This window comes from Streptomyces sp. NPDC127114, assembly GCF_042677525.1.
In the GTDB taxonomy this organism is placed as follows: domain Bacteria; phylum Actinomycetota; class Actinomycetes; order Streptomycetales; family Streptomycetaceae; genus Streptomyces.
The window spans coordinates 1-57,059 of record NZ_JBHXTJ010000020.1 but is presented as its reverse complement, the minus strand read 5'-3'; the positions used below and the strand labels follow the sequence as shown (position 1 = coordinate 57,059).

Genomic DNA, 57,059 nt, shown 5'->3' with positions numbered 1-57,059 from the left:
GCCTCGATGTAGCGGAGATTGCGGCGGCGTTCGTCCTCGGTGCCCGCGATCATCAGCAGCAGGGGGATGTCGCGGGCGGCGAGCGCCTGGGTGCAGCCGCGCAGCAGGACGTTGAAGTTGGGGTCCTCGAAGAACCGTTCCTGGGGTTCGGTGAGCAGGAAGGCCACCGAGTCCGACTTGCCGGTGATCAGCGAGCGGGCGTGCCGGTTGACGACGTATCCGGTCCTGCGGATCGCCGCGTCGACGGCGGCCTTGGCCGCGGGGCTGACGTAGTGGCCTCCGTTGAGGACGCGGGAGACGGTGCCGCGCGAGACGCCGGCCTCGCGTGCCACGTCGTGGATGGTCGCGGGGCGCCGCCTGCTCGCTGCTGGGCTCATGGTGTGCGTTTCTCCTCGTTCCCCTGTGCGTCAGGACTTTACGGCGCCGGAGAGCAGATCGAGGCTCCAGAAGCGCTGGATGACCAGGAAGAGCGCGATGAGCGGGACGACCGCGAGGAGCGCTCCGGTGATCACCAGGGTGTAGAGGGCGGGTTGGCTGGCGCCCTGCATGAGCAGGGTGAACAGGCCCACGGTCATGGGGAACTTCTCGTCGTCGCCGAGCATGATGTACGGCAGCAGGAAGTTGTTCCAGATGGCCACGAACTGGAACAGGAAGATCGTGACGAGGCCGGGGAACATCATCGGTACGGCGATCCGCAGGAAGATCCGCGCTTCGCCGGCGCCGTCCATGCGGGCGGCCTCGACGAGTTCCATGGGGATGGCCGCCTCGGCGTAGACGCGGCCGAGGTAGACGCCGTACGGGGAGAGGATCAGCGGCAGCAGGACGGAGAGGTACGTGTCCGTCAGGTCGGCCTCGGCCATCAGGAGGTACTGCGGGATGGCGAGGATGACGGGCGGCATCAGGACGCCCGTGAGGATCACGTTGAAGAAGAGCTCGCGGCCGCGGAAGCGGTGGACGGCGAGGGCGTAGCCGGCGAGGGCGGACACGGCCGTCGACAGGAGGGCACCGAGGCCCGCGTAGAGGACGGAGTTGCCCATCCAGCGCCAGTAGATGCCGTCGCGGTACGCATGGAGGTCGGCGAGGTTGTCGCCGAGGCCGTCGCCGGGCAGGAAGGTGAAGGTGGAGAAGAGGTCGGAGCCCGACTTGGTGGCGGCGACCAGGACCCAGGCCACGGGCAGCAGGCAGTAGAGCGCGCCGAGGACGAGGGCGGCGGTCGGCAGCAGGGCGGTGCGGCGGGGGCGTGGGGGACCCTGGGAGGTGCCGGGGGTGGTGCCGGCGGCCGGGGCCGCCTTGCGCGACGCCGTGGGGGCGGTGAGCCCGCTCATCGGGGTGCTCCTTGGGTGGTGCGGCGGTTCGAGGCCCGCAGGAGGGCGAAGGACAGCAGGAACGTGACGACGGCGAGGATCACGGCGGTGGCCGAGGCGGCGTAGATGTTCCCGCCGGTGAAGGCGTCGCTGAACACCTTCATGAGGGGGCTCCAGGAGGAGGGGATGCCGTTGGTGAGCGGCCTCAGCGTCATGGGCTCGTTGAAGACCTGGAGGGTCGCGATCACCGAGAAGAAGAAGGTGAGGACGAGGGAGGGCGCCACCATCGGGATCTTGATGCGCAGGGCGATCTGCAGCTCGGAACAGCCGTCCAGCCGGGCCGCCTCGAAGACCTCGGCGGGCAGGGAGCGCAGCGCCGTGTAGATGACGATCATGTTGAAGCCGGTGCCGCCCCAGACGGCGATGTTCGCCATGGACCCGTAGAGCAGGCCGCCGTCCATCAGGTCGGGCTCGGGAAGGCCGACGGCGCGCAGGAGGTAGTGGAAGGGGCTGACGGCGGGGAGGTAGAGGAAGCCCCACAGCAGGGCGGCGATCACTCCGGGCACGGCGTACGGGAGGAAGATCGCGAGCCGTCCGAAGGAGCGGGCGCGGACGCGCTCGGAGTCGAGCAGGAGCGCGAAGAACAGGGCGAGGCCGAGCATGACGGGGACCACGACGAGGCCGTAGCCGAGGACGCGCGCGGCGCTGTGGAGGAGTTCGGGGTCGGTGAGGGCGGCGGTGTAGTTGCCGAGGCCGGCCCAGACCTCCTGCTTGGCGCCCTTGCCGAGTCCGAGGCCCTTGACCTCGGCCTTGTGGAGGCTGAGCCAGATCGCGTAGCCGATGGGCAGCGCGAAGAAGAGGGCGAAGAGGAGCGCGGCCGGGAGGACGAAGAGGTAGGGGGCGCTGCGCGCTCGTCTGCGGGTGGTCGTAGGCGACGGGTGGGCGTACGGGGCCGCCCCGGCCCCGTACGACCCGTGTGCGCCCTGGTGGGGCTTGCTCACCGGGCGACCTCGAAGCCCTGCTTCTTCAGGTCGGCGACCGTCAGGTCCTGCATGGAGGTGAGGGCCTTGTCGAAGCCGGACCTGGCCTTGGCGGCCTTGCCGAACTCGTCCTTGAAGGCGCTGTAGGCCACGTTGACGTTGGGGCCCCAGGCGGCGGGGGCGGTGGTCCTGGCGATCTCGGCGGCCCGGGTGAAGAAGTCGGGCTGGTTCGCGAAGAACTCCGGCGGGTTGGCGAGCGCGGGGCCGCTCTGGGCGGCGGAGGCGGCCGGGTAGATGCCGGCCTCCTTGACCAGTGCGGTCAGGGCCTCGGGGTCGGTGTTCAGCCAGGTGGCGAACTCGGCCGCGGCGGCCTTGTGCTTCGAGTCGGTGGTGACGGCGGTGGTGGAGCCGCCCCAGCTGCCGGTGGAGGGCTTGGCGGTGTCCCACTGGGGCAGCGGGGCCATGGCCCACTTCCCCTTGGTGTCGGGGGCGGCGGTGGTGAGGGTGCCGGGGGCCCAGACGGCGCTGACCCAGGCGATCTGCTCGCCGGTGTTGAGGGCCTTGTTCCAGGCGGGCGTGTACATGGGCTGGTTGTCGATGGCGCCGTCCTTGACGAGCCCGGCCCAGAAGTCGGCGACCTTCCTGGTGGCGGCGTCGTCGATGCCGACCTTCCACTTCTGGCCCTCGGTGGTCCACCACGTGGCGCCGGCCTGCTGCGCGAGGCCGGCGAAGAGACCGGCGTCGTTGGCGGAGAAGGTGGTGAGGGACTTCTCCGGGGCCTTGGCCTTGAGCGCCCTGGCGGTGGCGGCGAACTCGTCCCAGGTGGTGGGGACCGTGAGGCCGTACTTCTCGAAGAGGTCGGTCCGGTAGAAGAACATCAGCGGACCGGAGTCCTGCGGGACCGCGTAGACGGCGTCGGAGCCGAGGGTGGTCTGCTGCCAGAGGCCGGGGGCGAACTTGTCCTTGGCGCCGGAGACCTCCTTGGATATGTCGGCCAGGGCGTCGTTGCTGACGAGGGTCGGGAGGGCCTGGAACTCGGCCTGGACGAGGTCGGGGGCCTGGTGGGCCTTGGCGGCCGTGATGATCTTGGTGACCAGGTCGTCGCCGGATGCCTGCTTCTGCACCGTGACCTTGATGTCCGGGTGCTCGGCGTTCCAGATCGCGGCCACCTTCTCCATGTTGGGCGCCCAGGACCAGTAGGTGAGCGAGACGGGGCCGGACGCGGCCTCGTCCTCGTCGCCGGAGCCTGAGCCGCAGGCGGTGAGGGTGGTGGCGCCGAGGACGACGGCGGTCGTGACGGCGGTGGCGGCGAGAACGCGGCGGCGCAGCGCGTGGGGCATGGGGTGCTTCTCCCTGACCGAAAGGGGCCTTCCGCGGAGGGCGGGAAGGCCGGCCATGCATCTGTGAGCGTTCACAGTAGAGAAACGTTCCGGACACTTGTCAATGGTTGATCGTGTGCGGTTATGTTGCGTTGCGCCACCGAGACCCGCTGTGTGCACGTTCACAGAGGGTCCGCTCAGACGATGTAGGTTCAGATCCCGACGTTCCAGGAGACACGCATGCCGCCGACCGCCCCCAAGGGCCTGCACCGGCTCGCTTTCGGCGGGGACTACAACCCCGAACAGTGGCCGGAGAGCGTCTGGCACGAGGACGTGCGGCTGATGCGCGAGGCCGGCGTGACCATGGTCAGCGTCGGCATCTTCTCCTGGGCGCTCCTCGAGCCCGAGCCGGGCCGCTACGACTTCGCGTGGCTGGACCGCATCCTCGGCCTCCTCCACGACAACGGGGTCCGGGTCGACCTGGGCACGCCCACCGTGGTGCCGCCCGCGTGGTTCTACCGGGCCCACCCGGAGGCCCTGCCGGTCACCCGCGAGGGCGTGCGCCACTCCTACGGTTCGCGCGGGGCGATCTGCCACAGCTCCCCCGCCTACCGGGAGGCGGCCGCCCGCATCACCACCGCGCTCGCCGCCCGCTACGCCGACCACCCGGCGCTCGCCCTCTGGCACGTCCACAACGAGTACGGCGTGCCCGTCAGCGCCTGCTACTGCGAGACCTGCGCGGCCGGGTTCCGGCGCTGGCTCGCGGAGAGGTACGGATCGGTCGACGCCGTCAACGAGGCGTGGGGCACCGCGTTCTGGGGGCAGGTCTACACCTCGTACGAGCAGATCGACCCGCCCCGGCTCACCCCGACCGTCGGCAACCCGGCCCAGCAGCTGGACTACCGGCGCTTCGCCGACGCCACGATCCGGGAGAACTTCCGCTCCGAGCGGAACATTCTCCACCGGCTCTCCCCCGGCATCCCCGTCACCACCAACTTCATGACGGCGCTCAGCCAGTGCGACAGCCTCGACTACTGGGCCTGGGGCCGCGAGGTGGACCTCGTCACCAACGACCACTACCTCATCACCGACGGCCGCCGCACCCACGTCAACCTCGCCATGGCCGCCGACCTCACGCGGTCGGTCGCGGGCGGCGCGCCCTGGCTGCTGCTCGAACACTCCACCAGCGGCGTCAACTGGCAGCCCCGCAACCGCGCCAAGCACCCCGGCGAGATGGCCCGCAACTCCCTCGGGCACGTCGCCCGCGGCTCCGAGGGCGCGATGTTCTTCCAGTGGCGGCAGTCGCGGCGCGGCGCCGAGAAGTTCCACTCCGCGATGCTCCCGCACGGCGGAACCGACACCCGCGTGTGGCGTGAGGTGGTCCGGCTCGGCGCCGACCTGGAGGCCCTTGAAGCCGTGCGCGGCACCCGCACCGTGCCCGACGTGGCGATGCTGTGGGACTGGCAGTCCTGGTGGGCGCAGTCCCTCGAGTGGCGGCCGAGCGAGGACCTCGACGCGCGGGAGCGGGCCGACAGCTACTACGAGGCGCTCTACGACCGGCACCTGACCGTCGACTTCGCCCACCCCGAGTCCGACCTGTCCGCCTATCCGCTGGTCGTCGTGCCCGCGCTCTACCTCGCGACCGAGGCCGCCGGGCGGAACCTGCGCGAGTACGTCGAGAACGGCGGCACCCTCGTCGTCTCCTGCTTCTCCGGCATCGTCGACGAGCACGACGCCGTCCACGAGGGCGGCTACCCGGGCGTCCTCCGGGACGTGCTCGGCGTCGCCGTGGAGGAGTGGTCGCCGCTGCTCGCCGGGGAGCGCGTGGCGCTCACCGGGCCGGGCGGTGCGTCGCTGTCGGGCGACGTGTGGACCGAGTTCGTCGTGCCGCGCGGCGCCGAGACGGTGTGGACGTACGCCGACGGCCCCGCCGCGGGCGGACCCGCGGTGACCCGGCACCGTCTGGGGCGCGGCACCGCCTGGTACGTCTCCACCCGTCCGGACGCGGCGGCCCTCGACCACATCCTGGGCGCGGCCTGCGAAGACGCCGGTGTCGCGACGCGGCCGCTGCCGCGGGACGTGGAGGTCGTCCGCCGCGCCGGCGAGGAGGGCCGCTTCCTCTTCGCGCTCAACCACTCCGCCGAGGACGCCAAGGTGCCGCTGGAGGGCCCGGGCACCGAGCTCCTGTCCGGCACGCCGGTCGACGGTCACGTCGCCGTGCCGGCCGGCGCGGTCCGGGTCGTCCGCCTGGACGGCTAGGCCGTCTCTTCCGGATCTTGGCCGGGTCCGCGACGCCTGGCACGGCACCTCGCCGCGTTGCCGAAACGCCCCGATAGCTCCGCTATCGCGACGCTCCGGCGCCTTGCGATGCACCGCACCAGCCGCCGCGGCCTATCCGGCCCTGATCCGAAAGAAACGGCCTAGGCCGCCAGCCTGGTCCACGACGCCCGGCCCGGCCCGTTGCCCCCCCGGCACCGCCTCCCTCCTCCCCCTGTTCTCCCCGGGGGCGGCCGCACCACCGCGCCGCCCCCGGGTGAGCCGTACCACCGCACGTCCATCCCCATCCTTCAACGTCGAAGGGACTCGACGATGCACGCCGTACCACGCACGACCCTGCGGGCGGCCGCCGTGACCGCCGCGCTCGGCGCCCTGCTGCTCGCGCCGCTGCCCGCCCAGGAGGCGCGGGCCGCGAGCGCGCTCACCAACGCCGGCTTCGAGGCCGACGGAACGGGCACCGCTGCGCCCGCCGGCTGGTCGACGTACTCGGCCGCGGGGCAGAACTCCGCCTCGTACACCGAGGCGGGCGGCCACAGCGGGGGCTACCGGCTCGCGCACTGGTCGTCCTCCGCGTACAAGGTGGAGACGTACCAGTACCTGACCGGGCTCACCGACGGCAGCTACACGCTCAGCGCGTGGGTGCGCTCCAGCGGCGGCCAGAACGCGGCGTACCTCGCGCTGCGGAACTGCGGCTCCGCCGAGCAGCGGACCGCGCTGCCGCCCACGCCGAACGGTGCGTGGATACGGATCGTCACCCCGGTGGTGGTGAGCGGCGGCGCGTGCACGGTGAGCGTGAACTCCGACGCCGCCGCGGGCAACTGGATCAACGTGGACGACCTGACCCTGACCCGGGGCACGGCCGGGCTGCCGGTCAAGGGCGTCGACGTGTCCTCGCTGAAGAAGAGCGAGGACCTCGGCGGGACCTACCGCACGAGCGCCGGCACCAACGGGGACGCCCTCGCGATCCTGAAGTCCTCGGGCGCCAACTACGCGCGCCTGAAGGTGTGGGTGAACCCGGCCGACGGCTACAACGACAAGGCCCGGGTCCTCACCATGGCCAAGCGGATCAAGGACCGGGGCATGAAGCTGCTCGTCGACTTCCACTACTCCGACGTCTGGGCCGACCCCGGCGCCCAGACCAAGCCCGCCGCCTGGTCGGGGCACTCGTACACGCAGCTGAGGACGGACGTCTACAACCACACGTACGACGTGCTCAACGCCCTGAAGGCACAGGGCACCACGGCCGACATGGTGCAGATCGGCAACGAGATCGACACGGGGATGCTGTGGCCCGAGGGGTCGACGTCCCACTGGTCGCAGCTCGCCGGGCTGCTGAAGTCGGGTGCGTCGGCCGCGAAGGCGGTGTCCTCGGCGACGCAGGTGGCGCTGCACCTGGCGCACGGCGGTGACAACGCGCTCTACCGGACGTGGTTCGACGACGCCACGGCCCAGGGCGTGTCCTTCGACGTGATCGCGCTGTCGTTCTACGGCTACTGGCACGGCCCGCTGTCGGCTCTCCAGACCAATCTGGACGATATTTCCGCTCGGTACGGAAAGAAGGTGCTCGTCGTGGAGACGGCGTACCCGTTCCGCCTGGACAGCAAGGACTCGCACGAGAACATCGTCGACACCACTGCCGAGCTCGTGTCCGGCTACGCGGCGAGCAGCGCGGGGCAGTCGGCGTGGCTGCGGGACGTCATGAGCGTGGTCGAGGCCGTGCCGGGCGGGCGGGGGCTCGGGGTCGTGTACTGGGAGCCGACGTGGACGGCGGTCTCCGGGAACGGCTGGGATCCGGCCGATCCCGCCTCGGGCAACGGCTGGGAGAACCAGGCGCTGTTCGACTACGACAACAAGCTCGTCCCGGCGGCCGGCCTGCTCGGGCACCGCTGACGCTCCGGTGGCCTGACCGGTCCGGGCAGGCCGACCCTCCGGCGGTCGGCCTGCTCGGGCAGGGCCGGCCCTCCGGTGGCGGGGCCGCGGGCCCGGCGCTGGGATGGGGGCATGGACGATCGAGCCGCCCCCTGGTGGGCCGTGCTGCCGCCGGCCACCGGCGCGGCCGTCATGGCGACGGGGATCCTCTCCGTCGGCCTGCATCTCGTCGGGCTGGAGGCCGTGTCGCTGGTGGCGTTCGGTCTCGCCTGGGTGCTGTGGCTGGTGCTCGCCGGTGATGTCGCGGCCCTGTTCCTGAGCGACCGGCGCGGCTGGGAGGCGCGGGCGGACACTCCGCCCGCGCTGACCGCCGTCGCGGCGACGAGCGTGCTCGGGGTGCGGTGCTCGCTCCTGGGGTGGGGTCCGGCGGGCCTCGTGCTGCTGGGGATCGCCGCCGTCGCGTGGGTCGTGCTGCTCCCGGTGGTGCTCCGGCATCTGGGGCATCGGATGCCGGGAGGGGCGTTCCTGATCTGCGTGGCGACCGAGGGACTCGTCGTGCTGTCGGGCGCGCTCGCTCCGCGCTACGGCGACGGTTTCGCGTGGGCGGGTCTGGTGCTGTTCGCGCTCGGGCTGGTCCTCTACGTGGATGCGCTCGTCCGGTTCGACTTCCGGCAGGTCGTCACCGGAGCGGGTGACCAGTGGGTGGCGGGCGGGGCGCTGTCCGTCTCGGCGCTCGGCGGGGCGAAACTGCTGGCGACCGGGGTGTGGACGGGCGGCTCGGGCGACGTGCTGCGGACGGTCACCCTGGTCCTGCTCGTGCTGTCGCTGCTCTGGTACGTGGTGCTGCTGGCGGCCGAGGCGGCTCGGCCCCGTCCGGGGTACGACGTGCGCCGCTGGGCGACGGTCTTCCCCATGGGGATGACGGCCGTCGCCTGCCTGTCCGTGGCGACCGCGGCGGGGACCGGGTGGGCGGCCCCGCTGGGGCGGGTGCTGCTGGGGATCGCCGCCGCGGCCTGGCTGCTCACCGCCTACGGTCTGGCGCTTCGGGCGTCGAGCGCCGGACCGGCGCGTCAGACGTCGAGCGGGAGACCGGTGTAGTTCTCGGCGAGTTCGGCGGCGGCGTGCGGGGAGCCGGCGATCCGGTCGAGCTGGGACTGCTGCAGCCTGGTGTCGAAGGGCGACTGGGCCGGGTCGGTGTGCAGGGTGGTGGTCATGAAGTACGAGAAGTGCTCGGCCCGCCAGACCCGGCGCAGGCAGGTGTCGGAGTAGGCGTCGAGGAGCTCGGTCGAGCCGGTCTTCGCGTGGTGGGCGAAGGCCCGGGCGAGGACGATGACGTCGGCGGCGGCCAGGTTGAGGCCCTTCGCCCCGGTCGGCGGCACGATGTGCGCCGCGTCCCCGGCGAGGAAGACCCGGCCGTGGCGCATGGGCTCGGTGACGGAGCTGCGCATGGGCAGGACGGACTTCTGGGTGACGGTGCCGCGGGTGAGACGCCAGCCGGGGTCGGCGGTCAGGGAGAGGCGGGCGTCGAGTTCGTCCCAGACGCGCTCGTCGGGCCAGTCGGCCGGGTCGGTGCCGTTCGGGACCTGGAGGTAGAGGCGGCTGACGGACGGTGAGCGCATGCTGGCGAGGGCGAAGCCGCGCTCGGAGTGGGCGTAGATCAGCTCGTCGTACACCGGCGGGGCCTCGGCCAGGATGCCGAGCCAGGAGTAGGGGTAGGTGCGCTCGAAGGTGCGCCGCTCGGTCTCGGGGACGGCGTGCCGGGTGACGCCGTGGTAGCCGTCGCAGCCGACGACGTAGTCGCAGGTGAGTGTCCGCTCGCGGCCCTCGTGGGTGTAGCGGACGAGGGGGCGGTCGGTGTCGGCGCCCTCGACGGCGGTGACCTCGGCCTCGAAGTGCAGCGGGCCGCCCTCGGCGAGCTGGAGGGCGACCAGGTCCTTGACGACCTCGGTCTGGGCGTAGACCCAGACGCGCCGGCCGCCGGTGAGGGCGGGGAAGTCGAGCCGGGTGGCGCGTCCGGCGTGGCGCAGCTCGATGCCGTCGTGCGGGAGTCCCTCGGCGTCGAGGCGGGCGCCCGCGCCGGCGGCGCGGAGGGCGTCGACGGTGGCCTGTTCGAGGATGCCGGCCCGCTGGCGCCGTTCGACGTAGGCCCGGTCGCGGCTCTCCAGGACCACGCTGTCGATGCCCGCCCGGTGCAGGAGGCGGGCCAGGAGCAGGCCGGAGGGGCCTCCGCCGATGATGCCGACGGTGGTGTGCATGGGGTCTCCTCGTCGCGTCGGACGTCAGGTGTGCGTGCGGGTCCGTTCAGGTCACCTGCCCGCTTGTTCGCATAGTGAAGACAACTTCACTATGCTGGGAGTCTGGTCGCGGGCGGGTCGCCCTGTCAACGGGCTGCCGCGCCCTGCCCGCGCCGTGTTCACTACGGTGGACCGAAGATCCACGACGGAGAGCCGATGCCATCCACCGAAGACACGACCACCGAGGCGCCGCCGGAGGCGGTGACACCTCTGCTGCGCGGGGTCGGCGTGCTCCGCCGGCTCACCGACGCCGGCGGCCGGATGCCGGTCGGCGAACTGGAGCGCGCCACCGGGCTCGCCCGGTCGACGGTGGACCGGGTCACCGGGACGCTGGCCCGCATGGGGTACGTGCGGATCGAGGGGCGCGACGTGCTGCTCGCACCCCGGCTCCTGGAGCTCGGCAACGCCTACCTGGCCTCCGTACGGCTGCCCGACCTGCTGGGCGTACGGGCGGACGCCCTCGCCGACGAGCTGGACGAGTCGGTGTCGCTCGCCGTCCCGGACGGCGACGGGATCCGCTTCGTGCACCAGGCGACCCGGCGGCGTGCGATGTCGGTGAGCTTCCGCATCGGCGACCTGCTGCCCGCCGAACGCACGGCGCCGGGCGCGCTGTTCGCCTCCGAGTGGGACGCGGCCGCATGGGCGGCGTGGCGCGAGCGGCGGGCCGCCGATCCGCAGGGCCGGGGCTTTCCCGCCGCGCCGTCGCGCGCGGCGGGCGCCGTGGACTTCGAGGAGCGGGCCGCCGCGGCAGGGGCGTGCGGCTGGGCCGCGGACGACCAGCTGGTCGAGGCCGGACTCGTCGCGCTCGCCGTGCCGGTGCGCGGCGTCGACGGGCGGATCGCGTGCGCGCTGAGCGCCGTGAGCCACACCAGCCGGCACGACGCGGCCTCGCTGCGCGAGGCGCTGCTGCCCCGGCTGCGCGCCGCGGCCGCCGAGATGGAACGCGTACTGCGGGAGGCGCCGGCGACGGCGACGGCTCCGGCCGCGCCCAGCGGGCTCGCCGCGTGGACCGGCGCGTCGAAGCAGGAACTGGGCCGGGAGTTCGTGGAGTCGCTGGCGCGCGGGCTCACGGTGCTCACGGCCTTCGGTGAGGGCCGCGCGGCGCTGCCGCTGACGGCGGTCGCCGAGGCGACGGGTCTGGCCCGGGCCACGGCACGGCGGGCGCTGATCACCCTGGAACACCTCGGCTGCGTGGCGGTGGACGGCCGGGAGTTCCGGCTCACGCCCCGGGTCCTCGCCCTGGGCTTCGCGCCGCTGTCCCGGACCACGCTCACCCGGATCGCCCAGCCGCACCTCGCCGACCTGGCCGAGCGGGTCCGCGAGTCCACCTCGCTGGCCGTGCTGGTCGGCGGCGAGGTGCAGTACACCGGCCGGGTCGAGACCAGCCGCATCATGAACGTCCACATCACCATCGGGACGCGCTTCCCGGCGTACGCGACCTCCATGGGCCGCGTCCTGCTCGCCGACCTGCCGGCCGGGGAGCGCACGGCCCGTCTCGACGCCTCCGAGCCGCGTGCCCTCACCCCGCGCACGGTGACGGACCGCGCCGAGCTCGACGCCCTCCTCGACCGGGTGGGGCGCGACGGGTTCGCGCTGGTCGACGAGGAGCTGGAGGAGGGGCTGCGGTCGATCGCGATGCCGGTCCGCGACCGCGCGGGCCGGGTCGTCGCCGCCGTCAACGTGGCCCTCCACGCCAGCCGCAGGTCCGCCGAGGAGTGCGTGCGCGAGGTCCTCCCCGAACTGGCCGCCGCGATCACCGGCATCGAGGCGGACCTGCACGTCACGGAGCGCTTCGCGCGGGTTCCGGCGTACTAGGCCGTCCCTTCGGATCAGGGCCGATCAGGGCGCGGGCCCGGCCATGATCCGCCGTACGGGCCATAGGGGGTGTTCCGTCGGTCAGGCCCGATCAGGGCGCGGCGGCCCCGGCACGATCGGCGACCCACCCCCTGAGGGTGGTCGGCAGACAAGGCCGACCCGGCCGGGAGGCCGGCGGGCAGACCCTGGCAGACCTTGGCAGCCCCGGAGTTGGCAGCCCCGGAGTTGGCAGCCCCGGAGAGCGAGCCCTCCGGCCGTGCCCGGTCCGTCAGCCCGTCACTCCCGCCCCGGCAGGGCGGGCAGCGGCGGATTCGCCCCGCCGCAGGGCGTCCTGGGCCGCGAGCGCGGCGTGCAGCGTCAGCAGGTCCCCGCCCCGGGCTGCGTCGAGGCCGGTGAGGTCCGCCGCCTTGCGCAGGCGGTAGTCCACGGTGTTCCGATGGACCTGGAGCCGGGCGGCCGCCTGCCGCCGGTCGAGGCCGCAGGCGAGGAACGTGCGCAGGGTGCCGAGCAGTTCGGGGCGCTCGTCCAGGGGGCCGAGCAGGGCGGCGAGCCGGTCCCTGGCGGGGCCGGGACGGCTCAGCTGGTACTCGAGCAGCACGTCGTCGAGCAGGTAGAGGCCGGGCGGGCGGCCCGACGCCTCGGCCACCTCCCGTATCTCACCGGCGAGCCTGGCCGCGTCCGCGACATCCTCCGGCGCGGCGACGGCCGCCGCCACGAGCAAATCGGCGCCGGTCATCCGGCCGAACTGCGTGACCAGCCGTGCGAGCCGGTCGCGGTCCGCCGCTCCGAAGTCGGCGGCCGGCTTCTCGTACGGGACGAGCACCAGTCCGCCGTCGCCGGAGAGCACGGACAACGGGACGCCGGCGGTGTGGCGTTGCAGCTCGTTGCGCAGGCGCCGGAGCTTGCGGCGCACCACGACCGGCCGGTTCACGCCGGGCAGCAGCTCGTCCGGGTGGGGACCCATGGCGAGGCTCAGCACGAGGTAGCAGGGCGGCAGGTGGATGCCGGCGCGGTCGGCCGCGGCCTGCGGGCTGCCGCCTTCGAGGAGACGGGACAGCAGGGACTGCAGGGCGACCTGTTCGTCGCCGAGCGCCGACTGCCGCTCCTGCACGTAGCCCGCGGCGACCGCGCAGCTCACCTGCCGCAGGAAGCCGAACAGGCGGCGCTGGACGTGCAGCACGTCGGCGTGGTCCACGGGGTCGGCGGTCGAGAGGACCTGGGCGGCGCACTCCTCGGCGCCGACGTGGTAGGCGCCGACGACGGACTCGATCGGCACGCCCTCGTCGGCGCGCCGTGCCGCCGACTCCCGGATCGCGGCCTGCTCGTCCTCGCCCAACGGCTCGCCGGTGCGCAGCATTTCGGCGAAGGCCACGATGCCGCGTGCCACCTGCCTGACGATCTCGCCGCGCAACTGCTCCGAGGGCAGCGTGCCGTAAGCCGGCACCTGCTCGACGAGCCGGAGCAGCACCGCGGACTCCAGGGCCCCCGCGGCCGACAGCAGCCGGCTGTGCACGGGCATGCCCCCGATCTGCGGCACCGAGCCGCCGTTCCCCCCGTTGGACGCGGTCACAATCCACCTCGCGAATCTCTGTCGTACGCACCGGAGACGCGGTCCCGCAGGCCGTCCATGATGGTCTGCGAGCAGCTGCTACTCGTTGGTAACACACCGAGCCCGCCCATCCATCCCCCCTGCCGGGAATCGAGGGAGCCATGTCCAAGCCCGTTCGTTCGATCGCCGTGGCCGTCGTCGTCGCCGCGTCCCTCACCTCCGCGCCGGCGGCCGTCGCCGCGGACTCCGAGGCCCCCGCGGCGACGGCGACGACCGCGACGACGTCGGCCGACGCGTTCTACACGTACGACGGCAGCACGCCTCTGTCCGCCTACGCGCCGGGCAGCGTGCTCAAGACACGGACGCTGCGGTACCACGTGGTCGGCATCCCCACGCCGGTGACGGCGATCCAGCTGCTGTACCGCACCACCGACGCCCAGGGCCGCCCGTCCGCCAACGTGACCACCGTCGTGCGCAGTCTCGTCGGCGACGGATCGAAGGCGGTGTCGTACCAGTCGTTCTACGACTCCCTCGACCCCGAGGACGGCCCCTCCCGCGCCATCGCCGGGAACGTGAGCCTGGGCGGTCTCATCCCGAACGCCGAGGCCCTCTTCATCGCCCCGCTGCTGGTGAAGGGCTACGACGTCGTCATCCCGGACACCGAGGGGCAGCGGGCCGACTTCGCCGCCGGGCCCGAGTACGGAACGAACACCCTGGACTCGATCCGGGCCGCGACGCGGTCCCCGCACACGGGACTGGGCTCCGGGACGCGCTTCGGTCTCATGGGCTACTCGGGCGGTGCGATCGCGACCGGCTGGGCCGCCGCGCTGGCCCCCCGGTACGCCCCCGACGTCAACAGCAGACTGGTCGGCTTCGCCGAGGGCGGGCTGCTGGTGGCGCCGGCCCACAACCTGAAGTACGTGGACGGCTCGCTCACCTGGTCCGGCGTCATCCCGATGGCGATCATCGGCGTCGCACGGTCCTACGAGATCGACCTCAAGAAGTACATGAGCAGCTACGGCCTGGAGGTGTACGCGAAGCTGGAGCACGCCTCCATCGCCGACGCCCTCGGCCGCTACCCCGGCCTGACCTGGAAGAAGATGGCGAAGCCCGAGTACGCCGACCCGAACTCCGTGCCGGAGTTCGTCGCGGCCGTCAACAAGGTGAACCTCGGCTCGGCCGCCACCCCGACCGTCCCCGGCCTCATCGCCCAGGGCAACGCCGGCGTCCTGGAGGGGACCTTCACCAGTCCGCCGGGCATCGGTACGGGCGACGGCGTCATGGTCGCGGGAGACGTGCGGGCGCTCGCCCGTCAGTACTGCGCCACCGGCAACTCCGCCGTCTCCTACGACCAGTACGACCTGCTCAGCCACTTCGGCGCCCCCGTCGTCTGGGCACCTACCGCGCTGAGCTGGCTCGACGACCGGTTCGCCGGCCGACCGGCGCCGTCCGACTGCGGCCGCATCCCCGCGGGCAACTCGCTGGCCCCGGAGAAGCCGGCGCCGCTGTCCTGAGCTGCCGGTTCCGCGGGGCCGCTCACCGCGCCGCCGCCCTCAGGGGGTGTCCGTCCCCGGCCGGCCCGGCAGACCCGGGTCCTCCTCCTCTCCCAGGACCCGCTGGGCCACGGCGAAGGCGGCGTTGGCCGCCGGGACACCGCAGTAGACCGCCGTCTGGAGCAGGGCCGCGGCGATCTCGTCGTCGGACAGGCCGTTGCGGCGGGCGGCCCGCAGGTGCATCGCGAGTTCGTCGTGGTGGCCGTGGGCGACGAGGGCGGTGAGGGTGACCAGGCTGCGTTCGCGCCGGGACAGGGTGGGGTCGGTCCAGATCTCGCCCCAGGCGTAGCGGGAGATGAAGTCCTGGAAGCGGGCGGTGAGCGGGGTCTGCCGGGCCTGTGCCCGGTCCACATGGGCGTCGCCGAGGACCTGGCGGCGCACGTTCATCCCGCCGCGCGCGGACGTACCCGCGAAGTGCGCGCGCAGGACGGCGGTCACGGCCTCCGGCTGTTCGGCGGGGGCGAGATGGGAGGCGCCGGGGAGCTCGGTCAGGGCCGCCCCGGGGACGGCGTCGGCGATCTCCCGGAGGTGGGCGGGCGGGGTCGCGGGGTCCTCGCGGCCCGCGACGAGCAGCGTGGGCGCGGTGATGCCGGCGAGCCGGTCCCGCAGGTCGAAGGCGGCCAGTGCGTCGCAGCAGGCCGCGTACGCCTCCGGGTCGGCGGCCCGGTGGTCGGCCACCAGACGCGGCACGCTGAACCCCGGGGTGAACCAGCGGGCGTCGGCCGTGTCGGCGAGCTTCGCCAGTCCTTCGCGTCGTACGGTGGCCGCCCGCTGCTCCCAGGGCGCCGCGCCGCCGAAGTGCGCGGAGGAACACAGGACCGCGAGGCGGTCGACCCGCTCCGGGTGGTGCACCGCGAGATGGAGTCCGACGGCACCGCCGAGCGAGACCCCCGCGTACGAGAAGCGGTCGAGGCCCAGGGTGTCGGCGAGGTCGACGACCAGTCGGGCCAGGTCGGCCACGGTCGCCCCGGGCCGGAGGAGACCGGCGGGCGAACCGCCGTGCCCGGGCAGGTCCCACCGGATGACCCGATGGGTGATCGACAGCTCCGGGGCCACGGCGTCCCACAGGGCCGTCGACGTGCCGAGCGAGGGTCCGAGGACCAGGGCCGGCGCGGTGACCGGCCCCTCGACGAGATGGTGCGGGATGCGTGGGCTCAACGTCGCTCCAGGGCCTGGTCGGTGAGGGTTCCGGCGCAGCCGGTGGCGAGGGTCGGGTCGGTCAGGTCGGTGAGGTCCGCGCCGGCCAGTTCCGGCTGCTCGGCGAGGAGTTCGGCGAGCGGGCGGCCGTCGGCCCGGCTGCGGGCGGCGAGTTCGGCGAGCAGCGCCCTGGCGCGGGTCCGGCCGAGCAGTGGCGTGAGCGCCACGGATAGCCGTTCGGCGACGAGCAGCCCGCCGGCGGCGTCCAGGTGGGCCCGCATGACGGCGGGATCGACGCGGAGTCCTTCGACGAGGCCGGCCGTGTGGTGGGCCGCGCCGCCGACGAGCCGCAGCAGTTCGCGCAGCGGTTCCCACTCGGCGTGCCAGGCACCGGCGGGCCGTTCGTCCTCGGCGGCCAGGCAGGCGTAGAGGCTCGCGGCGAGGTGCGGGGTGCGCCGCGCGGCGGCGGCGACGAGGGTGGCGCGCACCGGGTTCGCCTTGTGCGGCATGGCGGAGGACCCGCCGCCCGCCCCTTCCGCGACCTCGGCGATCTCGGTACGGGAGAGGACGAGGACGTCGACGGCGATCTTGCCGAGTGCTCCGGCCGTGAGGGCGAGGGCGCCCGCGAGGTCGGCGACGGGGGTGCGGAGGACGTGCCAGGGCAGGAGCGGGACGGCTAGCCCGAGTTCACGCGCGTACGCGGCGGGGAGGGCGGTCGCGTGCTCCGCGCCGGCGTCAGGGTCGGCACCGGCACCGGCCGCGTGGTCGGCGAAGGCGGCCAAGGTCCCGGCCGCACCGCCGAGTTGGGCGGGCAGGCCGTCCCGTACGGTCACGATCCGGTCCCGCGCGTCCAGGACGAGCGAGCGCCAGCCGGCCGCCTTCAGGCCGAAGGTGGTGGGAACGGCGTGCTGGGTGAGGGTGCGGCCGGGCATCGCGGTGTCCCGGTGCGCGGCGGCGAGGGAGCCGAGGGCCCGTTCCGTCCGGGCGAGGTCGTCGAGGACGAGGCCGAGGGTGCGGACGGCGACCAGCATGGCGGCGGTGTCGAGCACGTCCTGGCTGGTGGCCCCCCGGTGCACGTACGGCCCCCACTCCCCCGCCGCCTCGGTCAGGTCAGCGACCAGCGGGATGACCGGGTTGCCCCCGGCGCGCGCCCGCAGCGCGATCGACCGGAGGTCGAAGCGGGCCGGATCGGCCGCCTCGGTGACGGCCCGGGCCGCCTCCGCCGGGGCGGTGCCGGTGGCGGCCTGGGCGCGGGTGAGCGCGGCCTCCGCGTCCAGGAGGGCCTGGAGGAAGGCCGTGTCGCCGGTGGCTGCCTCGGCGGGCGAGCCCGCCCGTACCGGATCGAGGAGGCCCGTGTCGAGGTCGGTCACGGGAACTCCAGGAACACCGTCTCGCACTCGCCCTGGAGCCGGATGTCGAAGCGGTGGGTGCGGTGCGGCTCCTCGGCCGCGATCAGGGTGGCGCGCCGGTCGGCCGGGAGCCGGTCGAGCAGCGGGTCGGGCCCGTCGCCGAGGTAGGCGCGGGTGTAGAGGTGGTGCAGCAGTCCGCGGGCGAACACGCAGACGCTGATGTGCGGTCGGCCGGGGTTTCCGGGCGGCAGGGTGTGCAGCGCGTAGTGTCCGTCGGCGTCGGTGGCCACGCGGCCGAAGCCCGTGAACCCGGTGCCGTCGCGGCCGAGGTACCCGCCGGTGACGGGATCCCTGCGCAGGGAGCCGGGCGCGCCGGCGAGGGAGCCGTCGGGGGCGGCCTGCCAGAACTCGAGGAGGGCGTCGGGTACGGGTTCGCCCGCGCCGTCGAGGACGTATCCGTGGAGGGTGATGCGCTCGGGGTGCCCGTCGGGCGCGATGCGCTCGCCGCCGGGGAACGGCAGCGCGTACCCGTAGAAGGGTCCGACGGTGTGGGAGGGCGTGGGCGGCAGGGGCGCGGGCGGCGCCGGCGTGGATTCCACGGCGGTCAGCGTCCTTCCTCGATCCAGGTGGCGGACGGCCCGTCGAGGACGATGTCCCAGGCGTAGCCGAGGGAGAACTCCGGTTCGGACAGGCCGTGTTCGTAGCGGGCGACGAGCCGGTCGCGGGCGGCCTGGTCGGTGACGGAGCGGATGATGGGGTCGTGGGCGAGGAGCGGGTCGCCGGGGAAGTACATCTGGGTGACGAGCCGCTGGGTGAACGCCGTACCGAAGACGGAGAAGTGGATGTGGGCCGGGCGCCAGGCGTTGGCGTGGTTGCGCCAGGGGTAGGCGCCGGGTCTGATCGTGGTGAAGGTGTAGCGGCCCTGATCGTCCGTCAGGGTGCGTCCGACGCCGGTGAAATGGGGGTCCAGGGGGGCCGGGTGCTGGTCCCGGAGGTGGGCGTACCGCCCGGAGGCGTTGGCCTGCCAGATCTCGATCAGCTGTCCCCGTACCGGCCGGCCCTCCCGGTCGAGGAGCCGGCCGGAGACGGTGATCCGCTCGCCGAGGGGCTCGCCGGCGTGCATCCGGGTGAGGTCGTTGTCGTGCTCGGTGACGTCGGTGACGCCGAAGACCGGCCCGGCGAGTTCGACGGCCTCGGGGTCGCCTCCGACGGCGACCAGCGGCAGGCGGGGGTGCCGGAGCAGGGAGCTGCGGTAGGGGGCGTAGTCGCGGGCCGGGTGGTGGCGGGCCGGGGCGCCGGCGGCCAGAGCGGTGTCGTAGGCGCTCTGAAGAGCTGCTATCTCGGTGTCGATGTGGTCCTGCGTGAGGTCGTTCACGAGAGCTCCAGCGGGTCGGGAAGGGGCGGACGGCGGCGGGGGCGCGCCGCTGCCGGGTCCGGCACGGGGACGGCCCGGAGCTCCGGTCCGAGCAGGGGCGCCGCGGTCCGTGCGACGACTTCCTCGGCCGTCACGCCCGGCGCCGTCTCGACGAGGACGAGTCCGTCGCGCGTGACGTCGAGGACGGCGAGGTCGGTGATGACGCGTTGGACGCAGGCGCGGCCGGTGAGCGGCAGGTCGCACTCCTCGACGATCTTGGGGGTGCCGTCCTTCGCGGTGTGGGTCATGACGACGATGACGGTGCGGGCGCCGTGGACGAGGTCCATGGCGCCGCCGATGCCGGTGACCAGACGGCCGGGGACGGCCCAGTTGGCGAGGTCGCCGCGGGCGGAGACCTGCATGGCGCCCAGTACGGCGACGTCGATGTGGCCGCCGCGGATCATGCCGAACGACAGGGCGGAGTCGAAGTAGGAGGCGCCGGGGAGGACGGTGACGGTCTCCTTGCCGGCGTTGATGAGGTCGGGGTCGACCTCGTCGTCGGTCGGGTAGGGGCCGGTGCCGAGGATGCCGTTCTCGGACTGGAGGACGACCTCGACGCCTTCGGGGAGGTGGTCGGGGATGAGCGTGGGCAGGCCGATGCCGAGGTTGACGTACTGCCCGTCGCGGAGTTCGAGGGCGGCGCGGGCGGCCATCTCCTCACGGGTCCGGCTCATCGTGTGGTCCTCTTCTCTATGGCCTTGTCGGCGGCCTGCTCGGGGCTGAGGGCGACGACGCGCCGGACGAAGATGCCGGGCAGGTGCACGTGGTCGGGGTCGATGGCCCCGGGCTCCACGAGCTCCTCGACCTCCGCGACGGTGATCCGGCCGGCCATGGCGGCCAGCGGGTTGAAGTTGCGGGCGGAGGCGTGGAAGACGAGGTTGCCGTGACGGTCGCCCTTGGCGGCGCGGACGAGGGCGTAGTCGGTGCGGATGGCGTGCTCGAGGACGTGCGGGACGCCGTCGAAGTCGCGCACCTCCTTGGGCGGGGAGGCGAGGGCGACGCCGCCCTGGCCGTCGTAGCGCCAGGGCAGCCCGCCGTCGGCGACGAGGGTGCCGACGCCCGCGGGCGTGTAGAAGGCGGGGATGCCGCAGCCGCCGGCGCGCAGGCGTTCGGCGAGGGTGCCCTGCGGGATGAGCTCGACCTCCAGTTCACCGGCGAGGTACTGGCGGGCGAACTCCTTGTTCGCGCCGATGTACGAGCCGGTGACGCGGGCGATGCGGCCGGCGGCGAGGAGCACGGCGAGCCCGGTGTCCATGGCTCCGCAGTTGTTCGAGACGACGCGGAGGCCGCCGACGCCGCGCTCGTGGACGGCCTGGATGAGGGTGTTCGGTACGCCGCTGAGGCCGAAGCCGCCCACCGCGAGCGACGCTCCGTCCGGGACGTCCGCCACCGCCTCCGCGGCGGTGGCGACCACCTTGTCCATGGGATGGCCCTTCGTTTCTCTCGATATTAATCAGTGCACTGACTATCTGTGGGTCATGCTGGCAGGCCCTCGCCGGGGCGTCAACGGGTATCGTTCCGTGCGCCGACGAAAGACGACGGCTGCGCAGGAGGAGGCGCTCATGGCCGCGGTGGATCTGGCCACGCATCCCGGGCATCTGGCCCGGCGACTGCAGCAGGCGCACCACCTGCTGTGGACGACGATGGTCTCGGAGGAGATCACCTCCCCCCAGTTCGGCGTCCTCAACGCGCTGACGGCGGAACCCGGTCTCGACCAGCGGACGGTGGGCGAGCGGGTGGCCCTCGACCGTTCGACGATCGCCGAGGTGGTCGGCCGGCTGATCCGCCGGGGGCTGCTCGACAAGGTGCGCGACCCCGCGGACGGGCGCCGCTTCCTGCTGCACCTCACCCCCGAAGGCACCCGCGTGCACCGGAAACTGACGGTGCGTACGGCGCGGATGAACCAGATCTTCCTGGCCCCGCTCTCCGCCGAGGAGCAGGCCCTCTTCCTGTCGCTGATCCGGCGGGTGTCGGACGCCGCGGAGGAGCTCCGCAACCCGGCGGAGCCCCTCCCCGCACCGTGACTCACTCCCCCGCGGCCGCCGTGGCGGCCGGCGGCGCGCCGACGGGCGCGGCCGGGCGGCCGATGCGCGCGGCGAGCGGGACCAGGGCGACGGCGACCGAGCCGACGATCCCGGCGACGGCGAAGGTCGTGAAGCCCCAGCCCTGGTTGCCCGCCGCGGCGAGCGCGCCGACCAGCCAGGGCCCCACGACCGCGCCGGTCCGGCCCACGCCGGTGACCATGCCGAGACCAGCCGCGCGCTCGGCGCCCCGGTAGACGCCGCCGGTCGCCGCGTAGACCATCACCTGGGCGCTGAACAGCCAGACGCCGGTGACCGCGACGACGACGTAGGTGACGCCGAGCGGAAGGTGGGCCTTGAGCAGCAGCGCGCCCACCGCGGTGAGGACGAACCAGATCGCGGCGATCCGCAGCGGGCCGTAGCGGTCGGCGAGCCGCCCGGAGAACAGCAGGCCGACGATGCCGCCCGCGTTGATGACCATGAGGAAGGCGACGGAGGAGTCCAGGCCGTAGCCGGAGGCGCGCATCATCGTCGGCAGCCACGTGGCGACGCCGTAGACGAGGAGGAGCCCGCAGAAGGACGCCACCCACAGAAGCGGGGTCACCCAGCGGGACTCGGCGCGGAAGAGCGCCCGCACGGCGGCGACGCGGCCCTGGGCGCCGGCGGCCGGCGCGGCGACCGGGGCGGGCCGGGCGAGGCCGTAGCGGTCGGCGACGGCGTGGGCCCGCTCCCGCTGACCGCGGGCGAGCAGCACGCCGGGTGATTCGGGCAGCAGGGCGAGCAGCAGCGGTACGGCGACGACGGCGGGCAGGACGCCCGCCCAGAACACCCAGCGCCAGCCGGCGGCGGGCGCGAGGACGAGTCCGAGACCGGTGGCCGCCATGCCGCCCACGTGGTACGAGGTCATGAGCAGACCGGTCATCAGGGCGGCGCGCCGGGGCGGGGCGAACTCCAGGACCATGGCCAGGCAGAGCGGCATGAGGCCGCCGAGGCCCAGGCCCGACACGAAGCGCCCGGCGCCGAAGAGGACGAGGTCCCCGGCGAGGGCGCAGACGGCGGAGCCCGCGGAGAAGAGGACGATGCTGGCGACGAGCATCGGTCGGCGGCCGAGCCAGTCGGTGAGGGTCCCGGCCGTCAGTGCGCCGATCAGCATGCCGAACGTGGTCCAGCTGCCGATGGTGCCGGCGCTCGCGGGCGTGAGGCCGAGGCCGGGGTCGTCGAGCATGTGCGGCATCACGGCGCCGTAGATGGTGACGTCCATGCCGTCGAAGAAGACCGCGACCCAGCAGAGGGCGAGGACGGGCAGGACGGAGCGGAGAGTGTGGGGGCGGGGCGGAGCGGGACGTTTCGTCATGGGGTTCCCTGGGGACGCGGCTCGGTCGTCGGCTCTTGCTCACCAAGATTGTTCGCCTGGTGAAATTCATTTCACCGGCTAGGTGGCATGAGTGTCCGCGCGGAGCGGTCGGGTGTCAACGGCGTGGAACGAAAACCGTTGGTGCACTGACGATTCTCCGCGCGGGGCGCTAGGTCAGGGGGAAGGGCAGGAATGGCGGGTCGGACGCCCCGAGCCTGCGGGGGCCGGGCGCCCGGCCCCGGCCGGGACGGGCTGGTCTACGACGGGTGAGCCCGGCTGGGTGCGCCGGCCGGGGTCGGGCGCTCGGTCAGGTCAGCAGGGTGGGGGTCGCGCGGTCCAGGACGTCGGCGATGCGCTGCCAGGTCGCCTCGTCGCGCTCGACGGGGGCGATCTCGCGGCCCGTGCCCGCGCCCCAGGCCGTCGCGAGCGCGACCGGGTCGGCGCCCGTGACCGCGGCCGCGGCGAGCGCGGCGGCGCCGAGGGCGACGAGTTCGGTCGCGTCCGGGACCACGAGCGGCCGGCCGGAGAGCCGTCGCACGGTCTCGGTCCAGGCCCGGCCGCGGGCGCCGCCGCCGACGAGACGCAGCGGGCGGTTCCGTACGGCCGGGTCGGCCGGATCGAGCCCACAGGCGGCGAGGAGTTCGTCGAGCGCGCGGAGCACGGTGAAGACGGCGCCCTCGTAGGCGGCGCCCAGCAGTGCGCCGGGCGTCGTGGTGTGCCGCAGGCCGGTGAGGAGTCCGGAGGCGAGCGGCAGGTCGGGAGTGCGTTCGCCGTCGAGGTACGGCAGGAGGACGAGGCCGTCGCCGGGTTCGGCGGCCTCGCGGTCGAGTCCGAGGAGGCCGGCGATCCGGTCGACGGCCAGCGTGCAGTTGAGGGTGCAGCCGAGCGGCAGGTAGCCGCCGTCGGCGGCGGCGAAACCGGCGATTCCGGGGCTCGCGGGCCGGGTGCGGGTGGCCGCGAAGACCGTGCCCGAGGTCCCGAGGCTGACGACCGGGTGGTCGAGGAGGCCGCCGCCACCGGTGGCGCCCCCTAGCCCGAGGCCGACGGCGGCGGCCATGTTGTCGCCTGTGCCGGCGGCGACGGCGACACCCGGCGGCAGGCCGAGGGCGTCGGCGGCCGCGCGGGTCAGGGTGCCCGCGCGGGTGGCGGCGGTGGGCGCGATGTTCGGGAGCAGGGCGGGGTCGAGCCCGAGGAGGTCGAGGAGGCCGGGGTCGTAGGCGGCGCGCCCGGTGTCGTACCAGCAGGTGCCGGAGGCGTCGCCGGGGTCGGTCACGGCCGCGCCGCAGAGCCGTTCGGTGAGGAAGTCGTGCGGGAGCCGGACGGCGGCGGTGCGGGCGGCGACGGCCGGTTCGGCCTCGCGCAGCCACTGCCACTTGGCGGCGGTCATGGAGGCGACGGGGACGGATCCGGTGCGGGCGAGCCAGGCGCCGGGGCCACCGAGCGTGTCGGTGAGGGCGGCGGCCTGCGGCGCGGAACGCGTGTCGTTCCAGAGCAAGGCGGGCCGCAGGGGGCGGCCCGCGGAGTCGAGCGTGACCAGGCCGTGCTGCTGGCCGGCCACGGCGATGCCGGTGACGGCGGCGGGCGGCACGGCGGCCTGGGCGAGGCCGTCGGCGACGGCCTTCGCGAGCGCGGACCACCACTCCTCGGGATCGGTCTCGCGCGCGCCGCCCTCGCCGGTGACGGTGTGGGGCGCGCGGCCGACGGCGAGCAGGGTGCCGTGCTCCGCGTCCACGACTGCGGCCTTGGTGGACTGGGTGGAGCTGTCGACGCCGACGACCACCGGACGCTCCGGCATGGGCTGACCTCACTTTCCCCGCGCGGGCACTGGCGCCCGGACTGTCTCGACGGTATTAGTTATCTCAGAAAACAAATCTGGCGGCCAGCCTCGTGAAGGAGCCGGACATGCCGCAGAACCTCCTCCCCACCCCCGACGACCGCTTCACCTTCGGCCTGTGGACCGTCGGCTGGCAGGGCCGTGACCCGTTCGGGGACGCCACCCGGCCCGCGCTCGACCCGGTCGAGTCCGTGGAACGGCTCGCCGCCCTCGGCGCGTACGGCGTGACCTTCCACGACGACGACCTGATTCCGTTCGGAGCGGAGGAAACCGAGCGCGAGACGGCGGTCAAGCGCTTCCGTGCCGCACTCGACCGCACGGGTCTGAAGGTCCCGATGGCCACCACCAATCTCTTCACCCATCCCGTCTTCAAGGACGGCGCGTTCACGGCCAACGACCGCGACGTGCGCCGCTTCGCGCTGCGCAAGACGATCCGCAACATCGACCTCGCGGTCGAGCTCGGCGCCTCGGTGTACGTGGCCTGGGGCGGCCGCGAGGGTGCGGAGTCGGGTGCCGCGAAGGACGTGCGGCTCGCGCTCGACCGGATGAAGGAGGCCTTCGACCTGCTCGGTCAGTACGTCACCGAGCAGGGCTACGAGCTGCGCTTCGCGATCGAGCCGAAGCCGAACGAGCCGCGCGGCGACATCCTGCTGCCCACGATCGGGCACGCGCTCGCGTTCATCGAGCGCCTGGAGCGGCCGGAGCTCGTGGGCGTCAACCCGGAGACCGGACACGAGCAGATGGCGGGGCTCAACTTCCCGCACGGCATCGCGCAGGCCCTGTGGGCGGGCAAGCTCTTCCACATCGACCTCAACGGCCAGTCCGGCATCAAGTACGACCAGGACTTCCGGTTCGGCGCGGGCGACCTGCGCCAGGCGTTCTGGCTCGTCGACCTGCTGGAGACGGCCGGTTACGCGGGGCCGCGGCACTTCGACTTCAAGCCCGTGCGCACCGACGGCTTCGACGGGGTGTGGGAGTCGGCGAAGAACTGCATGCGCAACTACCTGATCCTCAAGGAGCGCGCCGCGGCCTTCCGGGCCGATCCCGAGGTGACCGCGGCCCTCGCCGCCTCCCGTCTCGACGAACTGGCCGCGCCGACGGCGCAGGACGGGCTCACGGGCCTGCTGGCCGACCGCGCCGCGTACGAGGACTTCGACGCCACGGCGGCGGCGGAGCGCTCGATGGCCTTCGAGCGGCTGGACCAGCTGGCCCTGGAGCACCTGCTCGGCGTGCGTCGCTGACGCTCCGGCGAAATTCCCTTACGCTGCGTCGCCGCTTGTGCCATTCTCCGAGGGTCTGGCCTTCTTCCGAGGGATCGGAGACGCGACATGCGGCTTCCAACTGGTGCTGTCCGCTGGGGTGTTGCTCTGCTCCTGTGTCTGTCGGCCGCGGTGGCCTGCAACGACACGGGCAGCGACGAGGGCGCCGGCCCCAGCGGCGGCGTCGAGGGCGGCGGAGTGCCGGGGCCCGGCAAGGGCGGTGGTTCCGGAGGGGGCAGCGGCGGGAAGGACGGCGGGGGCAGGCCGGGGCCGCTGAAGATTCCGGAGTGGAGCAGGACCGACCGTCTGCACGACGACGCCTCGGAGGAGGGGCGCATCAACTGGACCGCTCTCCGGGAGCGGTTCAAGGAGGAGTGCCCTGACCACACCGTGTGCGTGCGTCTCGTGCGCGTCAACCGCACGCCGGACGGCCGTGAGACCGCAGGACCGTGTGGATTCGACCACCTGGAGCCCAGGCCGGGAACGACGGTGCGGCGTGGGCAGGACACCACGGTGTACGTAGTCGGCGTGTGCGACGACGAGACGACGGATGAGCCCGAGCCCACGGACTCCGGCCGGACCACGGACCCCGGCCGCACCACGGAGTCGACGGACCCGGCCGAACCGACGGACCCGGCGGAACCGACGGACGCCACGGAGCCGACCGGCACCGACACCGCGACTTCCTCGTGAACGAAGGCGCCGCCGGCCCCGGTCGCCTCGCCACGTTCCTCGGCGCGGTCGCCGCGCCCACGGGCCTCGTCACCGGCCTGCTCTACTACTTCGGCTACTTCCACGCGTACTGGTTCTTCGCGTACTTCAGGGTGAACTCCACCGTCCTCGGCTTCAGTACGGCGGACTACCTCATGCGCAGCCTGGACGCCCTGTGGGTGCCGCTGACCGTGGCCGCGACGCTCGGCGTGGCCGTCTTCTGGGGGTACGACCTCGGGCGTCGCAGGCTCGGCCCCCTCATGGGGCCGGTGGCGCGGCGCCGCGCCACCGCCGCCCTCGCCGCGATCGGGTTCCTCCTGCTGGCCGGCGGCCTCTGGTCGACGTTCCAGGTGACCTTCCTGTCCCGCGTGCTCACGCTGGCCCCGCTCAGCCTCTCCGCCGGGGTGGCCCTGCTGGCGTACGCCCGGCATCTGGCGCGGCGGAACGCCGCCGAGGCGCCTGCCCCGCAGCCGCCTGCCGCTCGGGAGCCGGAACCCGCTCCTTCCCCCGCCGACGACGGCGACGACCAGGGCGACGGTGACGGTAACGGCGACGGCGACGGCGACGGGACTGACGCCGCGCCGAACACCTCGGCGGCCGAGGGGGCCGATGCGCCTCCCGCCCCCGCGACCGCTGCCGCCCCCGGCGACCGTCCCACGGCACCCGCGCCCGACCCCGCACCAGAACCCGCTCCGCCGTCCCCCGCCCGCCCCGAGTGGGCCGTGCTCGCCGAGTGGGCCGTGGTGTTCACGCTCGTCATGCTGGGGCTCGTCTGGGCCGCCAACGACTACGCCGCGTCCGTCGGCACGGTGCGGGCCCAGCGCTTCACGGCCGGGCTGCCGCACTACCCGACGACGATCGTCTACAGCGAGCACAGCCTCAGCATCAGCGGTCCCGGTGTCAGCGAGACCCGGTGCAAGGACGCCAAGGGCGGCAAGGACGACGACGCCGCCTACGGCTACCGCTACGACGGCCTCACGCTGATCCTCCAGTCGGGGAACCAGTACGTCCTGGTCCCGACGCGCTGGACGCCGGCCGACGGAGTCGCCCTGGTGCTCCCCCGCAACGACTCGGTGCGGCTCGAGTTCGGTCCGCCGCCGGGGGCGGCGGCGCGCGGCCGGGCGCGCGTACCTTCCTGCTGAGTCGGCCCAGGCGACACAAGGCCGCAAGCGCCTTCCGAGCCGGGGCCGACGACGATCGGCTCGACGGTGAACCGATCGACGCGACGGGGGCGTTCAGCCGGCGAACGGCGTCGCGGGCAGTCCCTGCCCCATGTCCGGCAGGACGAGCAGGGACCCGGCGAGCGGTTCCGGGTCGGCGAGACCGGTGCGGGCGGTCGTGACGTACAGGTCACGCAGGCCCGGGCCGCCGAAGGCGCAGGCGGTCGGCCGGCGCACGGGCAGCGGGACGACCCGCTCCAGTGCGCCGGCCGGCGTGTACCGGTGGAGGCTGCCGCCGTCCCACAGGGCGATCCAGACGCAGCCCTCGGCGTCCACGGTGAGTCCGTCGGGGATGCCCGCGCCGGGTCCGACGGTCGCGAAGGGGCGGCGGTCGACGACGCGGCCGTCCTCGACGCGGAGGGCGTCGATGCGGCGGGTGGGACTGTCGACGTAGTAGGCGAGGCCGGGGTCGGCGGGGCTCCAGCCGATGCCGTTGCTGACGGTCACCCGGTCGAGGAGCGGCGTGGCGCTGCCGTCGGGGGCGATCCGGAGAAGGCTGCCGCCGCCTTCCGCCTCGTCGTAGCGCATGCTTCCGGCCCACAGGCTGCCGTCGGGGGCGACGGCCGCGTCGTTGCCGCGGCGTCCGGGCACGGGGTCGTGGTGCAGCCAGGAGAAGGTGCCGTCGGGGTCGTAGCGGCCGACGCCGTCCCTGAGGTTGACGACGAGTCCGCCGCCGGCGCGGGGTTTCGCGGCGCCGACGTGCTGGTCCACGGGCGTGACGTCGTGGCTGCCGGTGGCCGGGTCGTGGACGTGGACGCGTGCGCCGAGGATGTCGACCCAGACGAGCCGCGAGCCCGCCGCGTCCCAGGTGGGGCCCTCGCCGAGGGTGTCGTCCGCCCGTACGGCGACCTCGACGGTCATCGCGTCCCGCCGCGGTGGCCGAGGCGTACGGAGAGGTCGGCGGCGCCCTTGGCGGCGAGCTCGGCGAGTTCGGTCTCACGCTCCTCGCTCCAGCGGATGACGGGCACGGAGATCGACAGGGCGGCGACGACCTGCCCGGAGCCGTCGCGTACGGGGGCGGCGACGCAGGAGACGTCGGGGTTGGACTCGCGGTGTTCGGTGGCGGCGCCGCGGGCGCGGATCCTGGCCAGTTCGGCGCGCAGCGCCTCGGGGTCGGTGATGCTGCGCGGGGTCATGGCGGCGAGCTCGCGTCCGTCGACGCGCGCGTCGAACTCGGCCTCGGGCAGGGAGGCGAGCAGCATCTTGCCGACGGAGGTGCAGTGGGCGGGCAGGCGCCGGCCGGCGGCGGAGACCATGCGGACGGCGTGGGTGGAGTCGACCTTGGCGATGTAGATGACGTCCAGGTCCTCCAGGACGGCGACGTGGACGGTCTCGTCGCAGGTCTGGGCGATCTCGTGGGCGACCTGCCGCCCCTCGGCGGCGAGGTCGAGCTGTTCGGCGTAGCGGCTGCCGAGCTGGTGGGTGCGGACGCCGAGGCGGTAGCGGCCCGGCTGCCCGGGGACCGAGGTGAGGTAGTGGCGGGCCGCCAGGGTGGTGAGCAGTTCGTGGGTGGTGGTGCGCGGCAGCCCGAGTCGCCGGGTGATCTCGGGCGCGGACAGTGTGTCGTCGCTGTGCAGAAAGAGCTCGAGAATGTCGAAAGCTCTGGTCACCGCAGGTACGAGACGTCCCATGACCGTCACCCGCCCCCTCTGTTCGTTCGATATCCCGACCATTGGCCGGTATGACGAACTGAGGCTAGCCGGACCAGGGTTCACCGGGCAACGGTCGCGCGAACCATTGACACCCCGGGGAGAGCTGCATACGGTCACGCCACCATTTCGAACGTGTGACGAAATCTCGAACATCACCCTGGGAGAGTAGCTGCCGTGCGCATCACGGGCATCACCACTCATGTCGTCGGAACCCCCTGGCGGAACCTCACCTACGTCCTGGTCCATACCGACGAGGGCCTGACCGGCGTCGGCGAGACCCGCATGCTCGGTCACACCGACGCGCTCCTCGGCTATCTGCGCGAGGCGGAGGCCAACCACATCGCCGGTTCCGACCCGTTCGCGGTCGAGGACCTGGTCCGCCGGATGAAGTACGGCGACTACGGCCGTGCGGGCGAGATCGTGATGTCGGGCATCGCCGTGGTGGAGATGGCCTGCTGGGACATCAAGGGCAAGGCGCTGGGCGTGCCGGTGTGGCAGCTGCTCGGCGGCAGTGTGACGGACCGCGTCAAGGCGTACGCGAACGGCTGGTACACCACCGAGCGCACCCCGGAGGCCTACCACAAGGCGGCCCAGGAGGTCGTCGCGCGCGGCTACCGGGCCCTGAAGATCGACCCGTTCGGCAACGGCCACCTCGAACTGGACGCCGAGCGCTCGCGGTACGCGGTGTCCCTCATCGAGGCGGTCCGCGACGCGATCGGTCCGGACACCGAGCTGATGCTGGAGATGCACGGGCGCTTCTCCCCCGCGACGGCGGTACGGCTCGCGCACGAGCTGGCCCCGTTCCGTCCGGCCTGGCTGGAGGAGCCGGTGCCGCCGGAGAACCTCAAGGCGCTGAAGAAGGTCGCCGACAAGGTGGACCTGCCGATCGCGACCGGGGAGCGGATCCACGACCGGATCGAGTTCCGCGAGCTGTTCGAGTCCCAGGCTGCGGACGTCATCCAGCCGGACCTCGGGCACATCGGCGGCATCCTGGAGACCCGCAAGCTCGCCGCCACGGCGGAGACCCACTACGTGATGGTGGCCCCGCACAACGTCGGCGGCTCGGTGCTGACCGCCGCATCGCTCCAACTCGCCGCCTGCACACCGAACTTCAAGATCCTGGAGCACTTCAACGACTTCGCGGACGCCGAGATCACCGGGATCGTGCGCGGGGCGCCCCGCGTGGATCCGGAGACGGGCTGCTTCGAGATCTCGCACGCGCCCGGGCTCGGCGTCGAGCTCGACGTGGACGCCGCCGCCGAGTTCCCGCAGCAGCGGGCCCGGTTCGACCTGTGGGCCGAAGGCTGGGAGCGGAGGGCCCCCAAGTGAGCACCTCGGCGGGGCCCGTGAGCCGGGCGGTGCTCGTCTCCGCACCCGGTGAACACCGGCTCGTCGAGCGCGAGTTGCCCGAGCCGGGGCCGGGTGAGGTGCGGCTGAGGGTGGCCGCCGCCGGGATCTGCCTGAGCGACCGCGAGCTGTACGACGGCCACCGTGACCGCGGCTACGTCCGCTACCCGGTGGTGCCCGGCCACGAGTGGTCGGGCACCGTCGAGGCCGTGGGCACCGGCGGCGACCCCGCCCTGATCGGCCGCAAGGCCGTCGCGGAGGGCTTCCGCAGCTGCGGCGGCTGCGAGCGGTGCCGGTGCGGCGAGACCAGCCTGTGCACCGGCGGCTACGCGGAGACCGGGTTCACCGAGCCCGGCGCCTTCGCCGACCACGTGGTCGTGCCCGCGCGGCTGCTCCACCTCCTGCCCGACGGGGCCGATCTGCGTGCCGCCGCGCTGCTGGAACCGGCGGCGGTGGTCGCGGCGGCGGTACGGGCCGGGCGGCCGCGCCCCGGGATGCGGGTCGCGGTGGTCGGCGCCGGCACCCTCGGCCTGCTCGCCGTACAGCTGCTCGCCGCGTCCTCGCCCGCCGTGCTGGCCGTGGTCGAGCCGCGGGCCGCACGGGGCGAACAGGCGCTGCGGTACGGGGCGGGCGAGCTGCTGACCCCGAAGGAGGCGGAGCACTCCGCCCACGGCCGCTTCGACCTGGTGGTGGAGACGGCGGGCGCGCCGACCACGGCGGCGTCCTCGTGCCTGCTCGCCCGCAGGGGCGGCCGGGTCGTGCTCACGGGGATGTTCACGCCGGGGGCGGTCGGCATCGATCCCGTCCACCTCTCGCTCAGTCAGCTGGAGGTGCGCAGCGTCTTCGGGGCCTCCTCGGCCGACTGGTCGGAGGCGGTGCGCGCGTTCGGCCTCGGTCTGATCGATCCGGCGCCGCTGATCAGCCACGAGTTCCCGCTGGAAGGGTTCGCGGAGGCCCTCGCCCTGGTGGGCGGTGGCGATCCGGGGACCGGCAAGGTGCTGCTGCGTCCCTGACGGGGCGCACCGCGTCCGGGGTGCGCCCTCTCCGGGCGCACCCTCTCACCGGCCCACACCCTCGTTCGCGAACGAGGTCCGAGATATCGAACAGAGAGACAGAGGACTTCCGTGACCGCTCTGCCCGCACCACCCCGACGCCCCGGCGCCGCCGCGCTGGCGCGGATCGGCCATCCCGTGCCCGCCCCCGAGCCCGCCGACGCCTCCCCGCACAGCTTTCCCGACGGCGGGACCTGGCGGACGGAGATCCCGTCCGTCGAGGGCCCCGAGGCGCTCGCCGAGGTCCTGAAGGAGAGCACCCGGCTCGACGTGCCCGTGCACCGCATCAGCCAGGGCAGCGGCGTGTGGATGCTCACCGACGCCGAGATCGCCGAGATGGCCGACGCCTGCGCCGAACGCGGCGTCGAGCTCTGCCTGTTCACCGGGCCGCGCGGTTCCTGGGACATCGGCGCCGCGACGCGGACCGACTCCGGCGGGGCGGGTCTGAGGGCCCGCGGCCACGACGCGCTCGCGGGGTGCGTCGAGGACGCCGTGCGCGCCACAGAGCTCGGGGTCCGCTGTCTGCTCGTCGCCGACGAGGGCGTGTTGTGGACCCTGCACCGGCTGCGCGCGGCCGGCGCCCTGCCCGCCGACACCACGTTCAAGGTGTCCGCGCTGATCGGCCCGGTCAACCCCGCCTCGTACGCGGTGTACGAGCGGCTCGGCGCCGACTCGCTCAACGTGCCCTCCGACCTGACCCTCGCCCATCTGACGGAGATCCGCCGGGTCAGCCGCGCGCCCATGGACCTCTATGTGGAGGCGCCGGACGACCTCGGCGGCTACGTCCGCATGTACGAGACCGCCGAGCTCATCCGCCGCGGAGCGCCGCTCTACCTGAAGTTCGGTCTGAGCCGCTCGGCCGGGATCTACCCCTACGGCGCCCATCTGCGCGAGCACACCCTCGCCACGGCGCGGGAGCGCGTGCGGCGCGGGCGTCTCGTCCTCGATCTGCTGGCCCGGCACGGCGCCGCCGCCGGCATGTCCCCGCTCGGCTCCCGGCTGCCCGGCGAGCTCCGCCGTTTCCCCGCGACCGAAGGGAACTGATCCATGCGCACCCGCACCCTGCGCGCCGCCGCGGCGGCCGCACTGCTCACCACCCTCGTCGCCGGATGCGGCCAGGAGGCCCGCGGCGGCAGCCGCTACCAGCCCGACAAGGGCAAGGGCGGCACGATCGGGCTCGCCATGCCGACGAAGGCGTCCGAGCGCTGGATCGCCGACGGCGAGAACATGGCGAAGCAGTTCCAGAAGGCCGGCTACGAGACCGATCTCCAGTACGGCGACGACAAGGTCGAGAACCAGATCGCCCAGATCGAGAACATGATCACCAAGGGCCGCCGGCTCCTGGTGATCGCCGCGATCGACGGCTCGGCGCTCACCGAGGTCCTCCAGCGGGCCCACGACGCGGGCATCCCCGTGATCTCGTACGACCGGCTCATCATGGGCACCGGGAACGTCGACTACTACGCCTCCTTCGACAACGAGAGGGTCGGCGAGCTCCAGGCGCAGTACATCGTCGACCGCCTCAGGCTCGGCGCGCCCGGCAGGACCGGCGGGAAGCCGTACGACATCGAGCTGTTCGCGGGTTCCCCGGACGACAACAACACCCGCTACTTCTGGAACGGCGCCATGAAGGTGCTCCAGCCGTACCTCGACAGCGGGCAGCTCGTGGTCCGCAGCGGGCAGACCAGGATGAACCAGGCGACGACGCTGCGCTGGGACGGCGGCACCGCGCAGAAGCGGATGGACGACCTCATCAGCAAGAACTACGGCGAGGAGAGCATCGACGCGGTCCTCTCGCCGTACGACGGGATCTCGATCGGGATCATCTCCGCGCTGCGCAGCGCCGGTTACGGCACGGCGGGCCATCCACTGCCCGTGGTCACGGGACAGGACGCCGAGCTCGCTTCGGTGAAGTCCATCATGCGCGGGGAGCAGACCCAGACCGTGTTCAAGGACACCCGGAAGCTCGCCGCCCGGGCCGTGGCGATGGGCGACGCGGTCCTCAACGGCCGCAAGCCCGAGGTCAACAACGTCAAGGACTACGACAACGGGAAGAAGACCGTACCCGCGTACCTCCTCGACCCGGTCAGCATCGACAAGTCCAACACGCGACTCCTCGTGAGCGAGGGGTACTTCACGGCAGGACAGCTCTCGTGAGCGGGCCGGCCGTGCTCGAGATGCACGGCATCACCAAGACCTTTCCGGGCGTCACCGCGCTCAGCGACGTACGGCTGACCGTACGGCCTTCCGAGATCCACGCGCTGTGCGGGGAGAACGGCGCGGGCAAGTCGACGCTGATGAAGGTGCTCAGCGGCGTCCACCCGCACGGTTCGTACGAGGGCGAGATCCGCTTCGACGGCAAGCCCCTCGCCCTGCGGGACATCCGGGACGGCGAGCGCCACGGCATCGTGATCATCCATCAGGAGCTGGCGCTCGTCCCGCACCTGTCGATCGCGGAGAACATCTTCCTCGGGAACGAGCGCTCCCGGCGCGGAGTCGTCGACTGGCCGGCGACCCTGCGGGAGGCGGCCCGGCTGATGCGGCGCGTCGGACTGCGCGAGCACCCGCGCACGCCCGTGTCGGAACTGGGCGTCGGCGGCCAGCAGTTGGTGGAGATCGCGAAGGCGCTCGCCAAGGAGGTGAGGCTGCTCATCCTGGACGAGCCGACGGCCGCGCTCAACGACGCCGACAGCGCGGCCCTGCTCGGACTCGTCCTGGAACTGCGCGACCAGGGCATCGCCTGCGTGCTGATCTCCCACAAGCTCGGCGAGATCCGGCGCGTCGCCGACACCGTGACCGTGCTCCGCGACGGGCGCACGGTCGAGACGCTGACCGTCCGCGCCACGCCGGACGCCGAGCCCGACGTCTCCGAGGACCGCATCATCCAGGGCATGGTGGGGCGGGCCCTCGACCGGCGCTTCCCCGAGCGGACCGCCTACGACGGCGAGGACGCCGGCCGCGAGGCGCTGCGCGTGCGCGGCTGGACGGTCCGCCACCCCGCGGACCGGCGGCGCACCGTCGTCGACGACGTCTCCCTGACCGTGGGCAAGGGCGAGATCGTGGGCATCGCGGGACTGATGGGAGCGGGCCGGACGGAGCTCGCGATGTCGCTCTTCGGGCGCTCCTACGGGCATCACGTGGCCGGCTCGGTGGCCGTCGACGGACGGGAGACGAGCCTCGCGAGCGTCCCGGACGCGATCGCGGCGGGCCTCGCCTACGTCACCGAGGACCGCAAGCGGTACGGGCTGAACCTCGTCGACACCGTCCACCGCAACATCTCCCTGGCGTCGCTGCGCCGGATGGTGCGGCGCGGTGTGGTCGACGAGCACCAGGAGCGGCGGGTGGCCGAGGACTACCGCGCCGGCCTGAACATCAGGACGCCCACCGTCCTGGAGGAGGTGGGCCGGCTGTCGGGCGGCAACCAGCAGAAGGTCGTCCTCGGCCGGTGGATCCACGCCGATCCGCGGGTGCTGATCCTCGACGAGCCGACCCGGGGCGTCGACGTCGGCGCCAAGTACGAGATCTACACGGTGATCGACCGGCTCGCGGCCGAGGGGCGGGGCGTGCTCCTGATCTCCTCGGAACTGCCGGAGCTCCTCGGGATGTGCGACCGGATCTACACGATGGCCGAGGGACGGCTCACCGCCGAGGTCGCCCGTGCCGACGCCACCCAGGAGTCCCTGATGCGCCACATGACCCCGAGCGACCCGAGCCCGCCCCCGGCCAGGACCGCGCCCCCGACCCCTACCACGAGCGGAAGCTGAGGCTCCGACATGACCACCACGACCCCTTCCGCACCGGACGCCGCACTCGCCGGCCGGCCGGACCGCCCGTCCTCGGGCGCGCTGCTGCTCGCGGGAGTGCGGGCGAACATGCGCCAGTACGGCATGCTCGTCGCGCTCGCCTTCCTCGTCGTGCTCTTCCAGATCTGGACCGACGGGACGCTGCTGCTGCCGAACAACGTCTCCAACCTGATTCAGCAGAACAGCTACATCCTCATTCTTGCCATGGGCATGATGATCGTGATCGTCGCCGGTCACATCGACCTGTCCGTCGGCTCGCTCGCCGCGTTCGTCGGCGCCCTGGCCGCGGTCATGATGGTCCGGCACGACATGCCCTGGGTCCTGGCCCTGGCGCTCTCCCTGCTGGTGGGTGCGGCGGCCGGCGCCTGGCAGGGCTACTTCGTCGCGTATCTCGGCATCCCGTCGTTCATCGTGACGCTGGCCGGAATGCTGCTCTTCCGCGGACTCACCCAGATCTTCCTGGAGGGCCGCTCGCTGGCGCCGTTCCCCGACGGCTTCCAGAACATCGCCAAGGGCTTCCTGCCCGAGATGGGCCCCTACACGCAGTACCACAACCCGACACTGCTGCTCGGTCTCGTCGCCGTCGCGCTGCTCCTCGTACGCGAGGTGCGCGACCGCCGACGCCGCGCGGAGTACGACTCGGAGCCGCTGCCCACCGGCCTGTGGGTGCTCAAGTGCACCGCGATGACGGCGGCCGTCGTCGCGTTCACGCTCACCCTCGCCAGCTTCCACGGCGTGCCCGTGGTCATGCTCGTCATGTGCGCGCTGCTCGTGGCGCTCGGGTACGTCATGCGCAACGCGGTGATCGGGCGCCACGTCTACGCGCTCGGCGGGAACAAGGCCGCGGCCATGCTCTCCGGGGTGAAGGACCGGCGGGTCACGTTCCTGGTCTTCGTGAACATGGGCGTGCTCGCCGCACTCGCGGGCTGCGTCTACGCGGCGCGGCTCAACGCGGGCACGCCGCAGGCCGGTCTGAACTTCGAACTGGAGGCGATCGCCGCGGCGTTCATCGGCGGCGCGTCGATGAGCGGCGGCATCGGCCGGGTGACGGGCGCCGTGATCGGCGGCCTCGTCCTGGGCGTCCTCAACAACGGCATGTCCCTGGTCGGCATCGGCACCGACTACCAGCAGGTCATCAAGGGTCTGGTGCTGCTCGCGGCGGTCGGCTTCGACGTCTGGAACAAGCGCCGGGCCGGCCGCTAGACACCCTCAGGGAGCGGACCCCATGACGGGTCCGCGGGCGGCCAGGCCTGCCGGTCCACCAGGTCGAGGACGAGGGCGGCGATGTTCCAGGCGTCGTCCTCGCCCCGGTGGTGACGGCCCTCCAGCGGGAGGCCGGCGATCCTCAGGGCGCCCGCCATCCCGGGTCGCCTGCGCAGCCCGTACGCCTCGGTGAACACCGCCTTGGCGTTGGTGTGACCGCGCTCGGCCGGGCGGCCGAACGGGTACGGCGTCCCGGCGGCCCGGCACTGCCGGTCGAACTGCCTGCGGTCGTAGTCGCCCCAGCTCGCCCAGGGGCGCCGCCGGGCGTCGTGCTCGTCGGCGAGGATCCGGCAGGCCTCGGCGAAGCCGACGCCTCCGGCGACCTGGGCGGGCGTCAGCCCGGTCAGCTCGGTGCAGAAGGCGCTCACCTCCGAGCGGGCCGGCCGCACCAGGATCCCGTGCCGGGAGACGCGGCGGCGGGTGGCGAGGTCGACGACGGTGAGACCGATCTCGATGATCTCGCTCACCGCGCCGGCCGGGGGCTGCCCGTCCCAGCAGGTGGCCTCCACGTCGACGACGTTCAGAAGGGCGGGTCCGCTGTCCATGGCGGCAGGGTAGAAGGCGCGGCGGGACGAGGGCATCCGCATTTCCGCGCGTGCTCGTCGCCGGCGCGCAGGACGAGGGGCCCGTGCCGAGCCGGTCCGACGCGGACCGACGGCTTCCGGTAAGGGGGCCGTGACGTGCCGGGATACCCCCTGGTGAGGAACGGGGCGCGTCATGCAAGATCACTTCCATGACCCACACCAGCAGACGCACCGTCCTCGCCTCCATGGCGGCCGTGGCCGCCGGCCTCCCCACGCTCAACGCCGTCGTCGGCAACGGCGCCACGCCCGCCGCCGCGGCCGACACGCACAGCTCCAACATGAAGCTGTACACCGTCAAGGCGGACAGGGAGGGCATCGACTGGATGCGCCGGTTCCGCATCGGCGGCGGCGCGGTGACGGACAACGGCCGCTACGCGAGCGTCCCCCTCAACAGCACGGCGATCCTCGCGCCGCACGGCGGCGGCATCGAGGCGGGCACCAGCGAGCTCTGCATGGCCGTCGCCGGCTACAAGCCGTTCGACTACGACACCGACCCGGCGGCCGCGGCGGAGCCGGGCGAGCCGCAGCGCGACTTCTGGATGTTCGAGGCCCTGGCGAGCTCGTCGACGCAGCACGTCACCTCGACCCACTGCAACGACCCGGCCGCCGTCGCCGTCTGCAGCAGCAACCTGTACGCCGTCTCCCTCCACGGCTTCTCCGCCGACCTCGAGAAGAAGATCATCATCGGCGGGCGCGACGAGCGGCTCAAGCGCAATCTGTACGAGGCCTTCACCGCGTCCGGTTTCACGACCAACCTGGCCGTCACCGTGGTCGTCGCGGCCCCCGGCGATCCCATCAACGGTGACGACACCCGCAACATCGTCAACCGCACGCGCACCGGCGCCGGCGCCCAGCTGGAGATATCCACGCCGCTGCGCGCGGCGATGTTCGGCGACTTCTCGACCGGCGCCTCGCGCAGGAGCTCGGCCGGTGTGACGAGCGCCGACAGCCCCAAGGCGGACCTGTACTGGAACGGCTTCGTCAAGAACGTCCGCCGGGCCATCGTGAACCACGAGATGGGCAAGGACCCCTTCTACGTGGACAACCCCACCGAGCCCGACCCCAACCTGCCTTCCTGACCCCGACGCGGCGGCACCGGCTCCGGTCCCGCTCGTGCCCGTCCGTCAGGACCGGCGCACCGCGGGCCCGGCGGCCGCCCGTGGCCCCAGGGCTCGCTGGAGTTCGGCCATGCCCTTCGAGGTCTGGCTCTTGACGGTGCCCACCGAGATCCCGAGGGCGAGCGCGGTGTCCCGCTCCGAGAGGTCGAAGGCGTGGCGCAGCACGACGCAGGCGCGCTTGCGGAAGGGCAGGGCGCGCAGTGCGCTGCGCACGTCGAGGACGGCCGGCACGTCCGGGTCCTCGGCCCGCTCGGATCGCCGGTCCCAGAAGAGCGCGATCCGGCGGCGTTCGCGCACGGCGCCGCGGATGCGGCTGCGGACGAGGTGGACGACGACGCCGCGGGCGTAGGCGAGGGGCCGGTCGGCGCCGCGTACCCGGTCCCAGCGGTGCCAGAGGGCGGCCATGGCGTCGGCGGCGAGATCGTCGGCTGCCTCCGCGTCGCCGCTCATCGCGTGGGCGAGACGGGCGAGTTCGCCGTAGTGGCGTTCGAAGAAGGCCCGGAACTCCGCCGCGTCGTCACTCCACGCCCCGGCGCCTCCCGCCGTACGGCCGTCGGAACCCTCGCCCGTCACCGTCCCTCCCCGCCGCTCGCCGGCCGAAGAACACGTGGTGCGGCCGGGCGGGCCCCCTTCCCGGGGGCCGGCCCGGCCCGATCGTACGCGGAGCGGATGCTCCTCGCGGGGCGGCGGATTATTCGAGCAGTTCCGCGTACGAGCCCATGGCCAGGGCGATGTCCGCCTGGGCCCAGAACCGGTGGTAGGTGAAGACGGGCGCGGCGCCGCCCGCCAGATAGGCCTCGATCTTCGGCCAGGCCGGGTCGTTCTTGTAGAAGGAGCGGATCGAGGTGAACGTGGACGAGGAGTTCACGGCGTCGCCGTTCGGCATGGTGCCGGTCCAGCCGCTCGGGACGTACACCGGGTCGTCGAAGCGGTTGTAGTCGGCGCGGGTCTCCGGGACGGCGATGCCCAGGGGGTCCTGGTGGTGGGTCCACATGCCGTCGAGCAGGGCCTTGGCGACCCGCTTCGCCTCGGCGTGGCCGGACTTGGCCGCGTAGTAGGTCAGGGTCTTGGCGTAGGCGGCGGCGACGCCGACGTCGTCGGTGTAGTCGGCGACGGTGACGTGGAGGCCCTTGTTGGCGCCGGGGCTCGCCGCGTTCCAGGTGTCGGGTGCGCCGCTCCACTGGAGGGTGGCGGGGATCCGGTAGGTGCCGTCGGGGTTGATCGTGGTCTTGGAGAGCGCCCACGAGACCCACTTGTCGAGGACGGTCTTCGCCTGGGCGTCCCCGGTCTGCTGGTAGTACTCGGCGACGCGTTCCATCGACCAGGCCTGGAAGCCGAACCACTGGTTGGACGGCGGGTCGTGGTAGACGGGCTTCTCGTCGTAGTAGAGGCCGTGGAAGGTCGGGGTGCCGGCCGGCGGGGTGGCGTAGCGGCCCTGCCAGCTGTTGGTGGCGCCGCCCGCGATGGCGCCCTCGTCGGACTGGAGCCAGCGATAGAACTCCAGCTGCCGGGTGAGGCTGGTCGCCCAGTCCGCCGCGCCTGTCGCCGACTTGGGCTTCAGCGGGGCGTAGGCGCTCAGCGCGTACGCGGCGAGCGGGTTCTGGTAGCCGCCGTGGGCGTGGCTGGAGCCGATCCGCCAGGCCCAGCCGGCGGAGGTGTCGGTGGCGCCGCCCCAGGCGTAGTACCAGGACATCAGGTAGTGGGAGCTGTTCTTGCCGCTGCCCGCCGGGCAGGCGGTCGGTCCGACGCAGTCGCCGGCCTTCTTGAAGTACTTGTCGAACATCGCGTAGCGCAGGTAGTCGCCCATCTTGGCGGCCTTGCCGACGGTGGTGGCGACCTGCGCGCCCTTGCCCTGCTGCTTGGCCCAGAGGTCGGCCCAGTACACGGCCTGCACGGCGCGGGCGTCGGCGTCCGGCGCGTTGGTGAACTTCCACTGCCTGGCATAGGAGTTGTCGCCGGTGAACAGGTCGAGGAAGCCGTTCGTCCCGCCGTAGGCGAAGCGGTCGCAGGTGGGGTGGGTGACGGTCTCCCAGACGGACTCCTGCGGGCCGCGCTGGAAGGTGTTGACGTACGAGGGTCCGGTGGCCGTCGGGCCGGTGGAGCACTTCCCGGGCTCGTTGCCGAAGCCGTAGACGTTGTCGACGTCCTGGATCCAGTGCATGCCGTAGACGTCGTCGGTGCCGTACGCGCTCTTCAGCTCGGCGGCCAGCGGGTCCGATCCGGCGGTGACGGCCGGGTCGAGCCTCGCCGGGTACTGGGACGGCAGGTCCCACTCGGGCGCGTAGGTGGCGGGCTTGCCGGGCGTGTAGGAGGAGTTGGTGGGCTGGTCGGCGTGGGTGGGGATCATGTACTTCTCGAGGGTGTCCCACGCGCCGTTGAACTTGGACCAGTCGCCGGTGACCTTCCCGTACATCGCCTGGAGCCAGACGAGGTAGCTGTACGCCTCCGAGGTCGTCTCGTGCCCGTGGTCGGGGGCCTCGACGATCAGGGTCTCGACGGAGTGGTACGGGATTCCCTCGGGTGAGAAGTAGCCGTTGGCGGGGTTGGTGATCTTCCCGTACAGGTCGAGGAAGCGGGCCTCGTACGTGGAGCTCGCGGCCAGCTGGGCGACGGTGACCTCGGCCTTGGTGTGGCCGGGCGCGGTGGCGGTGAACACGGCGGTGCCGGTGCCGGTCTGCGCGGCGGCGACGGTCACCTTCTGGGCCGTGTTCCAGTTCGCCGGGGTGAAGGTGAGCGTGGCCGGGCTCGCCGTGAGGCCGGTGACGCCCGAGGTGCGGGCGACGCTCACGGTGACGTTCGCGCTGGGCTGGGTGGAGAGCTTCAGGTCGAAGGTGCCGGTCGCGCCCTGGCGTACGGAGAGCTGGGCGGGGGTCGCGACGAGCGCGGGTCCGGCGGCGACGGTGATGCCGACCGGGGCGGACTCGCCGGTGGCGCCGAGGGAGTCGTAGGCCTTGGCGTAGAGGGAGTGGGTGCCGGCGGGCAGGGCGGTGACGCCGAGCGTGAAGGGCGCGGTGGTGTCGGTGCCGAGCAGGGTCGTGTCGCTGTAGAACTCGACCTTGCCGATGGTGGCGCCGTCGGCGGCGGCCGCGGTGGCGGCGAGCGGGACCGGGTCGCCCTGGGTGTAGACGGCGCCGGGCGCCGGACTGGTCAGGACGGTGACCGGCGGCTGGTGGGCACCGGTGCAGGGCGTGCCGTTGACGCTGAAGGAGGTCGGCGCCGTGTTGGTGCCGGTGTACGCGAACTGGGCGCCGGTCGTGACGGCGGCGCCGGCGGCCACGGTGCCGTTCCAGGAGGCGTTGGTGACCGTGACGGTCTTCCCGGACTGGGTCCAGGTGCCGTTCCAGCCGTTGCTCAGCTTCTGGTCGCCGCTGTAGGCGTAGCTGAGGGTCCAGCCGTCGAGTGCGGTCGTGGCGCGGTTGGTGAGGGTGAGTTCCGCGGTGAAGCCCGAGCCCCAGTCGTTGGTCTTGTAGTCGACGCTGCACTGCACGGCGGCGGCCTGGGCGGGTGGTGGTCCGACGGCGAGCAGCGCGGCGGGCAGGGCGAGTACGGAGGCCAGTGCGGTGAGGGGCCGGCTCGGACGGCGTGGTCCGTGCGGCCTGCGGGCGCGTGGTGGCATGCGGTGGTTCTCCTCGCGGCTCGGAGGTGGGGTGTGGTGCGAGCGGGTGTGGTGCGAGGGCGAGTGGTCAAGCTCTGAACCAGTGGGAGCGCTCCCACTGTGCAGACCTGACGAGACGCCGTCAAGACAGCCGAAGAGTCGAAGGCACCGCACGCGGAATTTTGCTCAACTCCTCTTTTCCTTGGCGCCCGTTGCCGCTACGGTCTGCCCGACCAGTGGGAGCGAATCCATCCCGTCGGCACACCCGCCCCGGTGTGCCCTCGCTGCGAGGACTCGCTCATGCGACATCCCCCACGTCTGACGGCGCTGCTCGCGGGAGCGGCGCTCACGGCGGCGAGCACCGCTCTCGCCGTCACGGGTACGGCCTCGGGAGCCGCGTCCGCACCCGCCTGCACCGTGGAGTACGCGATCGTCGGCCAGTGGACCGGCGGTTTCCAGGGTGCCGTCAGCATCACCAACAACAGCACCGCGCTGAGCGGTTGGCGCCTCGGCTTCGACTTCCCGGCCGGCCAGGCCGTGAGCCAGGGCTGGGGCGGCACGTGGTCCCAGTCCGCGACGTCCGTGACCGTCGTGAACGAGAGCTGGAACGGCGCGCTCGGCACCGGCGCGAAAGTGACGACCGGCTTCATCGCCTCCTGGACGGGCACCAACCCGGCCCCGTCGGCCTTCACGCTGAACGGCGCCCCCTGCGACACGGCCGGAATCCCGACCCCGACGCCCACCCCGACCACCCCCACCCCGACCCCGACCCCGACCCCCACCGGCCCGACCACACCTCCGACCACTCCCCCGACGACCCCTCCGACCCCGGTCACCGGCGCGCCCGAACTCGGCGTCACCGGCAACCGCCTCACCGACCAGAACGGCGCCGTCCGCCGCCTGCTCGGCGTGAACCGCTCCGGCGGCGAGTTCATGTGCGTGCAGGGCCACGGCATCTGGGACGGCCCGGTCGACGACGCCGCGGTCAGGGCCGTCGCCGACTGGAAGGCGAACGCCGTCCGCATCCCGCTCAACGAGGAGTGCTGGCTGGGTCTCGACCACATCAAGCCCGAGTACCGGGGCGCGAACTACGTGAACGCCGTCAAGGACCTGGTCGCCAGGGTCCTCGCGCACGGCATGACCCCGGTGGTCGAGCTGCACTGGTCGTACGGGCAGTACACGGGCAACTCCGCGGGCTGCGGCGACGTCCACGCGTCCTGCCAGAAGCCGATGCCGAACGCCCGGTACACCCCGGCGTTCTGGACCTCGGTCGCGGACACCTTCAAGAACGACAGACGGGTCGTCTTCGACCTGTTCAACGAGCCCTATCCCGACCGGGCGACCTCCACCGCCGCCCAGGCCTGGTCCTGCTGGCGCGACGGCGGCAGCTGCCCGGGCATCGGCTACGAGGTCGCCGGCATGCAGGACCTGGTGGACGCGGTCCGCGCCACGGGGGCGAGGAACCTCGTCCTGGTGCCCGGCATCGCGTACTCCAACGACCTGAGCCAGTGGCTCCGGCACCGCCCCACCGACCCGGCGGGCAATCTGGCCGCCGCCTGGCACGTCTACAACTTCAACACCTGCGCCGACGAGACGTGCTGGAACTCCACCCTCGCCCCGGTCGCCGACCAGGTCCCCCTGGTGGCGGGCGAGATCGGCGAGAACACCTGCGCACACGCGTTCATCGACCGCGTCATGAAGTGGTTCGACGACCGCGGCCTGTCGTACCTGGGCTGGACCTGGAACACCTGGAACTGCAACTCCGGGCCCGCGCTGATCAGTTCGTACGACGGCACTCCCACCGCATTCGGCATCGGGTTGCGCGACCGCCTGCGCTCCCTGAACGGAAACTGAAAGGGCACCCACCCCCATGAGCCGCACAACCAGCCGTACCGCCCTGCTCGCGGCCCTCGGCCTGATCGCCGCCACCGGCGCCACGGCCACCGCCCTGAGCACCGCCACCGCCGGCGCCGCCGCCGCGGGCTGCAAGGTCGACTACCAGATCGCCAACCAGTGGAACACCGGCTTCACCGCGAACGTCACCGTCACCAACCTCGGCGACCCCGTGAACGCCTGGAACCTGGGCTGGACCTACGGCGGTGACCAGAAGGTCTCGCAGGGCTGGAACGCCGACATCGCCCAGTCCGGCGCCGCCGTCACCGCGAAGAACCTGTCGTACAACGGAAGCCTCGCCACCGGCGGTTCGACGTCCTTCGGCTTCAACGCCACCTACAGCGGCACCAACGCCGTCCCCGCGACCTTCACGCTCAACGGCGTGACCTGCACCGGCTCGGTGCCGCCCACCACCCCGCCGACCACCCCGCCGACCACTCCCCCGACGACACCGCCCACCACTCCGCCGCCGGCCGGCACCAAGGCCGACAACCCGTACGTCGGTGCACGGGTGTACGTGAACCCGGAGTGGTCCGCGCACGCGGCGGCCGAGCCGGGCGGCACCCGGGTGTCGAACCAGCCCACCGGCGTGTGGGTGGACCGGATCGCCGCCATCAACGGCGCGAACGGCGCCATGGGCGTGCGGGCGCACCTCGACGAGGCGCTGCGGCAGAAGGGCGACGGCGAGCTGGTCGTCCAGTTCGTCATCTACAACCTGCCCGGCCGGGACTGCGCGGCCCTCTCCTCCAACGGCGAACTCGGCCCGACGGAGATCGACAAGTACAAGGCCCAGTACATCGACCCGATCGCGGCGATCCAGTCCGACCCGAAGTACGCGGGGCTGCGGATCGTCAACACGATCGAGCTCGACTCGCTGCCCAACCTGGTCACCAACGTGAGCGGCCGCCCGACGGCGACCGCGAACTGCGACGTGATGAAGGCCAACGGCAACTACATCAAGGGCGTCGGCTACGCCCTGAACAAGCTGGGCGCGATCCCGAACGTCTACAACTACCTGGACGCCGGCCACCACGGCTGGCTGGGCTGGGACGACAACTTCGGCCCCTCCGCCGAGCTGTTCAAGACGGCGGCGACGGCCGAGGGCTCGACCGTCGCCAACGTGACCGGCTTCATCGTCAACACGGCGAACTACAGCGCCCTGAAAGAGGACCACTTCTCCATCAACGACTCCGTCAACGGTGTCTCGGTCCGCCAGTCCAAGTGGCTGGACTGGAACCGCTACACCGACGAGCTCTCCTACGCCCAGGCGATGCGCGACAAGCTGGTCTCGATCGGCTTCGACTCCAAGATCGGCATGCTGATCGACACCTCCCGCAACGGCTGGGGCGGCACCGCCCGGCCGGCCGGGCCCGGCGCGAAGACCGACGTCAACACGTACATCGACGGCGGCCGTTACGACCGCCGGCTGAACACCGGCAACTGGTGCAACCAGGCGGGCGCGGGCCTCGGTGAACGCCCGAAGGCCGCTCCGCAGCCGGGCATCGACGCGTACGTCTGGATGAAGCCCCCGGGCGAGTCCGACGGCGCCAGCTCGGAGATCCCGAACGACGAGGGCAAGGGCTTCGACCGGATGTGCGACCCGACGTACACGGGCAACCCCCGGAACAACAACAACATGTCGGGCGCCCTGCCGAACGCCCCGCTCTCGGGCAAGTGGTTCTCGGCCCAGTTCCAGGAGCTCATGAAGAACGCCTATCCGGCGCTGTGACGCACCCCTGACCCACCCACCCCTCGGGCGGGCCGGAACCGTCGGGTCCCGGCCCGCCCACCGGCGTGGGCCGGGACGCGCTCAGGACGAGTCCCGCACCACCAGCTCCGTCGGCAGCACCTGGTGCGCGCCCTCCTCGGCCGCCGTCGCCTCCCCGGCCAGCTCCCGCAGCAGCATGCGGGCCATCGTGCGGCCCATCTCCTCGATGGGCTGGCGGACGCTGGTGAGCGGCGGGTCCATCAGGCGGGCGACGGCGGAGTCGTCGACGCCGACCAGGGCGACGTCGTCCGGCACGCGGCGGCCGGTCTCGCGCAGGACGCCGCGGGCGCCGGCGGCCATGACGTCGGAGGCCGCGAAGACCGCGTCCAGGTCCGGGGCGCGGTCGAGCAGCTCGCGCATGGCGCGCCGGCCGCCCTCCTCGGTGAAGTCGCCGGTGGCGACGAGGAGTTCGTCGGCTTCGAGGCCGGCAGCGGCGACGCCCTCGCGGTAGCCGTCGAGGCGGGCCCGGGCCACGTACATGTCGAGGGGGCCGGTGATGGTCGCGATGCGGCGACGACCGCGTCCGGCGAGGTGGGCGACGGCGGCGCGGCCGGCGCCCGCGTTGTCGGAGTCGACGTAGGCGGCGGGCTCGTCGGCGGTGCGCCGGCCGTTGAGGACGACAGGGAGGCCGAGTTCGCGGACCCGTTCGGGCAGCGGGTCGTCGGCGTGCACGGAGGCGAGCAACACGCCGTCCACGCGCTGGGCGGCGAGGTACTGCCCGAAGCGCTCGCGCTCCCGCTCGCTGCGGACCAGGGTGAGCAGCAGTTGTTTGTCGGAAGCGCCGAGCTCGGCGCTGATCCCGCGGATGATGTCGAGGAAGTACGGCTCGGCGAAGAGGCGCGCCTCGGTCTCGGGGATGACGAGGGCCACGGCGTCGGTGCGGCTGCCGGCGAGGGTGCGGGCCGCCTGGTTGGGTACGTAGCCGAGTTCCTCGATGGCCCGTTCGACGGCCTCGCGGGCCTGTTCGCTCACCCGGGGCGAGCCGTTGATGACGCGGGACACGGTGCCCCGGCCGACCCCCGCCCGGGCCGCGACCTGTTCCAGCGTGGGCCTGCCACTGTGCCGTCCGCTCACGCCCTCGTACTCCCCTCGTGCGGCATCGCCCCGTACCGTGCGGCGATCAGGTCAAGATAGGCCACCGCCCCCGCCTCCGTCCCGAGCGGCACCGTACGGCGCCGGTGAGCCCTCCCCTTCGACATCCGATCTATGGGAGCGCTCCCATGCTACTCGCTTCCCAGGGTCGGGCGAATTCGCGTTCATGTCTTGACACCTCCCCCCGGAAAGCAGGAACCTTCCGGCAACAACGACGTGGGAGCGCTCCCATACCTGGCACGAGCAGGCACCACCTTTTGGACGAGGAGAGTGGCATGCGCACTACCAGCAGCAGACCGGCCCCCGGCCGCGCCCGCCGAACCGCGCTCGCGGCGGTCGCGGCCCTGACCGCCGGCACGGCCCTGCTCACCGGCTGCGGCGACGGCGGTGACGACGGGGACTCCGCCGACGGCGGCACGATCACGCTGCGGGTCGGAACCTTCGGTTCCTTCGGCTACGACAACAAGACCGGAGCCAAGCTCTACGCCGAGTACGAGAAGACCCACCCCAACATCAAGATCGTCGAGTCGAACGTCGCCGACGGCCAGAAGTACTGGGACACCCTCAAGCTGCGCCTCTCCCGCAACAGCGGCCTCGCCGACATCCAGGCCGTCGAGGTCGGCTACATCGCCGAGGCCACCGGCCCCGCCATGGCCGACAAGTGGGTGGACCTCTCCAAGACCGGCGGCGCCGACGTCAGCGCCTTCCTCGACTGGAAGGTCAAGCAGGCCACCACCGCGGACGGCAAGGTGATCGGCCTCGGCACCGACATCGGCCCCATGGCCATCTGCTACAACAAGGAGCTCTTCGCCAAGGCCAAGCTGCCCACCGACCGCACCGAGGTCGGCCGGCTGTGGGCCGGCGACTGGGTGAAGTTCCTGGAGACCGGCAAGACCTACCAGAAGAACGCGCCCTCCGGCACCTTCTTCCACGACTCCGCGAGCGGCCTGTTCAACGCCGTCGTCAACAGCGACCCCGAGCAGTACGCGAACTCCCAGGGCGAACTCGCCTGGGAGACCAGCCCGGGCGTCAAGAAGGCCTGGGACACCGCCGTCTCGGCCGCACAGAGCGGCATCACCGCCAAGCTGCGGCAGTTCGACGAGAAGGGCACCTGGAACGCCGCCTTCAAGAACGCGAAGTTCGCCACCGTCGCCTGCCCCAGCTGGATGACCGGCATCATCAAGGACCAGGCAGGCAGCGCCAACCAGGGCAAGTGGGACATCGCCGCGCCGCCCGTCGCGGGCAACTGGGGCGGCTCCTTCCTGGCCGTGCCGAAGTCCGGCAAGCACGCCAAGGAGGCCGCGGAGCTGGCCGCGTGGCTGACCGCCCCGGCCCAGCACGCCAAGGTGTTCGCGGTCAACGGCAACATCCCGTCCACCAAGGACACGCTCTCCTCCGCCGCCGTCGTCGACGCCAAGCTGCCGTACTTCGGAGACACCCCGGTCGGCCAGATCTACGCGGCCGCGGCGGCCCAGATCAAGCCCGCGCCGATCAGCCGCTGGGACGGCCAGGTGAAGACCTTCCTCACCGACAACGGCATCCTCGACATCGAGCAGCGCGGCACCGACCCGGCGAAGGCCTGGGAGAACGTCAGGAAGCTGGTCGACGACAAGATCGACCAGTAGCGGGAGGCGGCGGGGGCCCGACCGCGGACCTGGCCGGGCCCCCGCCCCAGCGCACCGCTCCCGCGCACCGCGCGCCCGACCCACCCCCACGCCCGACCCGTACGCACCGACTTGGAAGGACGCCCCCGTGGCCACCTCCGTACGGGCGAGGAACGGCGGCTCCCCGCCGCCCGACGCACCGCCCGCCCGCTCCCGGCGCCCCGGCGCCCGCCGCCCGGACGGCGGCAGGTCCGCCCTACGCCGCCGGCTCTACCGCTGGGACCTGAAGGCGACGCCGTACGCCTTCGTCGCCCCCTTCTTCCTCACCTTCGCCGCCTTCGGACTCTTCCCGCTGCTCTACACGGGCTGGCTCTCGCTCAACCGGGTGGAGCTCGGCGGCGAGCCGGAATGGCGGGGCCTGGAGAACTACACCGGCCTCGCCGACAGCGAGTTCTTCTGGAACGCGCTCGCCAACACCTTCACCATCGGTGTGATCTCCACCGTGCCGCAGCTGCTCATGGCGCTCGGCCTGGCGCATCTGCTCAACTACAGGCTCCGCGGCCGGGGGTTCTTCCGGGTCGCCGTCCTCGCCCCGTACGCGACCTCGATCGCGGCGGCGACCCTGGTCTTCGCCCAGCTGTTCAACACCGACTACGGCCTGATCAACTCGGCCCTCGGCCTGGTCGGTTTCGACCCGGTCGACTGGGAGTCGTCCAAGTGGCCCGCGCAGATCGCCATCTCGGTGATCGTGACCTGGCGGTGGACCGGCTACAACGCGCTCATCTACCTGGCCGCGATGCAGGCCGTGCCGCAGGACCTGTACGAGGCGGCCGCCCTCGACGGGGCCTCGCGCTGGCGCCAGTTCCTCAGCGTGACGATCCCCTCCATCCGTCCGACGATCCTGTTCACCGTCATCGTCTCGACCATCGGCGCCACCCAGCTCTTCGGCGAGCCGATGCTCTACGGCGGCAGCGTCGGCATCTCCGGCGGCAGCGGCAACCAGTTCCAGACGCTCAGCCTGCTGATGTACGAGAAGGGCTGGGTCACCGGCGCCCTCGGCCAGGCCTCCGCCATCGCCTGGGTGATGCTGCTGCTCCTGCTCCTCGTCGGCGGCGCGCAGTCGCTGATCGCCCGCGCGAACCGCAAGAAGCTGGGGGCCTGATCCCGTGCGCACTCGTTTCCGGCAGACCGCCGGCCGGCAGCACCACGCCGGGCCGCTGACCTACGTCCTGCTCGGCCTCGCCGCGCTGGTCTCGCTCTTCCCGCTGTACTGGAACCTCGTGGCCGCCTCGCACACCGGCGAGCGCGTGGTCACGGCGCCCGCGCCGCTGCTGCCAGGGCCGCGCCTCTTCGACAACCTGTCCTTCGCCTGGAACCAGGTCGACATGGGCGAGGCGCTGGTCAACACGACCGTGGTGGCCTCCCTCGTCGCCCTGTCCACGGTGCTCTTCTCGACCCTGGCCGGCTTCGCCTTCGCCAAGCTGCCGTTCAAGGGCCGCGGCGCCCTGCTGACCCTGGTGGTCGCGACGATGACCATCCCGCCGCAGCTGAGCGTGATCCCGCTGTACCGGATCATCACCGATCTGGGCTGGGTCGACCAGCTCCAGTCCGTGGTGCTGCCGTCCCTGGTGGCCGCCTTCGGCGTGTTCTTCATGCGCCAGTTCCTCATCGAGGCGCTGCCCGTGGAGCTGGTGGAGGCGGCCCGGATGGACGGGGCCCACTCGCTGCGGATCGTCTGGCACGTGGTCTTCCCGGTCGCGCGCCCGGCGATGGCCGTCCTGGGGATGCTGGTCTTCGTCCAGGCCTGGAACGACTTCTTCTGGCCGTTCATCGCCCTCACGCCCGACGGCAGCCCGACCCTCCAGGTCGCCCTCGCCGGGCTCGGCGCGGGCAACCACAGCGTGGACCAGGCCGTGGTCCTCACCGGCGCGCTGATCTCCACGGTGCCGCTGCTGCTGGTCTTCGCGCTGCTCGGCAAGCACATCGTCGGCGGGATCACCGCGGGCGCGGTCAAGAGCTGACGCCCGTCCGCCGATTCCTTCTCCGTACCGCCGCCGTGCCCCGGCACGCCCGTGGTGCGTCCGTCACCCGTCTCTGCGTTGGGAGCGCTCTCCTATGACCGCGTCCGAAACCCGGCCGCTGACCGCCGTCCGCCGATTCCCGTCCGACTTCCTGTGGGGCGCCGCCACCGCCGCGTACCAGATCGAGGGGGCGGCGGCCGAGGACGGCCGCACACCGTCCATCTGGGACACCTTCTCGCACACGCCGGGGAAGGTCTTCGAGGGGCACACCGGCGACGTCGCCGTCGACCACTACCACCGGTTCCGCGAGGACGTCCGGCTGATGTCGGAACTGGGGCTCAACGCCTACCGGTTCTCGGTGTCCTGGTCGCGGGTCCAGCCGACCGGGCGTGGCCCGGCGGTGCAGAAGGGACTCGACTTCTACCGGCGGCTCGTCGACGAGCTGCTCGCGGCCGGGATCGAGCCGGCGCTCACCCTCTACCACTGGGACCTGCCGCAGGAGCTCGAGGACGCGGGAGGCTGGCCGGAGCGGGCGACGGCGGAGCGGTTCGCCGCCTACGCGGGTCTGGTCGCCGAGGCGCTGGGCGACCGGGTGAGCCGCTGGACCACGCTCAACGAGCCCTGGTGCAGCGCCTTCCTCGGCTACGGCTCCGGGGTCCACGCCCCGGGCCGTACCGATCCGGTGGCCGCGCTGCGCGCCGCCCACCACCTGAACCTGGGGCACGGGCTCGCGGTGCAGGCGCTGCGGTCGGCGCTGCCGGCCGGGGCGAAGCTGGCGGTCTCGCTCAACCTGCACGAGGTGCGCCCGCTGACGCCGTCCGCGGAGGACCGGGAGGCGGCGCGGCGGATCGACACGGTCGGCAACGGGGTCTGGCTGGGGCCGATGCTGGACGGGCGCTACCCGGAGGAGCTGTTCGCGGACACCGCGCACCTGACGGACTGGGGCTTTGTACGGGGCGGTGACGAGGCGACGGCGGGGCAGCCGCTGGACTGGCTGGGCATCAACTACTACACGCCGACGGTGGTGTCGCGGGTCGCGGACGGGGAGGCGAAGCCGCAGGACGACGGGCACGGGAACAGTGAGTTCTCGCCGTGGCCGGGCGCGGACGACGTCGCCTTCCACCAGGCGGACGGGGCCCGGACGGCGATGGGCTGGCCGGTCGACCCGTCGGGTCTCGAGGACCTGCTGACCCGGATCTCGGCCCGCTACCCGGGGCTTCCGCTGGTGGTGAGCGAGAACGGCGCGGCGTACGAGGACGTGGTCGGCGCGGACGGTTCGGTGCACGACCCGGAGCGGGCCGCGTACGTCCACGCGCATCTGGAGGCGCTGCACCGGGCGGTGGAGGCCGGCGCGGTGGTGCACGGCTACTTCCTCTGGTCGCTGCTCGACAACTTCGAGTGGGCGTACGGCTATGCGAAGCGGTTCGGCGCGGTCCACGTGGACTACGCGACGCTGCGGCGCACGCCGAAGTCGAGTGCCCGGTGGTACGCGCGGGTCGCCAGGTCGGGCGAGCTGCACGCGCCGGGGGCGGAGGGCTGACGGTCCGTCCGTGGAGGTACGGTTCCCAGGGCGGGTCCGCGCGCCCGGGAACCGTACCGTGACGGAGGAAGTGCGAGGCGATGGCAGAGATCCACAAGACCACGATGACGCCGACCAAGCTGGAGCTCCTGGCCGACTGGCTGCCGAGCCGCCCCTGGTACCGGGGCGGCGAGGGCGCGGTGCCCGCTCTGGAGAAGGCGGGCGGGTTCCGGCTCGACGACCCGGAGGGCGAGGTGGGCATCGAGTTCGCGGTGGTCGCCGACACCTCGGGCGAGGAGGTCCACGCCTATCTGGTGCCGATGACGTACCGGGCGGCGCCGCTGGAGGGCGCCGAGGGCGCGCTGATCGGCACGTCGGAGCACGGGGTGCTCGGCACCCGGTGGATCTACGACGGCGCCCACGACCCGGTCCTGGCCGCCGAGTTGGCGGCCCTGCTCGCGGGCCGGGCGGTGCCGCAGGCCCAGAGCCTGTCGGACACGCCGGACCCGACCGTCGAGGCGTCCTTCGACGGGACCGGCGCGTTCGACGCGTCGGCCGCGCCGATCGTGGAGGACGGTGCGTACGGCACGGACCTGCGGCTGGGCGCGGACGCGCCGCTGCTGCTGCGGCTGGCGCGGGTGCTCGACCCGAAGGCCACGGGCTCGCGCGGCCATGTGGTCGCGGACTGGCGCCTCCCGGACGGCGAGGAGCGGCGCGGGGCGTACGTCCTGGTGTTCGACGCGGCCTGAGGCGGCCGACCCGGCCGGTCAGAAGACGGACAGGCCGGTGATGGTGGTGAACCGGTCGAGGGCGGTGACGCCCGCGACCGAGTTCCCGCGCTCGTCGAGGCCGGGGCTCCACACGCACAGCGTGCAGCGGCCCGGGACGACGGCGATGATGCCGCCGCCGACCCCGCTCTTGCCGGGCAGTCCGACCCGGTAGGCGAAGTCGCCGGCGGCGTCGTACGTGCCGCAGGTGAGCATCACCGCGTTGACCTGTTTGGCCTGGCTGCGGGTGAGCAGCCGGGAGCCGTCGGCGCGGATGCCGTGGCGGGCGAGGAAACCCGTGGCGAGGGCGAGGTCGGCGCAGGACGCCTCGACGGAGCACTGGCGGAAGTACTCGCGGAGCAGGGTGGGCACGGGGTTGGCGATGTTGTCGTACGAGGCCATGAAGTGCGCGAGGGCGGCGTTGCGGTCGCCGTGGGCGGTCTCGGACGCGGCGACGTCGCGGTCGAAGTCGAGGTCCTGGTTGCCGCTCTCGGCGCGCAGGAAGTCGAGCAGGACGCCGGAGGCGTCGCCGGTGATGCGGTGGAGCTGGTCGGTGACGACGAGGGCACCGGCGTTGATGAAGGGGTTGCGGGGGATGCCGTTCTCGTACTCCAGCTGGACGAGCGAGTTGAACGGGTTGCCGGAAGGCTCGCGGCCCACGTGGTCCCACAGCGGCTCGCCCTTGCGGGCCAGGGCCAGGGCGAGCGTGAACACCTTGGTGACGGACTGGGTGGAGAAGGGCCGCTGCCAGTCGCCGACGCCGTACACCGTGCCGTCGAGCTCGGCGACGGCCATGCCGAAACTGCCGGGGTCGCCGGAGGCGAGTGCAGGGATGTAGTCGGCGGGTCGTCCGCGTTCCGTGAGGTCGGCGATCTCCTCGGCGATCCGGTCGAGGACGGGTTCGAACGTCAACAGCATGCACACATCATGCGCCGGACGGTCACCGGGCGCTGTCAGCACCCCCCTCTATGATCATTCCCGTGTCGCCCGGTCGCGGCACCCGGCCTCGACATGGGGCCGGTCAGGGAGGGGGATTTCCGTCATGCGAGGACAGATGCGACGCGGCCTCCGGCTCGCGCTCACGGGGGCGCTCGCCGCGGTGCTGCTGCCGGCGACGGCCGCGCAGGCCGACACGCCGGCGCCGCGCACGTACACGGTGTGGCAGTGGAACGTGGCGGGGAACACGATCCACGACGGCTCCACGACCGACGGCCTGGTGACCCAGGCCGCCGCGTCGATCGTCAACCGGGGCGCCGACTTCGCCGCGTTCAACGAGCTGTGCCAGGGCCAGTACAGCGCCCTGGTGAGCGAGTTGCGGGCCAAGGGCTGGCCGCAGGACGAAGCCAACTTCGCGCGCTTCGAGCCGAGCCGCCCCGCGGGGAACGCGGCGGTGTGCCGGGGCGAGGCGTTCGGGAACGCGATCTTCAGCAAGCGGCCGCTCGGCGGCGCCGCCCGCCTCGCCCTGCCGGACGACGGCACGGCCGAGAAGCGCAACATGCTGTGCGCGCCGCTCACCGACGGGACGGCGACGCGGTTCTGCACGACGCACATCACGACCAGCCAGTCGTTCAACGTGGCGCAGCTGGACTTCGTGCACCAGAAGCTGGAGGAGTACGCGGCCGCCGGCGAGACGGCCCTGATCGCGGGCGACTTCAACGCCCAGCCGCACTACGGCCGGCTGAACTCGTACTACGCGCCCAGCGTGGACACGGCGTACAACGCGAACAACACCGGTGAGTACCGGGAGCTCGACGACGCCGACGCCGGGAACTGCCTCGGCTACGGCGAGTGGACCGCCGACGGCACGCCGGGGGCGACGCCGCCGTGCGGCGGGTACGCGAAGATCGACCACATCTTCGTCCGGGAGAGCGCCCTCGCCGGCCCGTACAGCGCGGACTCGCTCGCGATCTCGACGGCGTGCACGGGCGTCGCGGCCTGCTCCGACCACCGCATACTCATCGGTACGGTGACGGTCAGGTAACGGGAAGCGGCGCGGCACCGCGTGCGGGCGGCCCGGCCGGCGGCCGGAGAAGTGGCGGAGCCGGTGCGTCCGGGTGAGGGTGGCCCTGGGGGGCGAACACGAGTGAGGTGAGCCCAGTGCCGTTGACCGCGGATGAGCCGGGAGCGCCCTGCTGGCTGAGTCTGGCGGCGCGCGACCTGGATGCCGCCGAGGAGTTCTACGGGGCGGTGCTCGGCTGGACCTTCCGGCGCGGGCCGCTGGGCCAGGGCTTCTCCGTCGGCGAGCGGGACGGGGTGCCGGTCGGCGGGATCGGCGAGGTCGCCGTCCGCATGGGCGTGCCCGTGGCCTGGACGGCGTACTTCGCGGTCTCCGACGCCGACGAGGCGGTGGCCCGCATCCGGGAGCGCGGCGGCACGGTCGGCGTGGGCCCGGTGGCCTTCCCGCCGCGCGGGCGGGCGGCGCTCGCCACCGATCTGGAGGGCGCGGCGTTCGGGGTGTGGGAGGGCAGGATCTCCTCCCGCTGGCGGCTCGGCGAGCACCACGCGCCCGCCTGGCTGGAGCTGCACACGCGCAACGCGTTCGATGCCGCACTCTTCTACGGAGGCGTCCTGCAGTGGGTCGACGGCAACGCGGACCGCTTCGAGGTGGCGTACGAGGACGAGCAGGTGGTGCTGCGCACCCACGGCGAGGCGGTGGCCCGGCTGAACAGCGGCCCGGTGGAGGCGGCCTCGGCGCTGCCGCAGCGGCGCCCGCGCTGGCTGGTCCACTTCCGGGTGCCCGACCTGGAGCGGGCGACCGCGGCCGTGCTGGAGCGCGGCGGTGACGTGATCCCCGAGGCCGACCAGGGCTGGACCGCCACGGGGGCGCGCTGTGCGTCGGTCCGTGACCCGCAGGGCGGGCTGTTCACCCTGGACGGGGAGGCGGAGGACTGAGGGCTCCGGTCAGCGGCTCTCGGCACCGGGCGGGGTGAGGCCCAGCTCCTCGCCTTCGGGCCGGGGGGCGAACCAGGCCTCGGTGGCTGCCTCGGTCACCTCGGGGAGGGTCGGCGGCGTCCAGTGCGGGTCGCGGTCCTTGTCGACAACCTGAGCGCGGATGCCCTCGACCAGGTCGGGCGAGCGCAGGGCCGCGCAGGACAGGCGGAACTCGGTGTCGAGCGCCGCTTCGAGGGAGTCCAGCGTCCGGGCGCGGCGGATCGCCGCGAGGGTGGCCTTGAGGGCCGTGGGCGACCGGGTGAGGAGGACGGTGGCGGTCTCCTTGGCCTCCGGGATCCCCGAGTCGGTGAGCCGGCGCACGATCTCCTCGACCGTGTCGGCGCCGTAGCAGTCGTCGATCCAGGCGCGCTGTCCGGCGAGCGCGCCGGGCGGCGCCGGGCGGGCGAACCGGGCGACGGCCTCGGCCGCGGGGAGCCGGGTGAGCTCGGCGGCGAGCGCGGGCAGGTCGGCGGTGGGCACGAAGTGGTCGGCGAGGCCGGTCAGCAGGGCGTCGGCGGCGCCGGCTTCGGTGCCGGTGAGGGCGAGGTGGGTGCCGAGTTCGCCGGGCGCGCGGCCGAGCAGCCACGTACCGCCCACGTCGGGGACGAAGCCGATGCCGGTCTCGGGCATGGCGACGCGGGAGCGCTCGGTGACGACGCGGACCGAACCGTGGCCGGAGACGCCGACGCCGCCGCCCATGACGATGCCGTCCATGAACGCCACGTAGGGCTTGGTGAAGCGGGCGATCCGGGCGTTGAGCCGGTACTCGTCGCGCCAGAAGTCCTCGGTCGCGGTGCCGCCGGCGCGGGCGTCGGCGTGGATGGCCCGGATGTCGCCGCCGGCGCACAGCCCGCGCTCCCCCGCGCCCCGGATGACCACGGTCGTCACGGCGGGGTCGTCCTCCCAGGCCGTGAGCGCCTCGTCGATGCGCCGCACCATGGCGTGCGTGAGCGCGTTGAGGGCGCGCGGCCGGTTCAGGGTGAGGAAACCGGCGCGGCCCTCGGTGTGGACGAGGACCTCCGGTTCGGGGAGGCCGGCGGGTACCGACATGCGTGTGTGTCCTTCCGGCGGGCCGAAACGATCTTCCGTCCACCGTAACGTCCCCGGGCGCTCCCGCACAGGCCCTCCGTCCGCTAGCGTACCCGCGGGTAACACGTGGAGCGGATTCCGAGGGGAGCGGACACATGACGGACGCGGTGCGACGGTGGAGTCTCGAGGAGTCGGTACGGGTCGACGCGGACCGCGCGACCTTGTACGGCCTGGTGTCCGACCTGCGGAACATGGGGCGCTGGAGCCCGGAGTGCCGAGGTGTGTGGGTGCGCCGGCCGCCGGTGCGCACGGGCACGCGGTTCGTCGGGTTCAACCGGCGCGGCCCCTTCCTGTGGTTCACCACCGGCCGGGTCACCACGGCCCGCCCGGGCGAGGAGTTCGTCTTCGACGTGGGCGTCTTCGGCCTGCCGATCGCGCGCTGGGGCTACCGCTTCGAGACCGAGGAAGGCGGCACCCGGGTCACCGAGACCTGGCAGGACCTGCGCACCGGCCGTGGCGGCGGGCTGGCGAGCCTGCTGGGCACGGTGTTCGCGGGGACGAACCCCGAGCGCCGGATCGCCGTGAACCGGCACGGCATGCGCACCACGCTCGCCCGTCTGGCGGCGCAGGCCACCGCGGCATGAGGCGACGGCTGACCCCGGGGGGGGGGGACCCCCCCGCCCCGGGGACCCCGCCCGGGCCGCCCGGGCCCCCCCCCACGTGGCCCCGCGGCACCACCCCCCCCGCCCCGGGCACCCGCGC

At 72.9% G+C, this 57,059-nt stretch carries 48 protein-coding genes (1 of these 48 running past the window's edge); 26 read left to right on the top strand and 22 right to left on the bottom strand.

The window, feature by feature from the left end:
* The 4 genes in view from ACFVGS_RS21025 to ACFVGS_RS21010 are tightly spaced (at most 30 nt apart) and all read right to left on the bottom strand, a layout consistent with a single transcriptional unit that may run on beyond the window.
* Positions 1–377: the start of a LacI family DNA-binding transcriptional regulator gene (locus tag ACFVGS_RS21025; RefSeq protein ID WP_384412885.1), read on the bottom strand. 649 nt of this gene lie to the left of the window's left edge; 377 of the gene's 1,026 nt are visible here — the first part of the coding sequence; its start codon is at positions 375–377; its stop codon lies beyond the left edge, outside the window.
* Between the two features lie 30 nt (positions 378–407).
* Positions 408–1,325 carry a carbohydrate ABC transporter permease gene (locus tag ACFVGS_RS21020; RefSeq protein WP_384412883.1) on the bottom strand — a complete coding sequence of 306 codons (918 nt, stop codon included), beginning with the start codon at positions 1,323–1,325 and terminating at the stop codon, positions 408–410.
* On the bottom strand, positions 1,322–2,305 hold the full coding sequence (locus ACFVGS_RS21015) for a carbohydrate ABC transporter permease (protein WP_384412880.1): 984 nt from the start codon (positions 2,303–2,305) through the stop codon (positions 1,322–1,324). The genes ACFVGS_RS21020 and ACFVGS_RS21015 overlap by 4 nt, the downstream gene beginning before the upstream one ends.
* Positions 2,302–3,624 carry an ABC transporter substrate-binding protein gene (locus ACFVGS_RS21010; RefSeq protein WP_385693311.1) on the bottom strand — a complete coding sequence of 441 codons (1,323 nt, stop codon included), beginning with the start codon at positions 3,622–3,624 and terminating at the stop codon, positions 2,302–2,304. Before ACFVGS_RS21010 ends, ACFVGS_RS21015 begins: the two co-directional genes overlap by 4 nt.
* 219 nt (positions 3,625–3,843) lie before the next feature.
* On the opposite strand from ACFVGS_RS21010, the gene ACFVGS_RS21005 reads away from it, so the two are divergent.
* The 3 genes from ACFVGS_RS21005 to ACFVGS_RS20995 all read left to right on the top strand — a co-directional run bounded on the left by ACFVGS_RS21005 (position 3,844) and on the right by ACFVGS_RS20995 (position 8,847).
* Positions 3,844–5,862, top strand: a complete 2,019-nt coding sequence (locus ACFVGS_RS21005; protein WP_385693310.1) for a beta-galactosidase — start codon at positions 3,844–3,846, stop codon at positions 5,860–5,862.
* A gap of 330 nt (positions 5,863–6,192) precedes the next feature.
* Complete coding sequence (locus ACFVGS_RS21000) at positions 6,193–7,770, top strand: arabinogalactan endo-beta-1,4-galactanase (RefSeq protein ID WP_385693309.1); 1,578 nt, start codon at positions 6,193–6,195, stop codon at positions 7,768–7,770.
* Between the two features lie 111 nt (positions 7,771–7,881).
* A complete protein-coding gene (locus ACFVGS_RS20995) occupies positions 7,882–8,847 on the top strand; it encodes a tellurite resistance/C4-dicarboxylate transporter family protein (RefSeq protein ID WP_385693308.1) in 966 nt (321 codons plus the stop codon).
* Here ACFVGS_RS20995 and ACFVGS_RS20990 read toward each other — a convergent pair.
* Positions 8,820–10,004 (bottom strand): 4-hydroxybenzoate 3-monooxygenase, encoded by a 1,185-nt coding sequence (locus tag ACFVGS_RS20990; protein ID WP_385693307.1) that lies wholly within the window; start codon positions 10,002–10,004, stop codon positions 8,820–8,822. The genes ACFVGS_RS20995 and ACFVGS_RS20990 overlap by 28 nt on opposite strands.
* A gap of 195 nt (positions 10,005–10,199) precedes the next feature.
* On the opposite strand from ACFVGS_RS20990, the gene ACFVGS_RS20985 reads away from it, so the two are divergent.
* Positions 10,200–11,858 (top strand): IclR family transcriptional regulator C-terminal domain-containing protein, encoded by a 1,659-nt coding sequence (locus ACFVGS_RS20985; RefSeq protein ID WP_385693306.1) that lies wholly within the window; start codon positions 10,200–10,202, stop codon positions 11,856–11,858.
* Positions 11,859–12,126: 268 nt separating this feature from the next.
* Here the strand turns inward: ACFVGS_RS20985 and ACFVGS_RS20980 are convergent, their stop codons facing one another.
* Positions 12,127–13,377 carry a PucR family transcriptional regulator gene (locus ACFVGS_RS20980; protein ID WP_385693305.1) on the bottom strand — a complete coding sequence of 417 codons (1,251 nt, stop codon included), beginning with the start codon at positions 13,375–13,377 and terminating at the stop codon, positions 12,127–12,129.
* Positions 13,378–13,568: 191 nt separating this feature from the next.
* On the opposite strand from ACFVGS_RS20980, the gene ACFVGS_RS20975 reads away from it, so the two are divergent.
* Entirely contained in the window at positions 13,569–14,921 is a 1,353-nt protein-coding gene (locus ACFVGS_RS20975) for a lipase family protein (protein ID WP_385693304.1), read from the top strand.
* A gap of 39 nt (positions 14,922–14,960) precedes the next feature.
* On the opposite strand, the gene pcaD is transcribed toward ACFVGS_RS20975, so the two are convergent.
* Genes pcaD through ACFVGS_RS20945 form a run of 6 tightly spaced genes read right to left on the bottom strand, consistent with a single transcriptional unit; the run spans position 14,961 to position 20,283 of the window.
* Complete coding sequence (pcaD, locus tag ACFVGS_RS20970; protein ID WP_385693303.1) at positions 14,961–16,118, bottom strand: 3-oxoadipate enol-lactonase; 1,158 nt, start codon at positions 16,116–16,118, stop codon at positions 14,961–14,963.
* Positions 16,115–17,467: a 3-carboxy-cis,cis-muconate cycloisomerase gene (gene pcaB / locus ACFVGS_RS20965; RefSeq protein ID WP_385693302.1), complete on the bottom strand. Its 1,353-nt coding sequence runs from the start codon at positions 17,465–17,467 to the stop codon at positions 16,115–16,117. The genes pcaD and pcaB overlap by 4 nt, the downstream gene beginning before the upstream one ends.
* A complete protein-coding gene (gene pcaG / locus ACFVGS_RS20960) occupies positions 17,464–18,054 on the bottom strand; it encodes a protocatechuate 3,4-dioxygenase subunit alpha (RefSeq protein ID WP_385693354.1) in 591 nt (196 codons plus the stop codon). The genes pcaB and pcaG overlap by 4 nt, the downstream gene beginning before the upstream one ends.
* Positions 18,051–18,821: a protocatechuate 3,4-dioxygenase subunit beta gene (pcaH, locus tag ACFVGS_RS20955; protein WP_385693301.1), complete on the bottom strand. Its 771-nt coding sequence runs from the start codon at positions 18,819–18,821 to the stop codon at positions 18,051–18,053. The genes pcaG and pcaH overlap by 4 nt, the downstream gene beginning before the upstream one ends.
* Positions 18,818–19,534, bottom strand: coding sequence for a CoA transferase subunit B (locus ACFVGS_RS20950; RefSeq protein WP_385693300.1), 717 nt, complete (start codon positions 19,532–19,534; stop codon positions 18,818–18,820). The genes pcaH and ACFVGS_RS20950 overlap by 4 nt, the downstream gene beginning before the upstream one ends.
* The gene (locus ACFVGS_RS20945; RefSeq protein ID WP_385693299.1) at positions 19,531–20,283 is read right to left on the bottom strand and encodes a CoA transferase subunit A; all 753 of its coding nucleotides are present in this window, start codon (positions 20,281–20,283) and stop codon (positions 19,531–19,533) included. The genes ACFVGS_RS20950 and ACFVGS_RS20945 overlap by 4 nt, the downstream gene beginning before the upstream one ends.
* Before the next feature lie 139 nt (positions 20,284–20,422).
* On the opposite strand from ACFVGS_RS20945, the gene ACFVGS_RS20940 reads away from it, so the two are divergent.
* Entirely contained in the window at positions 20,423–20,884 is a 462-nt protein-coding gene (locus ACFVGS_RS20940; RefSeq protein ID WP_384412841.1) for a MarR family winged helix-turn-helix transcriptional regulator, read from the top strand.
* A gap of 1 nt (position 20,885) precedes the next feature.
* Here the strand turns inward: ACFVGS_RS20940 and ACFVGS_RS20935 are convergent, their stop codons facing one another.
* Positions 20,886–22,235 (bottom strand): MFS transporter, encoded by a 1,350-nt coding sequence (locus ACFVGS_RS20935; RefSeq protein WP_385693298.1) that lies wholly within the window; start codon positions 22,233–22,235, stop codon positions 20,886–20,888.
* A gap of 307 nt (positions 22,236–22,542) precedes the next feature.
* Positions 22,543–24,030, bottom strand: coding sequence for a xylulokinase (xylB, locus tag ACFVGS_RS20930; RefSeq protein ID WP_384412837.1), 1,488 nt, complete (start codon positions 24,028–24,030; stop codon positions 22,543–22,545).
* 107 nt (positions 24,031–24,137) lie between these two features.
* Here xylB and xylA point away from each other — a divergent pair, with 107 nt between their 5' ends.
* The 3 genes from xylA (at position 24,138) to ACFVGS_RS20915 (ending at position 27,181) form a co-directional block, all read left to right on the top strand.
* Entirely contained in the window at positions 24,138–25,310 is a 1,173-nt protein-coding gene (xylA, locus tag ACFVGS_RS20925; RefSeq protein ID WP_385693297.1) for a xylose isomerase, read from the top strand.
* Between the two features lie 87 nt (positions 25,311–25,397).
* The gene (locus ACFVGS_RS20920; RefSeq protein WP_384412832.1) at positions 25,398–26,021 is read left to right on the top strand and encodes a hypothetical protein; all 624 of its coding nucleotides are present in this window, start codon (positions 25,398–25,400) and stop codon (positions 26,019–26,021) included.
* Entirely contained in the window at positions 26,018–27,181 is a 1,164-nt protein-coding gene (locus ACFVGS_RS20915; protein ID WP_385693296.1) for a hypothetical protein, read from the top strand. Before ACFVGS_RS20920 ends, ACFVGS_RS20915 begins: the two co-directional genes overlap by 4 nt.
* Positions 27,182–27,274: 93 nt before the next feature.
* Here the strand turns inward: ACFVGS_RS20915 and ACFVGS_RS20910 are convergent, their stop codons facing one another.
* On the bottom strand, positions 27,275–28,120 hold the full coding sequence (locus ACFVGS_RS20910) for an SMP-30/gluconolactonase/LRE family protein (RefSeq protein WP_385693295.1): 846 nt from the start codon (positions 28,118–28,120) through the stop codon (positions 27,275–27,277).
* Positions 28,117–28,890, bottom strand: a complete 774-nt coding sequence (locus ACFVGS_RS20905; protein ID WP_384412822.1) for an IclR family transcriptional regulator — start codon at positions 28,888–28,890, stop codon at positions 28,117–28,119. Before ACFVGS_RS20905 ends, ACFVGS_RS20910 begins: the two co-directional genes overlap by 4 nt.
* Positions 28,891–29,085: 195 nt before the next feature.
* Between ACFVGS_RS20905 and ACFVGS_RS20900 the strand changes: the two genes are divergently transcribed.
* The 6 genes from ACFVGS_RS20900 to mmsB all read left to right on the top strand — a co-directional run bounded on the left by ACFVGS_RS20900 (position 29,086) and on the right by mmsB (position 36,316).
* The gene (locus ACFVGS_RS20900) at positions 29,086–30,240 is read left to right on the top strand and encodes a mandelate racemase/muconate lactonizing enzyme family protein (protein ID WP_384412819.1); all 1,155 of its coding nucleotides are present in this window, start codon (positions 29,086–29,088) and stop codon (positions 30,238–30,240) included.
* Positions 30,237–31,271: a zinc-binding dehydrogenase gene (locus ACFVGS_RS20895; protein ID WP_385693294.1), complete on the top strand. Its 1,035-nt coding sequence runs from the start codon at positions 30,237–30,239 to the stop codon at positions 31,269–31,271. The genes ACFVGS_RS20900 and ACFVGS_RS20895 overlap by 4 nt, the downstream gene beginning before the upstream one ends.
* Positions 31,272–31,382: 111 nt before the next feature.
* Positions 31,383–32,354 (top strand): hypothetical protein, encoded by a 972-nt coding sequence (locus ACFVGS_RS20890; protein WP_385693293.1) that lies wholly within the window; start codon positions 31,383–31,385, stop codon positions 32,352–32,354.
* A 3-nt stretch (positions 32,355–32,357) separates the two neighbouring features.
* Positions 32,358–33,467, top strand: coding sequence for a multiple monosaccharide ABC transporter substrate-binding protein (chvE, locus tag ACFVGS_RS20885; protein ID WP_384412812.1), 1,110 nt, complete (start codon positions 32,358–32,360; stop codon positions 33,465–33,467).
* 20 nt (positions 33,468–33,487) lie between these two features.
* Positions 33,488–35,074, top strand: a complete 1,587-nt coding sequence (mmsA, locus tag ACFVGS_RS20880; protein WP_385693353.1) for a multiple monosaccharide ABC transporter ATP-binding protein — start codon at positions 33,488–33,490, stop codon at positions 35,072–35,074.
* A gap of 9 nt (positions 35,075–35,083) precedes the next feature.
* Complete coding sequence (gene mmsB, locus ACFVGS_RS20875) at positions 35,084–36,316, top strand: multiple monosaccharide ABC transporter permease (RefSeq protein ID WP_385693292.1); 1,233 nt, start codon at positions 35,084–35,086, stop codon at positions 36,314–36,316.
* Here mmsB and ACFVGS_RS20870 read toward each other — a convergent pair.
* Entirely contained in the window at positions 36,313–36,921 is a 609-nt protein-coding gene (locus tag ACFVGS_RS20870; RefSeq protein WP_384412806.1) for an exonuclease domain-containing protein, read from the bottom strand. The genes mmsB and ACFVGS_RS20870 overlap by 4 nt on opposite strands.
* A gap of 188 nt (positions 36,922–37,109) precedes the next feature.
* Between ACFVGS_RS20870 and ACFVGS_RS20865 the strand changes: the two genes are divergently transcribed.
* The gene (locus tag ACFVGS_RS20865) at positions 37,110–38,039 is read left to right on the top strand and encodes a poly-gamma-glutamate hydrolase family protein (protein ID WP_384412803.1); all 930 of its coding nucleotides are present in this window, start codon (positions 37,110–37,112) and stop codon (positions 38,037–38,039) included.
* 45 nt (positions 38,040–38,084) lie between these two features.
* Here ACFVGS_RS20865 and ACFVGS_RS20860 read toward each other — a convergent pair whose 3' ends face one another.
* A complete protein-coding gene (locus ACFVGS_RS20860; protein WP_384412800.1) occupies positions 38,085–38,651 on the bottom strand; it encodes a SigE family RNA polymerase sigma factor in 567 nt (188 codons plus the stop codon).
* 118 nt (positions 38,652–38,769) lie between these two features.
* Complete coding sequence (locus ACFVGS_RS20855; RefSeq protein WP_384412797.1) at positions 38,770–41,694, bottom strand: glycoside hydrolase family 48 protein; 2,925 nt, start codon at positions 41,692–41,694, stop codon at positions 38,770–38,772.
* A 279-nt stretch (positions 41,695–41,973) separates the two neighbouring features.
* Here ACFVGS_RS20855 and ACFVGS_RS20850 point away from each other — a divergent pair, with 279 nt between their 5' ends.
* On the top strand, positions 41,974–43,527 hold the full coding sequence (locus tag ACFVGS_RS20850; RefSeq protein ID WP_384412794.1) for a cellulase family glycosylhydrolase: 1,554 nt from the start codon (positions 41,974–41,976) through the stop codon (positions 43,525–43,527).
* Positions 43,528–43,543: 16 nt separating this feature from the next.
* Positions 43,544–45,295, top strand: coding sequence for a glycoside hydrolase family 6 protein (locus ACFVGS_RS20845; protein ID WP_384412791.1), 1,752 nt, complete (start codon positions 43,544–43,546; stop codon positions 45,293–45,295).
* Between the two features lie 81 nt (positions 45,296–45,376).
* On the opposite strand, the gene ACFVGS_RS20840 is transcribed toward ACFVGS_RS20845, so the two are convergent.
* Positions 45,377–46,408 (bottom strand): LacI family DNA-binding transcriptional regulator, encoded by a 1,032-nt coding sequence (locus ACFVGS_RS20840; RefSeq protein WP_384412789.1) that lies wholly within the window; start codon positions 46,406–46,408, stop codon positions 45,377–45,379.
* 293 nt (positions 46,409–46,701) lie between these two features.
* On the opposite strand from ACFVGS_RS20840, the gene ACFVGS_RS20835 reads away from it, so the two are divergent.
* The 5 genes from ACFVGS_RS20835 to ACFVGS_RS20815 all read left to right on the top strand — a co-directional run bounded on the left by ACFVGS_RS20835 (position 46,702) and on the right by ACFVGS_RS20815 (position 52,319).
* Entirely contained in the window at positions 46,702–48,051 is a 1,350-nt protein-coding gene (locus ACFVGS_RS20835; RefSeq protein ID WP_384412786.1) for an ABC transporter substrate-binding protein, read from the top strand.
* Between the two features lie 127 nt (positions 48,052–48,178).
* Positions 48,179–49,192, top strand: a complete 1,014-nt coding sequence (locus tag ACFVGS_RS20830; protein WP_384412783.1) for a carbohydrate ABC transporter permease — start codon at positions 48,179–48,181, stop codon at positions 49,190–49,192.
* 4 nt (positions 49,193–49,196) lie between these two features.
* Positions 49,197–50,051, top strand: a complete 855-nt coding sequence (locus ACFVGS_RS20825) for a carbohydrate ABC transporter permease (protein ID WP_384412780.1) — start codon at positions 49,197–49,199, stop codon at positions 50,049–50,051.
* 94 nt (positions 50,052–50,145) lie between these two features.
* On the top strand, positions 50,146–51,591 hold the full coding sequence (locus ACFVGS_RS20820) for a GH1 family beta-glucosidase (protein WP_385693291.1): 1,446 nt from the start codon (positions 50,146–50,148) through the stop codon (positions 51,589–51,591).
* A gap of 80 nt (positions 51,592–51,671) precedes the next feature.
* Positions 51,672–52,319, top strand: coding sequence for a 1,4-alpha-glucan branching protein (locus ACFVGS_RS20815; protein WP_384412774.1), 648 nt, complete (start codon positions 51,672–51,674; stop codon positions 52,317–52,319).
* Positions 52,320–52,337: 18 nt separating this feature from the next.
* Here the strand turns inward: ACFVGS_RS20815 and ACFVGS_RS20810 are convergent, their stop codons facing one another.
* Positions 52,338–53,255, bottom strand: coding sequence for a glutaminase (locus tag ACFVGS_RS20810; protein WP_384412772.1), 918 nt, complete (start codon positions 53,253–53,255; stop codon positions 52,338–52,340).
* 136 nt (positions 53,256–53,391) lie between these two features.
* Between ACFVGS_RS20810 and ACFVGS_RS20805 the strand changes: the two genes are divergently transcribed.
* Positions 53,392–54,318, top strand: coding sequence for an endonuclease/exonuclease/phosphatase family protein (locus ACFVGS_RS20805; protein ID WP_385693290.1), 927 nt, complete (start codon positions 53,392–53,394; stop codon positions 54,316–54,318).
* Positions 54,319–54,434: 116 nt separating this feature from the next.
* Positions 54,435–55,229, top strand: coding sequence for a VOC family protein (locus ACFVGS_RS20800; RefSeq protein ID WP_384412766.1), 795 nt, complete (start codon positions 54,435–54,437; stop codon positions 55,227–55,229).
* Between the two features lie 9 nt (positions 55,230–55,238).
* Here ACFVGS_RS20800 and ACFVGS_RS20795 read toward each other — a convergent pair whose 3' ends face one another.
* Entirely contained in the window at positions 55,239–56,318 is a 1,080-nt protein-coding gene (locus ACFVGS_RS20795; RefSeq protein WP_385693289.1) for an enoyl-CoA hydratase/isomerase family protein, read from the bottom strand.
* A gap of 134 nt (positions 56,319–56,452) precedes the next feature.
* Here ACFVGS_RS20795 and ACFVGS_RS20790 point away from each other — a divergent pair, with 134 nt between their 5' ends.
* A complete protein-coding gene (locus ACFVGS_RS20790; protein WP_385693288.1) occupies positions 56,453–56,941 on the top strand; it encodes an SRPBCC family protein in 489 nt (162 codons plus the stop codon).
* Positions 56,942–57,059 lie beyond the last annotated feature (118 nt).

Coding starts and splice junctions, on each gene's coding strand:
- ACFVGS_RS21020 (WP_384412883.1), bottom strand. CDS start 1,325: ATGAGCGGGCTCACCGCCCCCACGGCGTCGCGCAAGGCGGCCCCGGCC.
- ACFVGS_RS21010 (WP_385693311.1), bottom strand. CDS start 3,624: ATGCCCCACGCGCTGCGCCGCCGCGTTCTCGCCGCCACCGCCGTCACG.
- ACFVGS_RS21005 (WP_385693310.1), top strand. CDS start 3,844: ATGCCGCCGACCGCCCCCAAGGGCCTGCACCGGCTCGCTTTCGGCGGG.
- ACFVGS_RS21000 (WP_385693309.1), top strand. CDS start 6,193: ATGCACGCCGTACCACGCACGACCCTGCGGGCGGCCGCCGTGACCGCC.
- ACFVGS_RS20995 (WP_385693308.1), top strand. CDS start 7,882: ATGGACGATCGAGCCGCCCCCTGGTGGGCCGTGCTGCCGCCGGCCACC.
- ACFVGS_RS20990 (WP_385693307.1), bottom strand. CDS start 10,004: ATGCACACCACCGTCGGCATCATCGGCGGAGGCCCCTCCGGCCTGCTC.
- ACFVGS_RS20985 (WP_385693306.1), top strand. CDS start 10,200: ATGCCATCCACCGAAGACACGACCACCGAGGCGCCGCCGGAGGCGGTG.
- ACFVGS_RS20980 (WP_385693305.1), bottom strand. CDS start 13,377: ATGCCCGTGCACAGCCGGCTGCTGTCGGCCGCGGGGGCCCTGGAGTCC.
- ACFVGS_RS20975 (WP_385693304.1), top strand. CDS start 13,569: ATGTCCAAGCCCGTTCGTTCGATCGCCGTGGCCGTCGTCGTCGCCGCG.
- ACFVGS_RS20950 (WP_385693300.1), bottom strand. CDS start 19,534: ATGAGCCGGACCCGTGAGGAGATGGCCGCCCGCGCCGCCCTCGAACTC.
- ACFVGS_RS20945 (WP_385693299.1), bottom strand. CDS start 20,283: ATGGACAAGGTGGTCGCCACCGCCGCGGAGGCGGTGGCGGACGTCCCG.
- ACFVGS_RS20940 (WP_384412841.1), top strand. CDS start 20,423: ATGGCCGCGGTGGATCTGGCCACGCATCCCGGGCATCTGGCCCGGCGA.
- ACFVGS_RS20935 (WP_385693298.1), bottom strand. CDS start 22,235: ATGACGAAACGTCCCGCTCCGCCCCGCCCCCACACTCTCCGCTCCGTC.
- xylB (WP_384412837.1), bottom strand. CDS start 24,030: ATGCCGGAGCGTCCGGTGGTCGTCGGCGTCGACAGCTCCACCCAGTCC.
- xylA (WP_385693297.1), top strand. CDS start 24,138: ATGCCGCAGAACCTCCTCCCCACCCCCGACGACCGCTTCACCTTCGGC.
- ACFVGS_RS20920 (WP_384412832.1), top strand. CDS start 25,398: ATGCGGCTTCCAACTGGTGCTGTCCGCTGGGGTGTTGCTCTGCTCCTG.
- ACFVGS_RS20910 (WP_385693295.1), bottom strand. CDS start 28,120: ATGACCGTCGAGGTCGCCGTACGGGCGGACGACACCCTCGGCGAGGGC.
- ACFVGS_RS20905 (WP_384412822.1), bottom strand. CDS start 28,890: ATGGGACGTCTCGTACCTGCGGTGACCAGAGCTTTCGACATTCTCGAG.
- chvE (WP_384412812.1), top strand. CDS start 32,358: ATGCGCACCCGCACCCTGCGCGCCGCCGCGGCGGCCGCACTGCTCACC.
- mmsA (WP_385693353.1), top strand. CDS start 33,488: ATGCACGGCATCACCAAGACCTTTCCGGGCGTCACCGCGCTCAGCGAC.
- mmsB (WP_385693292.1), top strand. CDS start 35,084: ATGACCACCACGACCCCTTCCGCACCGGACGCCGCACTCGCCGGCCGG.
- ACFVGS_RS20870 (WP_384412806.1), bottom strand. CDS start 36,921: ATGGACAGCGGACCCGCCCTTCTGAACGTCGTCGACGTGGAGGCCACC.
- ACFVGS_RS20865 (WP_384412803.1), top strand. CDS start 37,110: ATGACCCACACCAGCAGACGCACCGTCCTCGCCTCCATGGCGGCCGTG.
- ACFVGS_RS20855 (WP_384412797.1), bottom strand. CDS start 41,694: ATGCCACCACGCGCCCGCAGGCCGCACGGACCACGCCGTCCGAGCCGG.
- ACFVGS_RS20850 (WP_384412794.1), top strand. CDS start 41,974: ATGCGACATCCCCCACGTCTGACGGCGCTGCTCGCGGGAGCGGCGCTC.
- ACFVGS_RS20845 (WP_384412791.1), top strand. CDS start 43,544: ATGAGCCGCACAACCAGCCGTACCGCCCTGCTCGCGGCCCTCGGCCTG.
- ACFVGS_RS20835 (WP_384412786.1), top strand. CDS start 46,702: ATGCGCACTACCAGCAGCAGACCGGCCCCCGGCCGCGCCCGCCGAACC.
- ACFVGS_RS20820 (WP_385693291.1), top strand. CDS start 50,146: ATGACCGCGTCCGAAACCCGGCCGCTGACCGCCGTCCGCCGATTCCCG.
- ACFVGS_RS20815 (WP_384412774.1), top strand. CDS start 51,672: ATGGCAGAGATCCACAAGACCACGATGACGCCGACCAAGCTGGAGCTC.
- ACFVGS_RS20810 (WP_384412772.1), bottom strand. CDS start 53,255: ATGCTGTTGACGTTCGAACCCGTCCTCGACCGGATCGCCGAGGAGATC.
- ACFVGS_RS20805 (WP_385693290.1), top strand. CDS start 53,392: ATGCGACGCGGCCTCCGGCTCGCGCTCACGGGGGCGCTCGCCGCGGTG.
- ACFVGS_RS20795 (WP_385693289.1), bottom strand. CDS start 56,318: ATGTCGGTACCCGCCGGCCTCCCCGAACCGGAGGTCCTCGTCCACACC.
- ACFVGS_RS20790 (WP_385693288.1), top strand. CDS start 56,453: ATGACGGACGCGGTGCGACGGTGGAGTCTCGAGGAGTCGGTACGGGTC.